Here is a 57,671-nt window from a genome sequence, read left to right on the forward strand (position 1 = left end):
GGCGGCCAGACCGGCCACCACGAGGGTGGAGATCCGGGTCGGGCCCATCCGCCCCGGGCCGCCCGGCGGCGGGGACTGCGGCTGCGTCATGCCGACCGGCTCCGCTGGGTCATGCCGTCGACTCTAACGCGAGATCCGGGCGCGGGCGCAGTTCCAGCGCGTCGACGGCGGCCTCGCCGGTGTTCAGCAGGTCGGCGATCGGGCCGTGACCGGGCAGCCGGCCGTGCGGCTCGAGGTCGAGCCACGGCCGCAGCACGAACGCCCGCAGGTGGGCACGGGGGTGCGGCAGGGTCAGCTCGGGGTCGTCGCCGAGGACCGGTTCGCCGTCGTCGCCCCAGACCGCGATCACGTCGACGTCGAGGGTGCGCGGCCCGAAGCGCCGCCGCGGGTCACGGACCCGACCGGCCGCGCGCTCCGCGGCGCCGGCCCGCTCCAGCCACTCGTACGGGCCTGCGGCCGGGTCCTCGGCGAGCAGCACCGCGTTGTAGTACGTGGGCTGGTCCGGGTCCCCCCACGGTGGAGTTTCGTACACCCCGGAGACCCGGCGGACCGCGTCGCCGAAACCGGCGACCGCGGCGCGCAGGTGGACGAGTCGGTCACCGAGGTTGCTGCCGAGGGAGAGGACCGCGCGGGTCACCGCACGCTCCGGCGGGTCATGGTGACGGCCACGTCGGTGAACACGTGCGGCACCGGCGCCTCCGGCTTGTGCACCGTCACGGTCGCGCTGCCCACCCGAGGATCGGCCAGGCACACGTCGAGCAGCCGGTCGGCGAGCGTCTCGATCAGGTCGACCGGGTCGCCGGTCACGACGGCGACCAGCCGATCGGCGAGTTCGCCGTAGTGGACGGTGTCCGCGACGTCGTCCGAGCGCGCGGCCGGACCGAGATCGAGTTCGAGCACCACGTCGACGACGAAGTCCTGCCCCTGTTCGCGCTCGAAGTCGTACACCCCGTGCCGGCCGCGTGCCCGCAGACCGGTCAGCGTGATCCGGTCGTTCACCGGCTGCCCTCCCCTTCGGTGGCGGACCCGGTCGCCGCGGCCGCGGCGACCGGAGTGACCAGGCGCGGGCTGCCGGTGGCCCGCCAGACGGCGAGCGCGTCCACGGTGGCGCGTACGTCGTGCACGCGTACGCCCCAGGCGCCGGCCGCCACGGCGAGCACGCTGGCGGCGACGGTGGCCGCCTCGCGGTCGCCGGGCGGGCGCGGGGTGCCGTCCGGGCCGGCGAGCAGCCGGCCCAGGTAGGACTTGCGGCTGGCCCCGAAGAGCAGCGGGTAGCCGAGGTCGAGCAGCTCGGGCAGGCGCGCGCTGAGCCGCCAGTTGTGTTCGGCGGTCTTGGCGAAGCCGAGCCCCGGGTCGACGATGATCCGGTCGGCGGCCACCCCCGCCCGCAGCGCCGCGTCGATCCGCTGGGCCAGCTCGGCCCGGACATCGGCGACCACGTCGGTGTAGTCGGCCAGCTCACGCATGCCCCGCGAGTGCCCACGCCAGTGCATCAGCACCCACGGGCAGCCCGCGTCCCGGACCACCCGGGCCATGTCCGGGTCGGCCAGTCCGCCGGAGACGTCGTTGACCACGGCCGCGCCGGCGGCCAGGGCCGCCTCGGCGACCCGGGCCCGGGTGGTGTCGATGCTGACCGGCACGCCCGCGGCGGCCAGCTCGCGGATGACGGGCAGTACCCGGGCCGCCTCGGTCTCCGCGTCGATCCGGTCGGCGCCCGGCCGGGTGGACTCGCCGCCCACGTCGATCAGGTGCGCCCCGTCGGCGTGCAGTCGGACGCCATGTCCGACGGCGGCGTCGAGGTCGGCGTACCGTCCGCCGTCGGAGAAGGAGTCGGGCGTGACGTTGAGGACGCCCACCACAACGGGGGCCGGGGCCCGCACCAGATCGGTCACGACTAGACCGTACCGGTCGTCGGCGGGGCCTCCGACGGCCCGGGGCGGCCTCACACAGCGCCCCTGACATGCGCATTGAAACAGATGTACGATCGGTCGTCCGGGTCGTATCGGGCAGGCTCTTCGTGGCTTGTCGCATTCCGGGGCGGCCCGTACGCTGTGGAATTGCCCAGCATCGAGATGGCGAAGCGTGGAGGGAGGGCCGAAGCGGGACCAAATCGCCCAAAACTCGCCACCCTCCGTGGTGAGTAACGAACGCAAGGCAACTTAGCTGCGCTCAAAAAGGACATTTACCCTCGCAGGCTTTCCAACTGCACCGCTGCGGCGCCGCCGGCCGCGTTTTGGGGAGGTTTCAGTGATCGCCATCGAGCTCATGGAGCAGGCGTCGTCCGGCGTCGCCCACGCGCTCTCCGCCTTGGCGTCGACTCCACTCGCCGAGCCGGCACCGAAGGGCATCGACACCAACGGTGTCGTCACCTTCTTCGCCAGCAAGATCGCGCCGATCCTGCTCGCCGTCCTCGGTGTGATCTTCATCGGACGGGCCAGCCGCGGCGAGATCTCCAAGGTGCTGACCAGTTCCGCCATCGCGATCGTCGGCCTGGCCTTCATCGCCGGGGCGGCGACACTGTTCTTCGTCGGTGACTACCTGATCGACCTGATCTTCGAATAGGGCGCGGGCTCGACATGCGGCTGCGCACCGACGACGACATCTACCGGGCACGCCTGGTCTACCTCGGGCCCCCCGGCTACACCCTTCCCGTCCACCTCCCGTACGCCCAGTACGGGCTCTTCATGCTGCTCGTCCCCCTCTACATGTTCATCCACTGGCTGTTCACGTTGCAGGTCGAGCTCTTCCCCGCCTGGGAGATCGCGCTCGCCATCGTGAGCACGTCATTCGTCTTCCGGCACGTCGACCCGGACCGACCCGCGCGAGTGGTGATCCGCACCGCGCTGACGGACTGGCGACGCACTCGGGAGCCCGCCGCCGAACAGCGCGATCCTCGCCTGGTCGGCACCGGGATCAGGATCCGGGAGGAACTGGCATGACCGGGCGTACGCCGACGGGGCGGTCACACGATGCGGGTGAGGCGGTCGCATGAGTCGCAATTCCACGCCGGGTTCCCCGGCCGGCCGTCCGGCCGCACCGGATGGTCACCGTGCGCGTTCATTTGACTACCCAGAGACCGGTGAGCTGGACGAGAACGCCCTCGATCCGGCGCTGGCCACCACACCCGGTCACGGCGGGGTGGGCGTCTTCCAGGCGCCCCGCCCGGTGGCCCGAAGGGTTCCGCCGACCGACCCGGTGACCCGACGGGCCACCCCGGCGGACCAGCCGCCGCGTCGGGCTCCGACGGCGACCGGCGCGGAGAGCGCCGACATCGACTCCCCGTTCCTCGACCTCTTCGGCGCTCCACGCCCCGGCACCGCCCGTCCGCTGACGCCGTCGCGACGCGCCGAACGCGAGCACGCACCGATACCACCGCAACCGGCCGCGATCGAGCCGGCACCGGCCCCTCCGGTCACGGCGTCGACGCCCCGGTCGTCCGGCGTGGGCCGGGAGCCCGGGCCGGCCACGCAACCGACCCGCCCCCGGAGCGACCTTCCAGCCGGGACGCTGCCGGAGCAAGGCACCCGCTCACGAGTGCCGCACCAGGCCGGTGACCGGCTGCCGGTGCGGCGCCCGGCGGCAGATCCGGAGCCGGCGGCCGAGCAGGTGCCGCAGGCACCACCCGTACCGCCCGCACCCCGGGCTGAGCCCACGCCCGAGCCCCGACAGCCGGTGGATCACCCCGCCGGGTCCGGCAGGCCGACGTCGAACGGACGTGAGGTCGCGCCGCCCCGGCAGCGCTCGCCCGAACGGCGGGACAAGCCGGTCAAGCCGGTCCGGGTGAAGGCCCCGAAGATCAAGTTCGGTGACCGCGACCCGTCGGTCGAACTGGCGATCACCGAAATCGCAGGCCACCTCACCTTCACCCCGAACACCGTCACCGCCTGGTACTGGCTGCCCGAGGTCCGCTGGGCGTTCCGGCCGGACGCCGAACGCGAGGCGCTGCTGGCCGCGATCGCCGAGCAGTACGCCGGCCTCGCCGGCTTCCGGCTGCATCTGCGCCGCACCACCCGGCCGTTCCCGGCCGACGAGTGGGCCCGGACCGTCGACACACACACCGCCGCCCCGCTGCCCGACGTGCCCGGCACGCCGAGTTGGGCCGACCATCTCGTCGCGGCGCAGCGTCACCTGATGTCGGTGAACCACGCCGAGGGACAGACGTACCTCGGCGTGACCTTCGCCCGCCGCTCCCTCGGCGACTCCCTCAGCGAACGGCTGCTGCGAACCTTCGGCCGGGGCGTCGCCGAGGGCGAACGCCGCCGGTTGGGCCGGACGGTCGAGCAGTTCGACGAGGTGCTCGGCGCGTTCGGCATGCGCGGGCGACGGGTGACCGCACAGGAGCTGGAGTGGCTCCTCTACCGCTCGGTGGCGCTCGGCATGTCGCCTCCCGGGGCGCTCTCCCCGGTGACCAACGGGCGGTGGGAACGCGGTGACCTGCTCGCGCTCACCGAACAGATCGAGCGCTACCGCACGCCGTACGGCTCGACGGTGAAGCTGGTCAACCGGATGACGGGCGAGGAACGGCACGTCGCGGTGCTCGCCGTGGGGCGGATGGAGCCGCTGGAGATCCCCGAGCGGCACGAACCCTGGCTGCACTTCCACGAGCGGCTGCCCTGGCCGATGGAGATCTCGACCCGGGTGGACATCCTCGGCTCGGGTGACTCGTTCCGCAACCTCGAGCATCGGCTCCGCATGATCCGCTCCCAGCAGCTCGACTACGCCGAACACGGCATCGACGCCCCGCCGGAGCTGGAGCGGCTGGCCAAACGCGCCCTCGTGATCGGCGACGAGATGACGACCGGCCTGCCGGTCGACTCGGCCCGGGCACACGGCTGGCACCGCATCGCAGTCGGCGGCCGAACCCGGGAGGAGTGCCTGGAGCGGGCACGCCGGCTCATCCAGCTGTACTCACGCGAGCTACGCATCTCGCTGCAACATCCGAAGAACCAGGACTGGCTGGCCCGGGAGTTCATCCCCGGCGAGCCGATCGCCAACACCGGCTACGTACGCCGGATGCCGGTGTCCCTGCTCGCCGCCGCGCTGCCACAGGCCGCGTCCACCGTCGGCGACCGGCGCGGCGACCTGATCGGCCGTACCGCGGGCACCTGCCGGCGGCCGGTGTTCCTGGACCTGCACTACCCCATGGAGGTACGCGAGCGTTCCGGCCTCGCCGTCTTCGTGGCCGAGCCGGGCGGCGGCAAGTCGACCCTGCTCGGTGCGCTCGGCTACCTCGCCGCCCGGCGGGGCGTCCAGGTGACGCTGCTCGACCCGTCCGGCCCGCTCGCCCGGCTCTGTGCCATGCCGGAGCTGGCCCCCTACTCCCGGGTGCTCAACCTGACCGGTTCCGAACACGGCACCCTCGCCCCGTACGCGCTGATCCCGACACCACGGCGCAGCGAGTTCGGCACCGGCGCCGCCGGCGACCGGGAGTACGAGATCGCGGTCTCCAACGCGCGGGCCGAGCGGCGGATGCTCGTCCAGGACATCTGCATGATGCTGGTGCCGCCGCAGGTCGCCCGGGAGGCGTCCACCGCCACGCTGTTCCGGCACGCCGTACGCCAGGTGCCCGCCGAGGAGACGTCCACCCTGGACGACGTCGTGACCACGCTCAGCCAACTCGACGACGACACCGGCCGGGAACTCGCGAACCTCCTGCTGGACACCGCCGAGATGCCCCTGGCGATGCTCTTCTTCGGCCGCCCGCCCGAGGGGATGCTCGGTCCGGACGCCGCGCTCACCGTGATCACCATGGCCGGCCTCCGGCTGCCCGACCTGAAGATCGAGCGGGAGTACTGGTCGGCCGAGGAGGCACTCGCCCTGCCGATGCTGCACACCGCGCACCGGCTCGCCGTACGCCGCTGTTACGGCGGGTCGATGTCGTCCCGGAAGCTCGTCGGCCTGGACGAGGCGCACTTCATGGAGGGGTGGCGCTCCGGCCGATCCTTCCTGGTACGGCTCGCCCGGGACTCCCGCAAGTGGAACCTGGCCGCGCTGGTCGCCTCGCAGAACCCGCGCGACATCCTCGGCCTCGACGTGCAGAACCTCGTCTCGACCGTCTTCGTCGGCCGGATCGCCGAGGACAACGAGATCGCCTCGGAGGCGCTCCGGCTGCTGCGGGTCCCCGTCGACGACGGCTACGAGGCCACCCTGGCCTCCCTCTCCACCGCCGAGGCCACATCGGCCACCCGGCTGGGCTTCCGCGAGTTCGTCATGCGTGACGTCGACGGGCGGGTGCAGAAGGTCCGGGTCGACGTCTCGTACGTCGACGGGCTGCTGGAACACCTCGACACCACGCCCGCCGCGGTCGCCGCGGCGGCCGGAGTACTGCCGAGCATCCCCCTGCCGGATCTGGAGGCGTGACATGGCGAGGGCCCGAGCACGGATCACAGCGTTCCTGCTCGCGCTCGGCCTGCTGGCCGGAGCCAGTATCGCCTGGCCGTTGCTCGGGGCGTCTCCGGCGTCCGCCGCCCCGGTGGCCGCCCAGGCGCGGGCCGACCTCTGCACCACCGAGGAATGGCAGGCCGACTTCCGCGCCTGCGTCAAGGAGCTCCAGCAAGTCGCCACAACTGAGATCGAGTGTCGGAGGCCGCCAACCCCCAGCACGCCCGATTCCGGCCTGGCCGGGTGGTTCGCCTCACGACCGGAATCATCGAAGCAGCCGGGCCCGAAGGGCTTCTACACCGACTACGGCTACGCCGGTTACAGCTACACAACCTACGACATTGGCGGGTGCGCCTCCTCTGTCCTGCACCCGGACTACAAGTTCAGCAACACCGTCGCCAACGGCGAGTTCATGGTCGCGACAGCGATCGTCGGCGCATCCAACGCCCTGCGCGAGCGGGCCTGGGACCCGCGGTCGATGTGGAGCTGGGCCGATCCGTTGGTGGAGCAGGCGACCAGGGCCATCTACCAGAAGGTGTTCAGCGTCTTCGGGATCGTCACGTTGTGCGTGGTCGGGCTCTACCTGCTCTGGCGGTCGCGTCAGTCCGACATGAGCAACGCCATGACGACGGCGGGTTGGGCCCTCCTCGTGATGGTCGCGGTGACGGCACTGGCCGCCTGGCCGGTGAAGTCCGCCAACGTCGCCGACAGCACACTGATCACCGGTCTCGGCGTGGTGCATGACGCCCTCGGCCCCGCTTCCAGGGACACGCCTCCCGACCAATGCGATGACCAAGAAAATCCTGAGGCATGCAAGGATCACCGGCCGCCTGCGGTCCGGGCCAGCGACACCGCGACCGAGGCCATGCTCTACCGAAATTGGCTGCGCGGCGTTCTGGGCTCAGCGGACAGCGCAACCGCCAAGAAGTATGGCCCCGCACTTTACGACGCGAAGGCACTGACCTGGGAAGAAGCGGAATCCATCCGCGCCAACTCTGCCACCCGTGACGTAGTCATCAAGGCCAAGCAACAGCAGTGGATGACTATCGCGGAACTGATCAAGGACGAGGACCCCGAGGCGTACGAGTACCTCCAAGGCGTCCGGGACATGGATCGGATAGGGGCCGGCTTCATCGCGGTGCTCGCGTCGCTGCTCTTCGCCATGTTCGACCTGACGGCATCGTTGCTGGTGCTGCTCGGCTTCCTGATCTTCCGGTGGGCCGTGATCGCCGCGCCGATCCTCGGCACGATCGGTCTGCTCAGGCCGGCCAGCGCCGGTCTGCGCCGGCTCGGGAACGCGGTGGTGGCCGCCATCTTCAACATTCTCATCTTCGGCACCGGGGCCGCGGTCTACCTCTTCGCGGTGGATCTGATCATGAGCACGCCGAGCCTCCCCGGCTGGCTCCAGGTCGTGCTGGTCTGGCTCTGCGGCGTGGTCGGCTGGCTGCTGCTCCGCCCCTATCGCCGGATCACCCAGCTCGGCGGTAAGGACAGCAGCGAGGCGGTCGGCTCGGCCGGTTCCTGGCACCGCCGCTTCTTCCGGGACATGCGCACCGCCGCACGCCTCGACGTGGCCGAGCCCGGCGGCACGGCCGAACCCACCATGGGGCGCCGGAAGGCGGTCGTCGCGGGGCAGACGCGGCTGCGGCCGGAGGCCCGGCACGAAGACCCGGTACACACCGCGCCGGACGGCACCGCCCGGCAGCGCGCCGACGTCCGCGAACGGACCGAGGGCGCGCCGCCGGTCGAGGAGAGCCGCGCCGCCCGTCCGGCCACGCCGCGACCACGGCGCGGCCAGCCGGCCTGGACGGCGCCGGACGTACCCGAGGAACGTCCCTCCTACGTCGTCTACCGGCCCGGCTCCGCGGAGAGCACGCCCGACCGCCCCGCGCCCCGGATCCGTACCGAGGCCAGGTGAGTAGCGATGCGGCGCGCGCTCGAATTCCTGGTCACCCGGGTGCTGCGGTCCCGTATCGGGATCGCGCTCGCCCTGGCGGTGGTCGTGTTCGGCATCATCGGAGCGGCTCGACTCGTCTCGGGCCCCATCGATCCATCCCTCGGGCTCAGCAACCGGCCGACCGAACCGATCACCACGGTCGACCCGCACGCCGGTGACGACGGATTGATCGCCGGCGGGGATCCACGCGATCCGGTCACCCGGCCCGGCGAGCTGAATCCGGAGCAGACCGCCGATCGTTTCGTGACGGCCTGGCTCGGCAAACCGGGCATCACCGCCGAAGAGTGGCGCGAGGGCCTTCGACCGCTGTCGACGCCCGCGCTCACCGAGAAGTTGGCCGGGGCGGTGCCCGATGAGGTGCCGGCCGAGCAGGTAACCGACAGCGCGACCCTACGGCCCTGGACCGAGACGTTCGTCGAGGTGCTGGTGCCGATGGACACCGGTCGGCTCCGGCTGGAACTGGTCGCACCGGACGGGCAGTGGCAGGTCGACGCGGTGGACTGGGAGCAGGAATGAACGACGGGAAGCCTCCACGGCGGCGGCGACTGCCGCTCCGCGCGCTGGCCGGCGCACTCACCGTGGCACTGGCGCTGCTCTGCTGCACCGGAGGAACGGCCGCCTTCTTCCTCACCGAACTCGGCGGAGACTCCTCGGAGCAGATGACGCCGGCGAGTGTCGAGTGCACCGGTGACTTCCAGGTCAACGTGAGCGGGAAGATGCCGCGCATGGCCGACTACGGCAACAGCCAGCTCCGCAACGCGGCCCGGATCATCGGAACCGGCCAGAAGATGAAGGTGCCGCCACGCGGCTGGGTCATCGCGGTCGCGACGGCCATGCAGGAGTCCCGCCTGCGGAACCTGGCGAACCGGACCGTCGGAGACTCGCAGGGCCTCCCCAACGAGGGCGTCGGCGCGGACCACGACTCGGTCGGCCTGTTCCAGCAGCGGGCCGCGTGGGGCACGGTGCGGCACCGGATGACCCCGGAGTACGCGGCGAGGAAGTTCTACGAGAAGTTGCTCGACATTCCGGACTGGGAGCAGTTGCCGCTCACGGAGGCCGCTCAGCAGGTGCAGAGGAGCGCGTTCCCCGACGCTTACGCCAAGCACGAGACGGTGGCCACCCAGATCGTCGACGCGCTCGCCGGTGGGGCGGCCCGGACCGCGCTGGTGTCGGGCCAGGAGGTCTGCGACGCGGCCTCCGGCAAGGAGGTCGCGGCCTCGGGCTGGACCGCGCCGATCGCGGGCGGCGTCGGCTCCGGGTTCCGGACCAGCCAACGGCCCGGGCACAACGGGGTCGACATCGGCGCGAGGAAGGGCACCCCCATCCACGCCGCCGCGTCCGGCCGCGTGCTGGTGTCGAAGTGCGATCCCGACAACAGCGGCCGGGAGACCTGCGACGTGGACGGCTATCCCGGAAAGGGCGGCTGCGGATGGTTCGTCGACATCCTGCACTCCGGGGGCCTCATCACCCGCTACTGCCACATGGTGACCAGGCCGCAGGTGCACGAGGGGCAGCGCGTGGCCGCCGGTGACGTCCTCGGCAAGGTCGGCAGCAGCGGAAACTCCTCCGGACCGCACCTGCACTTCGAGGTCCACGAGGACGGCGACCGGCGCAGCCGGGGCGCGACCGATCCGGTGCCGTTCATGCGGTCGCGGGGCGCGCCCCTCACCAAGAAGAAGTGAAACCTGCCGACATGAACGAACCACTGCCCGACCCGTTCGCGGACCGCCCGGAATGGGCACCACGCCCACCACGCCCGGTCGAGATCGTGCCGGCGACCGCCCGGGTCGGGCTACGCGGCCAGCGGGTGCAGGTCGGTCTGCCCGGGCTCGGCTGGCGCGGTGACCTCCGGGCGGACGACCGGGTGGTGCAGGGCAGCCGGACGTACGTGCCGGTCATCCCGGAACACGAGTGGTATCGGGCCGAGACCGACCAGATCGAGGTCTTCGCGCCCCTGGTCCCGGTGGAACGGGTCTGGGTCGAAGTCGTCGGTGCGCCGGCCGACAGCCCGACCGGGCGCGGCCCCGGCCTCCGCCTCGTCTCTCTCGACGGCCCGAGTCACCAGGCCCCCATCCCGGTCGTCGACGCGGATTCGGTGGCCGGTCGTCGCGTGGTGCACGTCGTGGATTCGGCCGAGCACCGCGACCTACGCGCGGTCACCGAGACGTACTCCGGCGCCGACGGGGACATCTGCGTGCGGGTCACGCCCGAGGCTGAGTGGTACCGCTGGGCCTGGCGCGGACAGGCACCCACCACCCTGGAGGTACCGGTGCACCTGCTGTGGATCGAATAGCGCTACTGAAGTTTCTGGGCACCGCAGACCCGCCACCCATCTTCGTCCACGACGTGGAAGCGCCAATCCTCACGGCGGCTACTCCGCGATTGGCCATTCGCCGAGCCAGAGATCGTCAAGGTCGTGGTCACCGATTCGCCGTCCCCGTCTTTGACCTGTGTCAGGGGCCCCCAACGCACCCGAACCAGGACGTCGAAATTCGCCTCGCGCTGTTCAAGCTCGCGTCGGAGGCTGCGCGCGGCTTCGAGATCCTCTCCGCTCCGGCAAATGAACTGCTCCGTCTTAATGTCATTGCGTTCATTGAGGAAGGTCTGGATAAAGCTGGCTACGACGACGTCGGGGGCGCTGCGATCCGGGGCGGTGGCGCGGTCGTAGAGCAGGTAGCCGGTTACGGCCCCGCCGAGGCAGAGCAGTGCGAGCACACCCGCGACGACGGTGAGGACGGTGCGGACTCGACTGCGCGGGCGCTCCGGGGCCGGGGCTGCCGGAGCCGGTGGCAGCTGCTCGGAGGGGGGCCGCTGCGCCGGTACGCGGGATACCTGGGAACCGGCGGGGGGCTGCACTGATTCCACGTCCTGAGGCTATCGGTCGGCGGCCGCATACCCAATGCCTCAATTTTCGGCGGATCGTGACGGACCGCTCGCCTTTGGTGAGATGACCGACGACACCCTCACGCCGCCGCCCCACCTCCCGAGGAAGGGGCATCACCTGGGATACCGTCTCTGCTCGGGGAGGTTGCCAACCTCGATCAGAGGGGGTGGACTCGGTGGCCGGTCCGAAGGCACGAACCAACCGCGCCGCCGCACTGCACCGTCAGGCCGCCGCCACCGCCACCGCGGCTGCGGCCATCCTCGACGAGATCCGGCCCGCGCCCGCTGATCAGCGCCGCCAGTACGAGTTGGCCGACCGGCTCCGCACCGTTGCCGAGTTGGCGGCCCCTGGCTGGGCGGGCGCTTCCCTGGAGACCCTCGCCGCCGACGCCCCACCCAATGAGGGCCCGCCGCCCTTCGTCCGGGTCGGCACCGCCGCGCCGCTGGACGACGCTCGCTTCCCCGCCCTGGTGCCGCTGGTCGGTACGGGTCACCTCAGCATCGACACCGACGCGCGGGACTCCCGCGTCGCGGGTCTGCTCCGGGCTGTCCTGCTGCGCTCGATCGCGGCGACGCCGGCTGGCGCGCTGCTGCTCAGGGCGGTGGACGCGACCGGTTCGGCGCTGACGCCGTTCGCTCCGCTGGCTGACGCCGGTCTGCTCCCACCGCCGGCGTCGGACGTGCCGGGTCTGCGGGCGGTGCTGACCGAGGCCGAGGAGTGGGTGGCGCCAGGCTCCAGCGGGCGGCGGCGGCACGACCGCACCCTGCTGCTGGTGATCGCCGCACTTCCCGAGCTGACCGCGCCGAGTGACCTGGTCCGGATCGAGGCGCTGGCCGAACAGGGCCCAGCGGCCGGGTTGCACCTGGTGGTCGCCGGTTGGGCGGCCTCCGGTCCGTACGCGAATCGCCCGCCGCTGCCCCGGGCCACAACGCTCGCGCTGCGCAACGCGTACGCGCTGCTCGGCGATCCGCCCGGCACGTCGTTCACCAGCCCCGGGGTGGATCCGCCGGCCGGGCTGAACTCTCCCGTCTTCGTCGAGGCGGATCCGCCGCCCGAACTGGTGGTCGCGGTCTGCCGCCGGCTGGCCGCCCAGGTCGAGGCGGGTTCCCGGCTGGCCCTGGCCGAGCTGCTGCCGCCGACCGGCGAGGCGCTCTGGTCGGCGCAGTCGACGGAGGGGATGACGACCACGGTGGGCGATGCCGGTGGCCGGCCGGTGCCGCTCGGGTTCACCGAGTTGACCCCGCACTGGCTGGTCAGCGGCCGGTCCGACGGCAGCCGGTCCGCGTTCCTGACCAACGCCCTGCTCGGTCTGACCGCCCGGTACGGCCCAGAGGAGCTGACGCTGTACCTGGTGGACCTGGGCGACGGCGAGTCCTTCGTGGAGTTCCTCCAGACCGAGCGGGACCGGTCCTGGGTCCCGCAGGTCCGCGCGGCCGCGATGACGGCCGACCGTGAGTACGTACGGGACCTGTTCGAGCAGTTGGCGGTCGAGGTGCGCCGCCGTGAGGAGGCGGGTCGCCGGGCCGGCGGGCAGCGCTTCGCCGCGCTGCGGGAGCACACTCAACTTCCCCGCATCGTCTGCGTGGTCGACAATGTGCCGCTGCTCTTCGCCGAGCGGGATCGGCTCAGCGCCGACATCGCGTCCCGCCTCGACGCTCTCGCCCGGTCCGGACGGACGTACGGCGTTCATCTGGTGTTGGCCGGTGCCGGTGACCTGGGGCTGGCCGGGCGGTCGGAGGGCGGTCACCGGGATTCGCTGCTCGGGCAGTTCCCGGTCCGGGTCGCGCTGCCGGGCGGGGGTGCCGTCTTGGAGCCGACCAACGATTCGGCGGCCGGCCTGCCGATGGGCAGCGCCGTGGTGAACACGGCCGGCGGGCTCGGCGGCCCGCGGGGCGCGGTACGCGGTCACGAGCGGCTGATCCGGTACCCGGATCCGCAGGACGAACCGGAGACGGTGGAGCGGCTGCGCCACGAACTCTGGACGGCCCGCTCGGCGGGTGCCGTACCGCCGGTGGTGTTCGCCGGGTACGCCCGACCGTTGCTCCGCAACGACCCCCGGTACCGGGCGGCGGTCGCCGACCTGGCGCACGCTCCGGCAGCCCTGTTGGGTCGGGCGGTGGACGTGAACCGGTCCACGGTGGCCGTGCCGCTCGGTCCGGCTGCGGGGCGCAACCTCGCCGTCCTCGGTCCTGGGCCGGAGGCGGCCTCTCTGCTGGTCACCGCGGCCCGGAGCACCGCCGCCCACCATGCGGCGGGGACGGCCAGGTTCGTCATCGCCGCCGCGGACCCGGACTGCCGGCCGCTGGCCGAGGCGCTGACCGCCGAGCTGGCCGCCGTGCATCGGGCCGCGACCGTCGACGTCGCCGGCCTGCTCGACATCGTAGCCGGCACCGAACCGTCCGGGTCCGCCCCGGACGCCGAGGGCGCGTCGACGCCGACGAACGACCCCACGTACCTCGTGCTCTTCGGCGCGGGTCGGGCGGACGCCGAGGAGTTGCCCGTCGAGCTGTTGCGGACGCTGCTGCGGGAGGGTCCACCGGCCGGTCGGCACCTGCTCGGCTGGTGGCGGGTAGTGCCGCCGTTCGCTGCCCTGCTGGAGCCGGAGGATGCCGTGGACAAGCTCGCGGCCGTCGCCGCGGTGGGCGTGCCCGGGGCCCAGCTCGTCAGCGTCTTCCACCGTCCGGTGGAGTGGCGTCCGCGTCCGGGCCGGGCGGTGCTCTGGGACGGGCCGGACGAGCAGGGCGTGGTCCTGGTGCCGTTCGCCGAGGAGGAGGCGCGGGGATGAGCCGCAACGGGAGGACGACGGCCACGGCCACGCGGGACGGGCGGCAGGATCTGGCCGGGCCGGGTCGGCAGCGTACCGCCGAGCAGCATGATGCTGTTCCGCAGCCGGCCTCGACTGCCGATGCCGGGGTGGATGCCTGGCAGGACTATCTGGCGGCGGCCCGCCAGCTGGACGGGGTACGCCGGGCTGCGGCGGCCGCCGCCGGTGAGCAGGCCCGGTCGGTGCAGGCGGCCCGGGGGGAGCTGACCGAGGTCCGTACGCGGCTCGCCGCTCAGCAGGCCCGGCTGCGCGAGCGGGGCGTACCGCAGATCTCGCTGGTGCCGTCGCCGCCGGAGTTGTCCGAGGAGACCCGCGCGCTGGCCGGTGGTCCGGCCACCGTCCTGGCGGGGCTGCGCACTGCTCGCGATCGGGTCGACGCGGCGGACGTCGCTCTTGCCGCGCGGCATCCGCTGCGTCCGGCGAGCTGGTCGGCGCGGCCCCGCAACCTGCTGGTGTACGGCCCGCTCGCGCTGCTGGTGCCGCTGATCCAGGTGGTCGTCTACGTCGCGACCGGCGCCGGTGCGGCGACTGTCGCCGCCCTGATCTGTGGCCTGCCGATGCCGGCGGTGGCGTTCGTGGCCGGTTGGATCGGCGTCGGGCGGGTCTTCCGGTCGCGGCGCGGGGGTCGGGTGGACCGGACGTCGCGGTTCGGGGCGCTGGTCTGCCTGGTGCCGGCTGTGCTGGTCACCGCCGGCCTGCTGTTCGCCATGTTGGCCGGCTGAGACCGCACCGGCTCATTCCCGTCGGGCCGTCAAAGTCCGGTAGCGGGCGGGCACGCGACGGCCGGCCGCCCTGGATCCAGGTCGACCGGCCGGATGGTACGCCGGGTCAGCGGGGCAGTATCAGAGCCATCGCCTCGGCCCGGGACTTCGCGTCGTTCTGGAGCGTGCCACGCACTGCCGACGTGATCGTCTGGGCGCCCGACTTCTGAATGCCGCGCATGGCCATGCACATGTGCTCGCACTCGAGGACGACGATCACGCCTCTGGGCGCGAGCTTGTTCATCAGGAGATCGGCGATCTGCGAGGTGAGCCGCTCCTGCACCTGCGGTCGGCGGGCGTACACCTCGACGAGCCGGGCCAGTTTGGACAGGCCGGTGATCCGCCCGTCCGGGCCGGGGATGTAGCCGATGTGGGCGCTGCCCCGGAACGGCAGCAGGTGGTGCTCGCAGAGGCTCATCACGTCGATGTCCCGGACGATCACCAGCTCCTGGTGGTTGGCCTCGAAGGTGGTGCTGAGGACCTGGGCCGGGTCGACCCGGAGGCCGGCGAAAAGCTCGGCGTAGGCCCGGGCGACCCGGGCCGGGGTCTGCTGGAGACCGTCGCGGTCGGGGTTCTCCCCGACCGCGATCAGGATCTCGCGGACCGCCTTCTCGATCCGGGGCAGGTCGACGCTGTCCTCGACCGGGCCACCGGTGAGTTTGCCGTTGATCAGCCGCGCGGCGATGTAGTCCAGCATGTCGTCGGCGTCGGGCTCGGTAGCGGAGGCGGCCAGCCCCCGATCGTCGGGGCTGGCCGCCGGGTCCGTCGTGCTCAGTGCGTACCGTCCGAGTTGTTCGAAGCGTTGCCGCCGACCCCCGCCTGGGCGCCGTCGGCCTGGGCCTGCGCCTTGAGCGCCTCCTTCTCCGCCGGGGTGAGCACCGGCGGCTCGGTGGAGGGCTGGCGCTTGCCGAAGCCGTTGTACGGCGCGAGCGGCGGGCGCTTGACCACCCGGGCGCAGATGCGAGCCATGTCGGCCGTGGAGAGGGTCTCCCTCTCGATCAGCTCGAGCACGATGTTGTCCAGGACGTCCCGGTATTCCACCAGGATCTCCCAGGCCTCGTCGTGCGCCAGCTCGATGAGCGCCCGCATCTCGCCGTCGATCTCGGCCGCCACCGCGTCGGAGTAGTCCCGCTCGTGGCCCATGTTGCGGCCGAGGAACGGCTCGTCGCCGCTGGTGCCGTACTTGATCGCGCCGAGCTTGGAGCTCATGCCGTACTGCGTGATCATCGCCCGGGCCAGCTGGGTGGCCTTCTCGATGTCGTTGCCGGCGCCGGTGGTGGGCTCGTGGAAGACCAACTCCTCCGCGGCCCGGCCGCCCAGCGCGTACGCCAGGGTGTCGATCATTTCGGCCCGGGTCTGGGTGTACTTGTCCTCGGTGGGCAGCACCAGGGTGTGGCCCAGCGAGCGACCGCGGGACAGGATCGTCACCTTGTGCACCGGCGCGGCGTGCGGCAGCGCCCAGGCGACCAGCGCGTGACCACCCTCGTGGTACGCGGTGATCTTCTTCTCCTGGTCGCTCATCACCCGGGTCCGGCGCTGCGGACCGGCGATCACGCGGTCGATCGACTCCTCCAGGGAGTCGTTGCTGATCGCCCGCTGGTCCTTGCGGGCGGTGAGCAGGGCCGACTCGTTGATCACGTTGGCCAGGTCGGCGCCGCTGAAGCCCGGGGTACGCCGGGCCACCGAGTCGAGGTCGACGTCGGGCGTGAACGGCTTGCCCTTGGCGTGCACCCGCAGGATGGCCTTGCGGCCCTCCATGTCGGGGGCGTCCACCGGGATCTGCCGGTCGAACCGGCCCGGGCGCAGCAGCGCCGGGTCGAGGATGTCCGGCCGGTTGGTGGCGGCGATCAGGATGACGCCGCCCTTGGTGTCGAAGCCGTCCATCTCGACCAGGAGCTGGTTGAGGGTCTGCTCCCGCTCGTCGTGGCCACCGCCCATGCCGGCACCACGGTGCCGGCCGACGGCGTCGATCTCGTCGACGAAGACGATCGCCGGTGCGTTCGCCTTGGCCTGCTCGAACAGGTCACGGACCCGGCTCGCGCCGACACCGACGAACATTTCGACGAAGTCGGAGCCGGAGATGGAGTAGAAGGGCACCCCGGCCTCGCCGGCGACCGCGCGGGCCAGCAGGGTCTTACCGGTACCGGGCGGGCCGAAGAGCAGCACACCCTTCGGGATCTTGGCACCCAGCGCCTGGTACTTGGCCGGGTTCTGGAGGAAGTCCTTGATCTCGTGGAGTTCCTCCACGGCCTCCTCGGCACCCGCGACGTCCGCGAAGGTGGTCTTCGGCGTGTCCTTGGTGATCATCTTCGCCTTGGACTTGCCGAAGTTGAGCACCCGCGAGCCGCCGCCCTGCATCTGCGACATGAAGAACAGCAGCAGCAGTACGAGCAGCACGATGGGGAGCAGGTTGACCAGCAGGCTCACCCAGATGCTGTCCGACGACACCTTCGTGTCGGCCGGGCCGGTGATCCGGTTGGCCGACTTGGCCGCGAGGACCTCGTTCCAGACCTGGCTGCCCACCTCGTAGGGGAACTGGGCTTCGATCCGGTCGGTGGTGGTGTCACCGAACTTGGTCTTCTCGGCCAGCTTGAGCTGGAGCGTCTGCTCCTTGTCCTGGAAGACCGCGCTATCGATCTTGGCTGTGTGAAGCTGGTCCAGCGCAACGGAAGTGTCCACCCGGTGGAAGCTGGGACCCGAGGTGAACAACTGACTGAGAACAACGGCGCCGAGGATGACCAGGATGATCCAGACCACCGGTCGGCGGAAGAAACGCGTACGTTCCATGCTGTTGTCGGGCACCTGAGCGCCCGCATCCTCCTGATCGACGTCCTGACCGTCTGATTGGTGTCGCCGCCTTGGCGGCTGCCGGAGCCGCCGTGCGAGCCGGCCTCGACCTCCGAGGAGCGACAAACTGCCGCGCCGCGGTCATTCGACGGTACACCGTGTGCGCACGGAGTGAGCTTGCGAGCCCCGCACTCGACGCACGTCGGACATCGACGGCACGTCCGCTGAGCCGGGGCCCACAGCCCGCGCCGGGTCGTACGGCGGACCGGGCGGAGACCGACGTGACGAGAAGTCCGAGCCCGGCCACCCGCGAACACCCGGTCACGCAGTCGAGGGGCCGAGCGCGGAAGTACCTCCACGCCACCGACGTACACGGTAGTCCGAACAGCTGAGAATCCGCTGAACGTCCGCTTGACGAACCGGCCCTGTTCAACCTCCGGTGTCGTCCGTCCGACCGGAGGCTCGGACGCGGTGCGCACGCGCCGCGCGGATTCAGGTGGCAGCGGGCTCGACGCCGCGGCGCGAAGGGGTCAGGAGCGGGCGTAGACCTCGGGCTTCAGCACGCCGACGTAGGGCAGCTCCCGGTAGCGCTCGTCGAAGTCGAGTCCGTAGCCGACGACGAACTCGGTCGGGATGTCGAAGCCCACGTACTTGACCGGAACCGTGACCTTGACCGCGTCGGGCTTGCGGAACAGCGCGACGACCTCGACGCTCGCGGCCGACCGGGACTCCAGGTAGCGCAGCAGCCAGGAGAGGGTCAGACCGGAGTCGACGATGTCCTCGACCACGATCACGTGCCGGCCGGCGATGTCCCGGTCCAGGTCCTTGAGGATGCGGACCACTCCGGAGGAGGTGGTGCCCTGGCCGTACGACGAGACGGCCATGAACTCGAGTTCGGCGGGCGGGCCGTGGCGGCCGAGCGCCCGGGCGAAGTCGGCCATGAACATCACCGCGCCCTTGAGCACGCAAACCAGCAGGAGCCCGTCCTGGACGTGGGCGTGGTCCGCCGCGACCTGCTTGGCGAGTTCCGCGGTCTTCTCGCGGATCTGCGCCTCGGAGATGATCACGTGGTCGATGTCGGCGTCGTACCAGGAGCCGTCTGCCATGGTCTCTAGCCTGCCGTACGCCGGCCGGACCCCGTCGGCGGGGCCGCCCCTTTTGGCGCGGTCCCGCCCGGGAATTTTCCGTCGAATCGGCACAAGTGGCATCAGCAGGTACGGGACTGCCAGCGGCGGCCCGCGTCGGTCGGCTTCCAGTCGGCGGAGTCGCGGCTGTCTGCGGTCACGCCGGTCGCGCCGGCGGCTGCGAGGGCGACCAGGAACAGGACGAGGAACAGGATCTCCATGGCGGCGCTCACTTTCACACGGTTGATGTCGGTTTCGCCGCCGATGCGCATCGGGTCTGACCTCAGTCTGCGACGTCGCGCCGCGGGCTGACAGTGGCAGGAATGCCACCGACCGTCGATTTACTGCCACCCACGGGGTTACCCTCGTCACATGCTCCGCTCCGTGGCCGTACTCGTCCTGGACCAGGTCGCGCCATTCGAACTCGGCGTGCTCGCGGAGGTCTTCGGCACCGACCGGACGGCCGACGGCTTCCCCGCCTACCGCTTCGACCTGTGCAGCCCGGACGGCCGCCCGGTACGCACGTCCGCCGGCTTCCAACTGGTCCCGCACGCCGACCTCGGCCCGCTGGAGGACGCGGACCTGGTGGCGGTCCCCGCCCACGACCGGCGTGCCAGCGTTCCCGAGCCGGTGCTCGAGGCGCTGCGCCGGGCCGACGCACGCGGCGCGCACCTGCTCAGCATCTGCTCGGGCGCCTTCCTGCTCGGCGCGGCCGGGCTGCTCGACGGCCGTGAGTGCACCACCCACTGGCGGTACGTCGACGAACTGCAACAGCTGCACCCGTCGGCCCTGGTCCAGTGCAACTCGCTCTACGTGGCGGACGGTCGACTGCTCACCAGCGCCGGCACCGCCGCCGGCATCGACGCCTGCCTGCACCTGATCCGTCAGGAGCACGGTTCCGCCACCGCCACCCGGCTGGCCCGCCGGATGGTGGTCCCGCCGCACCGGGACGGCGGCCAGGCCCAGTACATCGAGGCGCCGATCCCGAAGGCGCCGGAGGCCCCGACCCTGGAGCCCGTCCTGGAGTGGCTCATGCGGCACCTGGAACGCCCGGTCACCGTCGACGAACTGGCAGCCCGTGCGGGCCTGGCGCCCCGCACCTTCGCCCGCCGGTTCCGGGCGGAGACCGGCACCACCCCGCACGACTGGGTGACCAACCAGCGGGTGCTGCTCGCGCGGCGGCTGCTGGAGGAGACCCGGCTCACCGTCGAGGCGGTCGCCGACCGGGCCGGTTTCGGCGACCCGGCGACGCTGCGCCACCACTTCACCCGCCGGGTCGGCACCACGCCGCAGAGCTACCGCGCCACCTTCCGCGACCGCGCCCACGCCGGCTGAGCCCGCACGACGTCCTAGGCGTTGTCCTGGCCGAGCCGGAGGCGATCGGCGCGACGTTGGACGCACAGACCGCCGGGCAGGTACGCGGGGCCCTGCCCCCGCCATGCCGTGACCAGGGCGTCCAGCGCCGCCACGTGCCGGTGGCAGAGCGCGCCCGGTGGGGCGCCCAGCTCCCGCGCCCAGGCGTGCAGCACCCGGCCGCGTACGGCCGGAGCGAGGGCGGCCAGCCCCGGCACGGAGAGCGCCCCGTCGGGGTGCCGGACCGTTGTCAACGCCGCCCCGGCGATCTCGTCGAGCGCGGCGTTGTCCTCGGCGACCAGCCTGGCGGTACGAGCCAGCCCGTCCAGCACCGCCGGCCCCAGCGCGCGGACCAGCGCGGGCAGCACGTCGGAGCGCACCCGCGCCCGGGTGTACGCGGGGTCGCTGTTGTGCGGGTCGACCCACGGCTTCAGGCCGAGCGCGGCGCACGCCGCCCGGGTCTGCTCCCGGCTGATCCCGAGCAGCGGTCGCAGCAGCGGCACCCCGCCCAGGTCCCGGCGGGCGGGCATCCCGGCCAGGCCCCGCGGACCAGCGCCCCGGGCCAGCGCGAGCAGCACGGTCTCGGCCTGGTCGTCGCGGGTGTGTCCGGTGAGCAGCGCCACGGCGCCGCTCCGCACGGCGGCGTCCGCCAGCGCCTCGTAGCGAGCCTCCCGGGCCGCCGCCTCGGGGCCGCCTGGACGCCCGGCCACCTTTACCCGGACCAGCTCCACCGGAGCCATTCCCAGCTCGCCGGCGACCGCCGCCACCTCGGCGGCCCGATCGGCAGAGCCCTCCTGCAGCCCGTGGTCGACCGTCACCAGGCCGGCGCGCCGGCCGAGGCGCGGTGCGACGAACGCGGTGGCGGCGGCGAGCGCTAGCGAGTCGGCGCCACCGGAACAGGCCACCAGCACCGGCCCGTCCCCGGGCAGGTCGGTCAGCGCGCGGCGCACCGCCACCCGGATCGCGGCCACCGGCGGGGCGAGTACGGCCACCGGCGTACCGTCAGCCGGCCGACGGCAGCGGACCGGCCGGGCCGTGCACCCGGGCCACCCAGGCATCCGGGTCGCCCAGCTCCTCGACCCGGGGCAGGGTGAGCGGCGAGCCGAACACCTTGTTGAAGCCCTCCATGCCGACCCGCTCGACCACCCCGTGCACGAACTTGCGGCCCTCGGCGTACTGGCGCATCTTGACGTCCACACCGAGCAGCCGGCGAATCGCCTTCTCCAGCGGGTTGCCGGCCTCGCGCCGCCGGTTGAAGGCGGCCCGGATCCGGTCGACGCTGGGAATGACCTGCGGACCGACGCCGTCCATCACGAACTCGGCGTGCCCCTCGAGCAAGGTCATCAACGCGGTGAGCCGGTCCAGCACGGCGCGCTGCCCCGGCGTCTGCACGAGATCCAGCACGCTGGTGCGGCTCTCCGGGTCCCGGATCGCGTCGGCGAGGGTCCCCACGCCGCGGCGCAGCCGATCCAGCAGGGCCTCCTCAGCGCCGGACGAGGCGTCCACGAACGCCTGCACCTCACCCAGGAAGTACGCCCGCATCCACGGCACGGCGGTGAACTGGGTTCGGTGGGTCACCTCGTGCAGGCAGACCCAGAGCCGGAAGTCGTGCGGATCGGCTCCGAGCTTCCGCTCCACCTCGACGATGTTCGGCGCCACCAGCAGCAGCTGCCCCGGATCGCCGGAGAAGACCTCGTACTGGCCGAGCACCCGGCCGGAGAGGTACGCGAGCACCGTGCCCGCCTGCACCCCGGTCAGGCGGGAGCCGATCGCCTCGGTGAGGGCACCGGGCCGCTTGTCACCGGCGAGGCGGCCGACGAGCGGACCGATCACCTCACGCAACCCGGCGATGTTGGCGGCGGCCCAGTCCCGCCGGTCGACGACCTGGACGGGCGGGTGGCTCACCTGCGCCCGCAGACCGGTGTAGTCGGCCACGTGCCGGGCCGCCACCTCGGTCAGCCGCCGCAGGTCGCCGACCACGTCGGTGGCCTCGGCGTACGACACGCGGGGCCCCGACTTGCCCAGCGCCCCCGCGGTGGCGGCGGCGAGATCCCAGTCCACGAACTGCGCCATGCACCCACCGTACCCGCGTGGGAACACCCCGAACCGGACTCGCGGCGCGCCCCGTGGCAGCCGCGCCGGCCGCCCGACGGCGCCGGCCGGCGATCGGAGACGGTCGTGCTCGTTCTCGCCGCCGTCGGAAGCTCAGCGGCAGCCGCAGCTCGCGAGCGTGGCGGTGATACGGTCCAGCGCCACCCGGGCCGGGTCGGTCCCGTCCGGGGGTACCCGGTCGGTGAGCACCGCAAAGGTGAGCAGCCGCCCTTCCTTCGTGGTGACCAGGCCGGCGATCGCGCTCACGCCGGTCAGCGTTCCGGTCTTGGCCCGGACCACCCCGGCACCGCTCTTCGTGGCGGCGGTCTCGTACCGGTCGCCCAGGGTCCCGGACCAGCCGCCGACCGGCAGACCGCCGAAGATCGCCGCCAGTTCCGGATGGTCGCCGTTGCCGGCCAGCGTGATCAGGTCGGTGAGCAGCGACGGGCTGATCCGGTTGGTGCGGGAGAGGCCGCTGCCGTCGGCGAGGGCCAGTTCGTCGGCGTCCAGCCCCAGCTCCCCGGCCACCTGGTCCACCGCCGCCGCGGCGCCGACGAACGAGGCGGGCTGGTTGCGGGCCAGCGCGACCTGCCGGGCCAGCGCCTCGGCGAGGATGTTGTCGCTGTCGGTGATCATGATGTCGACCAGCCGGACCAGTGGCAGGGACTCGACCTTGCCCAGTTCCGTGCCCGGGCCGGCCGTGGCACCGGTCTCGGCGGTGGGCGCCGTGCCCCTGCTGACCGCGCTGGTCGGCACGCCGAGCAGCCGGGCGAACGCGCGGCCGGCGGTGAGGTCGGGCTGGGACACCCGAGCGGCCCCGTGCATACCTGCCTCGTAGTCCTTCTTCGCCTGTGGCACGTCCCCACGCGCGCCGTCGGCCATCAGGGCGGTGATGGGAGCGCCGTACCCGCTGATGTCCTCGTCCCAGCCCGGCTCGAGGGTAGGACCGGAGTAGAGCGACCCGTCAATGATCACCTTGGTGGGTTTAGTCCCACCGAGTGCCTGCTCGACCTGCTTGGCCAGATCGTCCAGGCGGGCTGCTCCCGGATAGAAGCCGTCCTGGTCGACGGCCAGCGTGATGTCGCCACCACCGACGATGACCACCTCGCCGGGGTTCGCCCCGGCGACCGCCCGGGTCGGGATCCGGTAGCCCGGCCCCCGCGCCGCCAGCACGGTGACCGCGGTGACCAACTTCGTCACCGATGCGGGCACGGTGCCGTCGTCCGCGCCCTGACCGAAGAGCGGCTGACCGGTGAGGACGTCCGCCACCGACACGTTCACCCGGTCGCCGAGGGCAGCCGCACGGACCAGCGGATCGAGGGCGGCACGCACCCCGTCGGGCGTGGGCTGGGGAGCGTTCGGGTCGACGCCGGCGAGCACGGCCGACGGCGTGGGATCCGCTGCCGCGACGTCGGTTCGCGTGTCGTCGGCCCCGCCGCCGAGCCAGTCGGCCACCGGACCGGGGCGTACCACCACCACACCCGCGCCGGCCAGCACGAGCAGGAGCACCGCGGCGAGCACCACCGGCAGCCGACGGCCGCGGGGTGCCGGGCCGGTCGCACCCGCGGCGTCCGGCGGGGCGCTGACCGGGCCGTCGGGATCGCCGCCCGCCCCGGCCGGGCCCGGGCCGGCGGGAGCGGCGACGGGAGGCACGCCCACACCCGCCCCGGCGTACTCCTGGCCGACCGGCTGGCGCTCACGACTCGGCCCGGCCGGCGCCGGGCTGGTCGGGATACCGGAGGTCGGAGCCGACCCGTCGGACGCCGTGGCCGGGAAGGTCGGCGGGACGATCGGCCGGTCCGGCCCCAGGGCGGGGAAGCGTCCTCCCGCAGGTGCGTGCGGGCCGGACGGCGCCTGATCGAACGACGGATCGGAGGTGATCCTCGGCCCCGTACCGGGCACGCGTACGCGCCCGGTGGCTCCACCGGAACCAGATGCTCCGGTACCGCGTCCAGACCCATCGTCCGGGCGGTAATGTGAATCATCCCTCCCCACGACCCCCTCCTCCCCTGCGGAAATTGGCTTGGGTGACACTACTTCGGTCCGAACACTATGCGGCGGTCGCGACCGGTGGGTGACATTCGCCCCCGGCGGTGCCGGCGATTCCGTTGGCCAGCGTGGGCAAACGAGGGAGCGTGCAGATGGATTTCGACGTCACGGTTGAGATCCCGAAGGGTCACCGCAACAAGTACGAGGTCGACCACAAGACCGGCCGAATCCGGCTGGACCGCACCCTCTTCACATCCACGCAGTATCCGGCGGACTACGGCTTCATCGAAGGCACCCTGGGCGAGGACGGCGACCCACTGGACGCGCTCGTCCTCGTGCCCGAGCCCACCTTCCCGGGCTGCCTGATCCGGTGCCGCACCATCGGCATGTTCCGGATGACGGACGAGAAGGGTGGCGACGACAAGGTCCTCTGCGTGCCCTACGAGGACCCGCGCCAGGAGCACCTGCGCGACATCCACCACCTGGGCGAGTTCGACCGGCTGGAGATCCAGCACTTCTTCGAGGTCTACAAGGACCTGGAGCCCGGCAAGTCGGTCGAAGGCGCGACCTGGGTGGGTCGCACCGAGGCGGAAGCCGAGATCCACGCCTCCTACCAGCGTGCCAAGGAGGCCGAGGAGCGCGGCGAAGGCCTGCACTGACCGCACCGAGACCCGCAACGGGCCCGGAGACTGCTCAGCCGAGCAGCCCCCGGGCCCGTTCGTACAGGTCCAGCACCGCGCAGGCCACCGGCACCACGGCCACCACGAGCGCCGTGTCGGCCAGGTCGGCGATCCGACCGAGGTACGGCGAAACGGGACGCCGGGCGTAGGTGGTGCCGGCGGCCACGGCGAGCAGAGCCACTCCCACCCCGGCCGCGGCCAGCCCCAGCCGACCCACGTCACCGGCACGGTCGGCGTGCACGGCGCCGAGCACGGCGTACCCGAGCAGGCCGCCGACCACCGGCGGCAGGCGGTGCCGGACCGCCACGAACAGCCGGGAGCGAAGCAGCAGGACCGCACCGGTGACCGCGACCAGCAACGCACCGGCGGTACCGCCCGTCACGGCCAGCACCGCCGCCGCCACGACGGCCAGCACGGCGTGCCCGAGCAACATCCCGGTGAGTATCTCCTCGGTGCGGGCCACCGCGGCGTACACCCGGCCCCGGTCGGGCAGGTCGCGGGCCGACGCTCCGCCGTCGCTCGGATTCGGCAGGGTGATCGGCGGCAGTGGCAGCTTGCCGAGCCGGATCGCCAACAGCGGAATCACCCCGACCGCGAAGACCAGCACGCAGAGCAGCACCGCGGCGGTCCCGGCCGGGCCTAACACCAGCCCGCCGAGGGCCGCTGGCGCGGCCACCAGCCCGACCGTGGCCCCGGCCACGAAGACGCGTAGCCGGCTCGCCACCCCGAGCAGGCCGAGCACCGACGCCAGCAGCAGGGCCACCGCGGCGGCCAGCATCTCCGCGGCGCCCATCCAACGCAGCGGCCCGAACGGGCCGACCGGGTCCCCCGAGCCGACCGCCAACGCACCGGCCGCGGCCGCGTACGGCAGGGCGTAGCCGCCGAGCGTCGCGGCGCTCATGCCGTCGCCGTGCACCCGGGACGCGATCGTTCCCGCGAGCACCAGCAGCAGCGCCACGACGGCCGCGGCGAGCCAGCCGGCCCGGTGCTGCGGGCCGCCACCGAGCAGGGCGAGCAGCCCGACGGCGAGCGGCACACCGGCACCGGCCAGTACGACCACCTGGGTGGCCGCCGACGACCAGGCCCCGCCCCGGCGTCGCGCGCCGTCGACGATCGCCTCGACCACGTCGTCGTACTCAAGTTCGGGCCAGTGCGCCCGGGCCGGGACCAGGTAGAGCACCTCGCCGTCGCGGACGCCCTGCGGATGCAGCGCCTGCGCGGTCGACAGCGCCGCCCCGTCGGTGCGCCGCAACACCCAGCCCTCGTGCCGCTCACCGTCGTCGGCCAGCCCGACACCTGCGTGCCTCAGCATCTCGGGCAGCAGCTCCGCGAGCGGGACCTGCTCCGGCAGGGCGACGTCCAGCCGCCGTCGCGGAGCGCTGATCGTGACGCGGGCCAGCGCGGTTGACATCGGCCTGTCTCCATATCGAGCGGAATCGGTGGCTGCGCGGACGACAGGACTTTACCTACGATGAGCCAGCTTCGGGTTACCGAGCGTTCTGGGGAGGGTCCTTGTCCACCGTCGTCGTCAAACGGCCGCCCCGCCGGCCGGCACCGGAGATCCCGGTCGGTGAGCTGCCCGTCGAAGCCCCACCGGAGATCCCCGCGGTGGCCGGCGGCCGCTGGCAGCAGCTGCTCATGCTGCTGCCCATGCTGGGCGGCACGGTGGCGATGGCGATGATGTTCGGCCGCGGCGGAGGCGCCTACTCGTACGTGGTGGGCGCGATGTTCGGGCTCTCCTCGCTGGCGATGCTGGTGACCTCGTGGGGCAGCGCGTCCGGCACGCCACGCAAGTCGGAGATGATGGCCGCCCGCCGGGAGTACCTGCGGCACCTGAGCTCCCTGCGCCGCCGGGTCCGGGAGACCGCCGAACGGCAGCGGGCCGGGCTCCACTACCGGCACCCCCACCCCCAGCGGCTCTGGTCGACGGTGACCAGCCACCGGGTCTGGGAGCGCCGCCCCACCGATCCGGACTTCGCGGTGGTGCGGGTCGCCGTCGGGCCGCAGACCCTGGCCACCCCGCTGATCCCGCCCGTGACCCGCCCACTCGAGGAACTGGAACCGATGACGGCGGGTGCTCTGCGCCGCTTCCTGGACGCCTACTCGGTCGTACCCGACCTGCCGGTGGCTCTCTCGCTGCGCAGCTTCGCCCGGGTCTTCGTACGGCAGGTCAGCGGCCCCGAACCCACCGACCGCACGGTCGCCGGCCCGGCGGCGGACGGCGGGCCCGGCCAAGGCGCGTCGGCCCGGGCGATGGTCCGCGCGGTCCTCACCCAGCTGGCGGTCTTCCACGCCCCGGAGGAACTGCTGATCGCAGTCTGTGCCGGCCCGGAGCGGCGGGCCGCCTGGGAGTGGGTCAAGTGGCTGCCCCACGCCCGGCATCCGGACCGCACCGACGCCCTCGGCCCGGTACGTCTGGTCACCAGCTCCGCCGCCGAACTGGAGGGGCTGCTCGACGAGGTGCTGGGCAGCCGCTCCCGGTTCAGCCCGACCAGGCCGGCCACCGAAGGGCCGCACGTGGTCGTCGTACTCGACGGCGCCGACCTCACCGGGGCCACCGACATGACCGGCGACAGCGGTATCGACGCGGTCACCGTGCTCGACCTGGACACTCCGCCACCCCGGCTGCTCGACCGGTATGCGCTCCTGCTCGAACTGCGCGACGGACGGTTGCACTCCTACTCGGCGGAGGGCCACGCCGAGGTCGGCCTTCCGGACCAGCTCGACGCGGCCGACGCCGAGGCGGTGGCCCGTCGGCTGGCCCCGCTGCGCCTCGCCGGCACGGCCCACGGCCCGGACGCCCCACTGCACGCCGAGCCGGGCCTGCCCGAGCTGCTCGACCTGGGCGACCCGCGAGCCTTCACGGTCGAGCAGGGCTGGGCGCCCCGTTCGGCGCGGGACCGGCTGCGGGTGCCGATCGGAGTGGGCGCCGACGGCGGCACCGTCGAACTGGACCTCAAGGAGTCCGCGCAGGACGGCATGGGCCCGCACGGGCTGCTCATCGGCGCGACCGGCTCCGGCAAGTCCGAGCTGCTGCGCACGCTGGTGCTGGGACTGGCCGCCACGCACAGCTCGGAACAGCTCAACTTCGTCCTCATCGACTTCAAGGGCGGCGCCACCTTCGCCTCGTTCGACCGGCTGCCGCACACCGCCGCCGTGATCACCAACCTGGCGGACGCCCTGCCGCTGGTCGACCGGATGGTCGACGCCCTGAACGGCGAACTGATGCGCCGGCAGGAGCTGCTCCGCCGGGCCGGAAACTTCGCCGGCGTGCGGGACTACGAACGGGCCCGGGCCGCCGGCAACGCCCTCCCGCCGTTGCCGTCACTGCTGCTGATCTGTGACGAGTTCTCCGAACTGCTCTCCGCCAAGCCGGACTTCATCGACCTCTTCGTGCAGATCGGCCGATTGGGCCGGTCGCTCGGCGTACACCTGCTGCTCGCCTCGCAGCGGCTCGAGGAGGGGCGGCTACGCGGGCTGGACACCCACCTGTCGTACCGGATCGGTCTGCGCACCTTCTCGGCTCTGGAGTCCCGGACGGTGCTCGGCGTGCCGGACGCCCACGAACTGCCACGCACCCCCGGGCACGGCTACCTGCGTTCCGGCACCGATCCGCTGGTCCGGTTCAAGGCCGCGTACGTCTCCGGCGCGCTGCCCCGCAGCGGCCCGGCGGCGGGTCCCGACCTGGACGGCTCACCTCGCCTGCTCGCCTTCACCACCCACTTCGTGCCGGTGCCCGAGCCGGACACGCAGCCCGCAGCGGCCGCCGAGGAAGAGGGCCGGGAGAGCCTGCTGGACCTGCTGGTGAACCGGTTGGCCGGCCAGGGATCACCCGCGCACCAGGTCTGGCTGCCGCCGCTCGACCAGCCGCCGGCCCTGGACGAACTGCTCGGCCCGGTCGGCGCGGATCCCGCGCGTGGCCTCACCACCGGCAACCCGGAGCTGCACGGCGCGCTCGGCGTTCCGGTGGCCGTGGTGGACAAGCCCTTCGAACAGCGCCGTGACCTGCTCTGGCTGGCGCTCGACGGCGCGGCCGGGCACGTCGCGGTGGTCGGGGCTCCGCAGAGCGGCAAGTCGAGCGTGCTGCGGACACTGATCTGCGCGCTGGCGCTCACCCACACCCCGGCGGAGGTGCAGGTCTACTGCCTCGACTTCGGCGGCGGCGGGCTGGCCACGCTGCGCGACCTGCCACACGTCGGCGGGGTGACCGGGCGGGCCGACCCGACCGCCGTGCGACGCACGATCGGTGAGGTCGCCACGCTGCTCGCCGAACGGGAGCGGCGCTTCACCGAACTGGGCGTCGAGTCGATGACGGCGTACCGGAAGCGGCGCGCCGCCCTGGCCGCCTCCGGCGAGCGGGACGTCGACCCGTTCGGCGACGTGTTCCTCGTCGTGGACGGGTGGACGAGCCTGCGCGCCGAGTACGACGACCTGGAGCCCCTGATCACCGAACTCGCCACCCGGGGGCTCTCCTACGGGGTGCACGTGGTGACCACCGCGCTGCGCTGGTTGGACTTCCGGCCCGCGATCCGGGACCTCTTCGGATCCCGCCTGGAGCTGCGTCTCGGCGACCCGAACGACTCGCTGGTGGCCCGCCGGGCGGCGGCGAACGTGCCGGAGAAGGCGCCGGGGCGGGGCGTGACCGCCGGGAGTCTGCACTTCTTGACGGCCCTGCCCCGGCTCGCGGGTGCGGACACCGTCGACCTCGTCAAGCAGGTCGCCGGAGCGTGGCCCGGCCGGCCCGCCCCGCGGGTACGGCTGCTGCCGCCGGTGCTTCCGTACGCCGACCTGGACCTCGCCGCGACGACCGGGCTGCGGCTGCCGGTCGGGATCGCCGAGGCCGACCTACGACCGGTGGTGCTCGACTTCGCCGCCGAACCGCACTTCGTGGTCTTCGGCGACGCCGAATGCGGCAAGTCCTCGTTCCTGCGTGCGCTGGGCGCAACCATCACCGCCCGGTTCACCCCGGAGCAGGCCCGGGTGATCCTGGTCGACTACCGGCGCAGCCTGCTCGGCGCGATCGCGACGGACCATCTGATCGGTTACGGCACCGCGGCCGCGCACACCGCCGAACTCGTCGAGTCGGCCGCCGGCTACCTCGCGCGCCGGATCGCCGGACCTGAGGTCACCTCGCAGCAGCTCCGCGACCGCTCCTGGTGGTCGGGGCCGGAGCTGTTCGTGCTTGTCGACGACTACGACCTGGTGGCGACGGGGCCGACCAACCCGCTGCACGCCCTGGCGGAGTACCTGCCGCAGGCCCGGGACATCGGCCTGCACCTGGTGCTCGTCCGCCGTTCGGGGGGCGCCGCCCGCGCCCAGTACGAGCCGATCGTCCAGCGGCTGCGGGAACTCGCCACGGCCGGACTCGTCATGGCGGGCAGCCCGGAGGAGGGGGCGCTGGTCGGGCCGGTACGCCCCGGGCCGCTGCCACCCGGGCGTGGTCGGCTGGTCACCCGTCGGGAGGGTGTGCGCCTGGTCCAGCTGGCACACCTGCCGGCACCGTGAACCGTCTCCCCGGATCGTCCCTCGATCAGGGCGAGAACCGGTAATCTCCGATCGTTGTGGTTCGGCAGGCGACGAATGGCTGAGGATGTGACTGGGGTTCGGCACAGCTGCCCGGCAGCGGTCCGGCGGGTGGCCGGCCGGGCACTGCTCGGCGTGACGGCAACCGTCGTCGCCGTGGCCGGTCCCGCGGTGCCCGTGGCGGCCGCGCCGGTCCACGCGAGCGCGGTCGCCGGCACCCCGTTGGCGTACGTGCCGGACGAGGCGCCGGACCGGCCGGACCAGATCCGTGACGAGCAGTGGCAGATCGACGAGTTGAACGCGGCGACCGCCTGGCGCACCTCGACCGGGCGCGGCGTCGTCGTCGCCGTCGTCGACTCCGGGGTGGACGCCACTCACCCCGACCTGGTGGGGCAGGTGCTGCCCGGATACGACCTGGTGTCCCCGGGTGGCGCCCCGGAGGCGGACCCGGTGGGCCACGGCACCACGGTGGCCGGGCTGATCGCCGGCCGCCGGGACGACAAGCAGGGCGTGGTCGGTCTCGCGCCGGACGCACGCATCCTGCCGGTCCGCGTGCTCGACGACGAGAACCGGTACGACGACGCGCTGATCGTGGCCCGCGGGGTCCGCTGGGCGGTCGACCACGGCGCGCGGGTGATCAACCTGTCGCTCGGTGGCAGCGGTGACAGCCCCGCTCTCGCCGCCGCCCTGGACTACGCCTTCGCCCGCGACGTGGTGGTGGTGGCCTGCACCGGCAACGTCGCCAGCTCGACGACCTCCGAGGTCTGGTACCCGGCTCGGGAGCCGGGCGTGATCGCGGTCGCCGGCCTGGAGCGCAACAGCGAGAACCTCTGGTCCGGTTCGATCACCGGCCGGGAGGCCGTGCTGTCCGCGCCGGCCACCGGGCTCGTCGGCGCCCGTCCGGGCGGCTACTGGCGGGTGCAGGGCACCAGTTTCGCCGCGCCGCTGGTGTCCGCCACCGCGGCTCTCGTCCGCTCCCGCTACCCGCAGATGTCGGCCGGTGACGTGGTGAACCGGCTGATGTCCACCGCTCGCGACCTCGGCCCGACCGGCCGCGACGACCGCTTCGGCTTCGGTCTGGTCGACCCGGTGGCCGCGCTCACCACCGACGTGCCGCCGGTGACCGGCAACCCGCTCGACGACAACGCCTCTCCCGGCGTGGTCGGCTTCGGACCGGCGCCGGGTCGCGAGCAGAGCGACCGGGCGGCCGGCTTCGGCGACCCGCTCGGCCACAACGTTCCGCAGCAGCAGACCCGCTGGACCGCCCGCCCGGCCGGCAGCCAGGACGACTCGGCACCGGAGCGGCTCTGGACCGGGGCCGCCCTCTTCGTGGCCCTACTCACCGGGGCGGCGCTGATGGTCCGCCGGCTGCGCCAGCAGCACCGCTGAGACCGCGGCTGATCGCCCGCCCGGTTGGGTAGAACGACGCCATGAGTACGACCGGCCCGCGCACTCTCGCCCCCGGCGACGCCGTGTCGTGGCGGCGACGCCGACTCGACCCGGTCCAGCCGCGCGGGCTGCGGCTCACGCTGGCCGTGGCGGCCGCGTTCCTGGTGCTGGCGCCCTTCACGTCGCTCGCCCTGCTCGTGCTCGGCGCGTGGCCTCCGCTGCACCGGATGGACGTTTCGGTGACGGAGGCGCTGCACGGCTACGCGCTGGAGCATCCCGGCTGGGTACGGCTGACGAGCGTCTGGACCGAGGTCTTCGCGCCCATGCCGCTCCGCGTCGCCGCCCTGGCTGTCGTGGTCTGGCTGCTCCGTCGGGACGCCCGCCGGCTGGCGCTCTGGGTCGCGGTGACCATGCTGGCGGGCGGGCTGCTCGGCGCCCTGCTCAAGCTGCTCGTCGCTCGGGACCGGCCGGAGCTGCTGGATCCCGTCGCCCGCGCGGTCGGGTACGCCTTCCCGTCCGGGCACGCGCTCAACGCCGCCTTGGCCGCCGGGGTGCTGCTGGTGGTCTTCCTGCCGCTGGCCCGGCGGCGGGCGCAGCGTGCGGCGCTCTGGGCCACGGCGTTACTGCTCGCCGTGTTGACCGGGGCGAGCCGGGTGGCCCTCGGGGTGCACTGGACCAGCGACGTGATCGGCGGATGGCTCCTCGCCGCGGCCGTCCTGGCGGCCACCGCCGCCGGCTTCACCGTCTGGCAGCACGCCCCCGCGAACCGCCACTGACCACAGGCCGCGGCTCCCCTTCCCGCGGACCCGCTCGCCGCCCTGTTTCCGCGTACGAGGCCGGGTCAGGGGGTGGGGGTCAGGTGCATTCGCCGGTGTCGACGGAACGGGTGCGTTGGGCGCCTGCCAGCGCCACCGGGCGCGCCTCTGCCGAGGTCACCGCAAACCCGGTGTTGGGGTCGTCCGCCGCCGCCGCGAAGATCACCCCGAGCACCAGCCCGTTCGCGGAGACCAGCGGCCCACCGGAATTGCCGCTGCGGACCAACGCACGGATCGTGTAGATCTCCCGCGTCACGTCTCCGGACGAGTAGATGTCGGGCCCGGTGATCCGGTCCACGTCGCGGACCCGGGCGGACTGCGCGTTGTACGGCCCGTCGAGCGGAAAGCCGAGCACGATGGCGTCCGCGCCGGTGCCCGCGTTGCCGGCGGCGAACCGCATGGACGGGCCGGGCAGCCCCGGCACGTGCAGCACGGCGAGGTCCCGGTCCGGGTCGTAGGCGACCACGTCACCGTCGTACCGGTCGCCGCCGAGTTCCACGGCCACCGAACGGGTGCCGGCGACGACGTGCGCGTTGGTCATCACCCGGTCATCGGCGTACACGAAGCCGGAGCCCTCGATGCGGCGGGAGCAGCTGGGCGCGGAGCCGAGCACCTTGACCACCGAGCGCTGCCCGTTGACCACTACCTGCGAGCCGGCGAGCGCCGGGTCGGGCGGCTCCACCTGCCGCGCCCTCGTCGGCGCGAGGTCGCCGAAGACGTCCGGGAAGCCGTTCGTGTCGACGGTGTCCCGCAACGCGGTGGAGAGCCGCTGCGCCTGGTCGGGCAGGACCCGGTCGACCACGTTGAGCAGGGCGCTGTTCCGCACGGAGGAGGCCAGCCAGGGCAGCGAGGACGAGCCGAGCGGCACCGCTACCAGCCAGGCGACCAGGAGCACCGCGAAGAGGGAGACGAACGCGCCGCCGACGTCGTCGATCTTGCGGAAGACGGAACCGGTGATCGCGGCCCGAAGGTTCGATCCCAGCCAGCCGGCGAGCGCCTGCCCGGCCACGGCGAGACCGAAGACCGCCACCAGGGAGATCAGCACCCGGATGCCGTTGTCGACGAACTGACGGGCGAGTATCGGCCCGGCCTGGAGCCCGATCAGCGCGCCGAGGAAGAACCCGGTGAACGACAGGATTCCGATGACAAAGCCCTGTCGGTATCCGCTGATCGCGAACACGAGAATGAGCAGCAGCAGAACGAGATCGACGGCCGACACGCGTCAAGCGTACGGGCCAGGGGCCCGTCGGATGACCACCGCTCGCGGAAGGTGACCGTGCGGTCAGCGTACGGACGTCTCGTCGACCTCGTCGGTGCCCGCGGAAGGGGCCGGCGTCGCCCCGGTGGGCGGCAGCTCGACCATCCGCCCCGGGCCCCACGGCCTTGACCAGCCGCCCAGGTCGAGCAGGGTGCTCAGCACCCCGGCGGTGAAGCCCCAGACCAGCATGCCGTGTACGGCGAAGGCCGGGCCGATCCAACCGCTGGGATGGCGTACGCGCACCCGGTTCGCCGGGTCGACCAGTTCGGCGATCGGCAGCCGGGCCACGTGTGCCACCTCGGCCGGCTCGCAGGGGTGCACCGGGTGCGGCGCGTGCCACCAGGCGAGGACGGGGGTCACCACGAAGTCGCTGACCGGGATCCAGAGTTTCGGCAGCTCGGCCAGGACGGTGACGCTGCGCGGGTCGAGGGCGACCTCCTCGTTCGCCTCGCGCAGCGCGGTAGCCCGGACGTCGGCATCCTCCGGGTCCGCGGCCCCACCCGGGAAGGCGGGCTGACCGGCGTGGGTCCGCAGGGTGGCGGCCCGTTGCAGGATCAGCACGTCCGGGCCGGTGTCGGCCTGCTCGCCGAGGAGCACCAGGACGGCGCTCTCCCGCCCGCCGGTCTCCGGCGTCGGCAGCCGGGTGAAGTCCTCGGCCCGGGCCGTGCCGAGCCGGTCGAGCAGCGGCGCCATCCACTCCGGCGGTCTCCGGGTCACGCCGGCACCGCCACCCCGAGGTGCTCACGGACCAGCTCGCCGAGGCTTGCGTCGTCCAGCGCGCCGGACGCGTCGGTGTACACGACCCGGCCCTGCGTGTCGACGAGGAGGGTGAGCGGGAAGGCGTTACGGTTCAGCGCCCGTTGCAGGGCCGTCCCCTGGTCGACCAGCATCGGGAAGCCGACGCCCAGGTCCTCGCCGATGGACTGGGCGGCACTGCGGCTGTCCTGGCTGTTCACCCCGATCACGTGGATCCGGTCACCGGCCCGCTTGCTCAGCCGCTGGAAGGCGGGCAGCTCCTTGCGGCAGGGCGGGCACCAGGACGCCCAAACGTTGATCACGGCGGGTCCGCGTACGTCGCGTAGGGCGACCGGCGCCCCGCCCGTGAAGCAGGCGAGGGTGAGCTCGGGCAGCGGATCTCCGTTCGCGGCGGCGTTCGACGCCTCCGCACCGGCGCTCGACGTCCCCGCGCCGGCGATCGGGGTCACGGCCGCCGGGGTGGTCAGCCTCGCGCAGTCCTCGAACGGTGACGGCCGTTCGGCCCGCGGCCGGGGCGGCGCCGGTTCCTCCGTGCCGGTGGCGGTGCAGCCCGCCGCGGCGGCGACCAGCAGGGGCAGGAGCAGTACGGCGATACGGCGATTCATGACACCTCCGCGGTGACCGCCTGGACCGGCACCAGCTGCGGGTCGATTCCGGCGGCGACCGCCAGCTCACGGGCCCGGGGGCCCTTGAGCAGCTTGACCGCGACTGTCGGATCGGTCGGCCCGGTGCCGTACGACGGGCAGAGCTTCGCCAGCGTGCAGGCCCCGCAGGCGGGCTTGCGCGCGTGGCAGACGCGACGGCCGTGGAAGATCACCCGATGGGAGAGCATGGTCCAGTCACGCTTCTCGTAGAGCGCGCCGACCGCATGCTCGATCTTGACCGGGTCGGTCTCGGACGTGAGCTGCCAGCGGTGCACCAGTCGCTGGAAGTGGGTGTCGACGGTGATCCCGGGCACGTCGAACGCGTTGCCGAGGATGACGTTGGCGGTCTTGCGACCGATCCCGGGCAGCGCCACCAGGTCGGCCATCCGGCCCGGCACCCGGTCCTCGTGGCGTTCCACGAGCGCCTGTCCCAGCTTGATCAACGAGTCGGTCTTGTTGCGGTAGAAGCCGGTCGGCCGGATCAGCTCCTCCATCTCCGCCCGGTCGGCAGCGGCGTACGCGGCGGCGGTCGGGTAGCGCACGAAGAGCTTCGGGGTGACCTCGTTGACCCTCTTGTCGGTGGTCTGCGCGGAGAGGATCGTGGCGACGGCCAACTCCAGCGCGCTGGAGTGGTCCAGTTCGCAGTGCGCGTCGGGATGGGTCTCGGCGAGCACCCGGCCGATCCGCCGAGCGCGCCGCTTCCGCCCGAGGTCGGTCTCGCTGGCACCGGGGGAGCTACGGGTCACGACGGCCAGCGTACGTCGCCGGACGGGGGTCAGGCGTCAGGTGGTGTGATCTTGCCGGCATCGTCGAGGCGGGCGCCGGTCTTGGGGAAGTCGCTGCGAGTGAGCTGCTTCACCAGGCCCAGCCCCCGGTCGTCCGGGTCGAGGGTCGGCTTGCCGGCCCCGTTCATGTACGTCGAGGTGAACGAGCCACCCGCCCAGCTGCCGTCGGAGCGCAGCGACACCTTGAGCACGCCACCCCAGCCGAGACGACCGTTGTTGCTCAGCGAGTTGCCCCCGCCCGCGAAGTTCCCCAGGCTGTACGCGATCAGCCGACCCTTGTAGAACTCCATCCCGCGCAGCACGTGCGGGCCGTGCCCGACGATCAGGTCGGCCCCGGCGTCGATCATCGCCTTGGCGAACTTGATCGGATCGCCCCGGTTCTCCCCCAGGAACATCTCGGTGCCGGGCCGGACCCGGGTCTTGTCCGAACCCTCGGCCCCCATGTGCACCTGCACGACGACCAGGTCGGCCATGGTGGCCGCCTTCGCGACGACCTTCTTCGCGGCGGTGATGTCCACGACACTGTTGGACCAGACGTACGACGAGAAGCCGGCAACGGCGATCTTGACGCCGTTGCTCTCGACGACGGTGATCTCGTCCGGCGCGCCGGTGTGCGCCAGGTCGTACTTCTCCAGGGACCGCTGGGTGTTCTCGTAGCCCTTCGGGCCGTAGTCGTAGCCGTGGTTGTTGGCCTGGTTGAGCAGGTCGAACCCGGCGTCGCGCAGGTGGGTCGCGTACTCCGGCGGGGCGCGGAACTGGAAGCAGCGGGTGGAGTCGGCACCGCACTTGCCGGTGCCCGTGTCCACGGTCAACGGCTCTTCCAGGTTGCCCATCACCACGTCGGCGGCGAGCGCCTTGGTGACCGAGGCGAAGAAGCCCTTGCCGCCGTTGGGGGGCAGCCGGTTCGGCGCGTTACCCATGATGATGTCGCCGGTCGCGGAGAGCGAGACGATCTCGCCCGCCTCCGGGGAACCACTCGCCGAGGGGGTGGTCACCGGCGCACCGGTGGCCCCACCACCCGCACCGGCCTGCCAGACGGGAGCGGCGACGGTCTCGGCACAGCCCGCCACGAGCAGGGCGAGCAGCGCGCCGAGCACGAGGGTGGTCCGGCGACGGTATGAGGGGAGGCGCGAGGAGCGCGCGGCAGCGTACATCGCTGGCGACCCTACCGGGACGGTTTCCCTGATACGACGGCCGATCGGACGGAAGTTCAGCCGTTCAGTCGGTCTGACCAGGGCACGACGGTGCCGGAGCCGCCGGCGAGCACGGCCGCGTGCACCGCACGGGCGAGCGGCGCACCCCACGTCGAGCGGGGCCCTCCGTAGGCGGATTCGGGGCCGTCGACCGGGCAGAGAACGGCGACCGCGTCCGTCGGGGTGCCGGTGGCCGCCAGGCCCAGTTCCGTGATCGCCTGCGCCTTCGCCTCGGTCGCGGTGGCGACCGCGTTGACCAGGGCGGCGTCGCTGAGCCGCACCGGCACGTACACCACGATGTTGACCGTGCCGACCCGCTCGCCGACCGCCACCGGCGCCGGCTCGGCGGCTCGGATCGGGGTGCCGAGCCCGACCGTCGCCCAGGCGCGCACACCGCCGTCCGTCCGGGCGATCAACTCGGCGACGTCGACACCGGTCAGCAGCCCCACCCCGGGCCCGTCCAGCCCGAGCCCGTGGGCGAGCGCGGCCAGGTGGTCCGCCGGGTCGTCCCGGTCGTACGACATCGGCACTGTCGCGTTCAAGACCCAGTGGCGTACGCCGATTCCGCCGCCCAGCGACGCGGAGCTCACCGCGCGCAGCGGGTGGGTGGCCCGCCAGACCAGCATCGGTACGTCGAGCCCGTCCTCGTGGCGGGTGGTCAGCAAGGGCTCACTCAGCACCCGGTGACCCTACGGCCCGCCCGGATGCCGGCCGCGCCCGCGGCGCGGCGCGGGTGACCTTCTGGCCAGGCAGTACGGGCGGATTACGCCCAACGATCACGTTTCCAGGGGCGACCTCTGATTCCCGCTCACGTGCGCCTAGACTTGTCGGCGCGCGAGGGACCAGCGGACGGCGGACCCGGCCGAGGGACGGCAGCGCGCAACCGGAGGTGCGCGATGGACGAGGTACTGGCCCGCAGCGGGATCTTCCAGGGTGTCGACCCGGAGGCTGCCGAGGCGCTCGCCAAGGAGATGGAGACGATCGAGGTCCGCAAGGGCGAGGTCGTGTTCAACGAGGGCGAGCCCGGCGACAGTCTTTACATCCTGCTGTCCGGCAAGATCAAGGTTGGCCGCCGTGCGGCGGACGGCCGGCAGAACCTGATCGCGGTGATGGGCCCGTCGGACATGGTCGGCGAGTTGTCACTCTTCGACCCGGGCCCGCGCACGGCGACGGCTACCGCGGTGACCGACACCCGCCTGGTTCGACTGCGCAAGCAGGCGCTGCGGCCGTGGCTGGCCAACCGGCCGGAGATCGCGGAGCAGCTGCTCCGGGTGCTGGCCCGCCGGCTCCGCCGGACCAACGACTCGCTGGCCGACCTGATCTTCACTGACGTACCGGGTCGCGTGGCGAAGAACCTGCTCCAGATGGCCGGGCGCTTCGGCACCCGCGACGGTGGCGTGCTGCGGGTGACCCACGACCTCACCCAGGAGGAGATCGCCCAGCTCGTCGGCGCCTCCCGGGAGACGGTCAACAAGGCGCTGGCGGACTTCGCCTCGCGGGGCTGGCTGCGCCTGGACGGCAAGAGCATCATCATTCTGGACCCGGAGCGCCTGGCCCGCCGCGCCCGCGTCTGACTCTGGCCGCTACGGCCCGGACCGCGTTGCAGGTTCGGGCCGTTTTGGCGTGCGGCCTGTCTGCCCGGCGCAGAATCCCTGGATTTCGCCCGGACGGGTGGCCACGCTGTGGCGATGCTGACCAACGTCGCCGTCCTCTCTGACATCCACGGTGTGCTTCCCGCCCTGGAGGCCGTGCTGGCCGAGCCGGAAGTGGCGGCCGCCGACCTGATCGTGCTCACGGGTGACATCGCCGCCGGTCCACAGCCGGTCGAGGTGCTCGACCGGCTGGCCGATCTCGGCGACCGGGCCTGCTGGGTACGCGGCAACGCCGACCGGGAACTGGTGGAGGCACGCGCAGGGCACCGCCTTCCGATCGAGGTCTCGAACTGGGCGGCGGATCAGCTCCGCGACGATCAGGTCGACCGGCTGGCGGAACTGCCCCGCACGGTGACGCTCACCATCGACGGCCTGGGTCCGGTGCTCTTCTGCCACGCCACACCTCGGGACGACGAGGAGGTCGTGCTGGTCGACACCCGGATGGCGCGCTGGGCGGAGGTTTTCGCCGACGTGCCGGCAGAGGTACGCACGGTGGTCTGCGGACACACCCACATGCCGTTCACCCGGCTGGTCGACCGGCGGCTGGTGGTCAATCCCGGCAGTGTCGGGATGCCGTACGGCGGGCCCGGCGCGTACTGGGCGCTGCTCGGTCCGGGTGTGCAGCTGCGCCGCACCGACTTCGACGTGGACGCGGCCTGCGCCCGGTTGGCCACCGAATCGACGTACCCGGACGCCACCGGCTTCGCCGACGAGTACCTGCGCTCCCGGCACAGCGACGCCGACGCGCTCGCGGTGTTCGCCCCCCGCGACGGCCGCTGAGCGGGCCGGCCCCAGCTCCCTCCGAACAGCGCGCCGGACGACCCGACGAAGGGCGTAGGGACATGGTGCGAGCCGCCTTTGGAGCTGAATCGTCTACGACATCGGACCGGGGCCGGAGGGCCGGGGCCGGAGGGCCGGGGCCGGGGGCCGGAGGGCCGCGCGGGGGCCGGAGGGCCGGCCGGGGGCCGGGGAATCTCCTGCCGTCCCAGGCCTACGGCGTGTGTCAAAGTCTTCGGTCGAGCCGAGGCGGAGTCCAGGCGGCGGTCCGCCAAGGCGGGGATTCGTTCCGGATACCGGTGTTGTATCCGGACGAGCGTCGACGCCGCCGGCCGGCCGCAGGCAGCGCCGGCCACGCCAGGGCAGCACGGCCACACCAGGGCAGCACGGCCACGACGTTGCGGCACCGCCCACGGCGAGGCAACACCACCAAAGGCGAAGCAGCACCGTCAACGGCTAGGCACACCGGCCACGGCAGGCCGCTGACCTCCCAACGGCTGCGCGCTGACTCGCCTACGACATCAGTTCCAAAGGCTTACACAGCAGCACTCGGTCTCGGGCGGCGCCGACCGGTGATCCGCGTGGACGGGCCGACCGCACTGACGAAAAAGTCAAGCTTGACTGTTTGTTTCGTGACCGGCACGCTGTCCCCGTGTCCGCCGCATCGATCCGCGTCCCTCAACAGGAACGCAGCCGCGCCACCCAGGCACGACTGCTGGAGGCGACCGTCGAGTGCCTGGTGGAGCACGGCTGGGCGGGCACCACGACCACCCTGGTCGCGGCGCGGGCCGGGGTTTCGCGCGGTGCGCAGCTGCACCACTACCCGACGAAGGCCGCCCTGGTCACCGCGGCCGTCGACCATCTCGCCGAGCGTCGCGCGACCGAACTGCGTGCCGAGGCGGAGGCGCTACCGACCGGGCCGCAGCGGCTCGACCGGGTGATCGACCTGCTCGGCGTGGCGTTCACCGGTCCGCTCTTCGTGGCCGCCATCGAACTCTGGGTAGCCGCCCGCACCGATCCAGAGCTGCGTCGGGCCCTGGTGCCACTGGAGGCCCGGGTGGGCCGGGAGATGCACCGGCTCACCGTCGCACTGCTAGGCGTCGACGAGCGACGCCCCGGCGTACGGGAGGCGGTGCAGGCCACCCTGGACCTGCTCCGCGGGCTGGGCGTGGCCAACCTGCTCACCGACGACACCGTCCGCCGCACCGCCCTGCTCACCACCTGGAAGCAGCAACTCTCCACGCTCCTCACGCCCTGACCTGCCCCGCGCCGGGGCATGACCAGACCGGAGGCACCATGGTCGACCTGTCGGACCTGCTCGCCGACCTGGCCGGGGAGTCCGAGGCGCTGGAGGTGCTCGTCCGCCCACTGCCGCCGGCGGACTGGGCCCGCCCCACCCCGGCGGCCGGCTGGACCGTCGCCCACCAGGTGGCCCACCTCGCCTGGACCGACCAGGTGGCGCTGCTCGCCGCCACCGACGCCGAAGCCTTCTTCGCGTCCGTGGCCTCCGCCCCGGATCCGGCCCGGCTCGTCGACCACGGCGCGGAGGAGTTCCTCGCCCCGCCGGCCGACCTGCTCGCCCGCTGGCGCGGCAGCCGGGCGGCACTGGCCGCCGCCCTCGCCCTCGTTCCGCCCGGGGAGAAACTGCCCTGGTACGGCACCGGGATGTCGGCCACCTCGATGGTCACCGCCCGGATCGTGGAGACCTGGGCGCACGGCGAGGACGTCGCCGACGCACTCGGCGTACGCCGAACCGACACCCACCGGCTCCGGCACGTCGCCCACCTCGGCGTGCGTACCCTCGGCCACGGCTTCGCCGCCCACGGCCGGCCCGTGCCGGCGGCGCCCGTGCGGGTGGAACTGGCGGGGCCGGACGGCGAAACCTGGAGCTGGGGCCCCGCGGAGAGCCCGGACCGGGTCACCGGGCCCGCCCGGCACTTCTGCCTGCTGGTCACCCAGCGCCGGCACCGCGCCGACCTGGCACTAACCGTCACCGGCCCGGTCGCCGACGAGTGGCTCGACGTGGCACAGGCGTTCGCCGGGCCACCCGGTACCGGCCGGCCGCCGCTGCACCCGCCACCCGGTCACCCGCCGACGGACGGGCCGCAGACCTGTGGTGCCGCCTCGAACGGGGTACCGGTGTGATCCGCGTCGGCAACGCCTCCGGCTTCTACGGCGACCGCTTCACCGCCTGGCGGGAAATGCTCGACGATGGCGAACTGGACGTGCTGACCGGCGACTACCTGGCCGAACTGACCATGCTGATCCTCGGGCGGGACCGGATGCGCGACCCCTCGCTCGGGTACGCGCGGACCTTCCTCCGCCAGCTCGAAAACTGCCTCGGCACCGCGCTAGAACGCGGGGTCAAGCTCGTGACCAACGCCGGTGGCCTGAACCCGGCCGGGCTGGCCGCCGCGATCAACGCGCTCGCCGACCGGCTCGGACTCACCGTCCGGGTCGGGTACGTCGACGGCGACGCGCTGCACCGGCCGGACGCGCTCACCGCGAACGCGTACCTGGGGGCGTTCGGGATCGCCGCCTGCCTCGACGGCGGGGCCGACGTGGTCGTCACCGGCCGGGTCACCGACGCCTCGCTGGTGGTGGGCCCGGCGATCGCCCGGTACGGGTGGACCCGCGACGACCTCGACGCGCTGGCCGGCGCCACCGTCGCCGGGCACCTCATCGAGTGCGGCGCGCAGGTCACCGGCGGCAACTTCAGCTTCTTCACCGAACTGCCCGACGGCGGCCACCGTCCCGGCTTCCCGCTCGCCGAGGTGCACCGGGACGGCTCGTGCGTCGTCACGAAACACCCCGGGACCGGCGGCGCGGTGACCGTGGAGACCGTCACCGCACAGCTGCTCTACGAGGTGGGCGCGCCCGCGTACCTGGGGCCGGACGTGGTGACCCGGCTGGACACGGTGACCCTGCACGCCGACGGGGCGGACCGGGTGCGGGTCACCGGGGTACGGGGGACACCGCCCCCGGCCACCCTGAAAGTCGGCGTCAACAACCTCGGTGGCTTCCGCAACTCGATGACGTTCGTGCTCTGCGGGCTGGACATCCCGGCCAAGGCGGCTCTCGTCCGCGGCCAGTTGGAATCGGCGGTGGGCAAGGAGGGGCTGGAGTTCACCTTGGCCCGCACCGACCATCCCGATTCCGCCGACACGGAGACGGCGAGCGCGCTGCTGCACGTACACCTGCGCGACGGCGACCAGGCACGGGCCGGGCGGGCGTTCTCGGCGGCCGCGGTGGAGCTGGCCCTCGCCTCCTACCCGGGATGCACCCTGACCACCCCGCCCGGCGACGCGACGCCGTACGGGGTGTTCACCGCGGAGTTCGTGCCGCAGGACGCGGTGCCGCACGCGGCGGCGCTCCCCGACGGCACCCGCGTACCGATCGCGCCGCCGCCCGACACCGCTCCGCCGGAGAGCGCCGCGCAACCGGATGCGCCGGCGGCAGCGCCCTCCGGCCATCGCACCCGCCGGGGCCCGCTCGGCGAGCTGGTCGGGGCACGGTCGGGAGACAAGGGCGGCGACGCGAACCTGGGTGTCTGGGCCCGCGGCGACGCGGCATACGACTGGCTGCGCGGCTGGCTGACCGTGGAGCGGCTGGCCGAGCTGCTGCCGGAGACCGCCACGCTGGCCGTCGAGCGGTACGAGCTGCCGAACCTACGCGCCGTCAACTTCGTGATCCGGGCCCTGCTCGGTCAGGGAGTGGCCGCGTCCACCCGTTTCGACCCGCAGGCCAAGGCGCTCGGCGAGCTGCTCCGCTCGCGGATCGTCGATCTGCCGATCCTGAAGGCGACCGCATGACCATCGTGGACACGCCTGAGCGGCGCCAGCTGCGCGAGCTGACCCGCGCGTTCGTCACCCGGGAGGTGCTGCCGTACCTGGACGACTGGGAGCGGGCCGGTGAGGTCCCGCGCCACCTGCACGCCACCGCCGCGAAGATCGGCCTGCTCGGCGTCGGGTTCCCCGAGTCGGTCGGCGGCAGCGGCGGCGATCTGCTCGACACGATCGTCGTGACCGAGGAGATCATCCGGTCCGGCGGCTCATCAGGGCTGGTCGCCGCGCTCTTCACGCACGGCATCGCGCTGCCGCACATGGTCGCCGCCGGTGGCGGCCGGACCGGCGGTCTGCTCGGCGGCCGGTTCGGCGCCGTCCCGGCCCCGGGCGACGACGACCTGGTCGACCGGTACGTCCGCCCGACCCTGGCCGGCACGATGATCGGCGCGTTGGCGATCACCGAGCCGGACGGCGGCTCGGACGTCGCGGGGATCCGCACCACCGCCCGCCGGGACGGCGACCACTACGTGGTGAACGGGTCGAAGACCTACATCACCAGCGGCGTCCGGGCCGACTTCGTGACCACCGCGGTCTGCACCGACTTCCCGGGCAGCGGGGAACTCACCCTGCTGGTGATCGAGAAAGGCACACCCGGCTTCACCGTGGGCCGCCGGCTGGAGAAGCTGGGCTGGCACTGCTCGGACACCGCCGAGCTGTCCTTCGTCGACGTACGGGTGCCGGTGGCGAACCGGATCGGCGCGGAGGACACCGGCTTCCTGGCGATCATGCAGCACTTCGCCGCCGAGCGGATCTCGCTCGCCACGCAGGCGTACGCGATCGCCCAGCGCTGCGTCGAGTTGGCCGTGCGCTGGTGCCGGGACCGTTCCACGTTCGGCCGGCCGCTGGTCAGCCGTCAACTCGTCCGGCACCGGCTGGCCGGGATGCACACGCGCGCCGAGGCGGCCCGCGCGTACGTGCACGACGTGGCGGCTCGGGTCGCGGCCGGCGAGCCGGTGGTCACCGAGGTGGCGATGGCCAAGAACATCGCGGTGGCCGCCTGCGCCGAGGTGGTGGACCAGGCGCTCCAACTGCACGGCGGGTTCGGCTATCTGCGCGACGCCGAGGTGGAACGGCACTACCGGGATGCCCGCATCCTCGGCATCGGCGGCGGCACCACCGAGATCATGAACGAGATCATCGCGAAGGGGATGGGGCTGTGACCGTACTGGGCAGCGCGATCGATCCGTCCTCGTCGGGTTTCGCCGACAACCGGGCGGCGCTGCTGGAGCGGCTGGCGGAGCTGGAATCCGCCCTGGACCAGGCCCGGACCGGGGGTGGCGAGAAGTACGTGACCCGGCACCACGCCCGGGGCAAGCTGCTCCCCCGGGAACGGATCGAACTGCTGCTCGACCCGGACAGTCCGTTCCTGGAGCTGTCGCCGGTCGCCGCGTACGGCACCGACTTCCCCGTCGGGGCGAGCGTGGTGACCGGCATCGGTGTGGTCGAGGGCGTCGAGTGTCTGATCGTCGCGAACGACCCGACGGTCCGCGGTGGCGCGGTGAACCCGTGGTCGCTGGCCAAGACCCGGCGGGCCGGTGAGATCGCGCTCGCCAACCGGCTGCCGATGGTGAACCTGGTCGAGTCGGCCGGGGCCGACCTGCCCACCCAGGCGGAGATCTTCATCCCGGGCGGCCGGGTGTTCCGCGACCTGACCCGGCTCTCGGCGGCGCGGATCCCCACGGTCAGCGTGGTCTTCGGCAACGCGACCGCGGGCGGCGCGTACGTGCCGGGGATGTCCGACCACGTGATCATGATTCGGGACCGGTCGCAGGTCTACCTGGCCGGACCGCCGCTGGTGAAGATGGCCACCGGTGAGGTCACCGACGACGAGTCACTCGGCGGCGCGGCGATGCACGCCGCAACGTCGGGGCTCGCGGACTTTCTCGCCGCCGACGAGCGGGACGGCATCCGGCTGGCCCGGCAGTGCGTACGCCGGTCGAACTGGCGCAAGCAGGGCCCAGGGCCACGTGATCCGTCGCCGCAGCCGCCGAAGTACGACCCGGAGGAGTTGCTCGGCATCGTCAGCTCCGATCTGAAGGTGCCGTTCGATCCGCGCGAGGTGCTCGCCCGGGTCCTGGACGGCAGCGAGTTCGACGAGTTCAAACCGGCGTACGGCGGGGCGCTGGTCACTGGCTGGGGCCGGCTGCACGGCTACCCGGTCGGGGTGCTCGCCAACGCCCGGGGCGTGCTGTTCAGCGAGGAGGCGCAGAAGGCGGCGCAGTTCATCCAGCTCGCCAACGCGTCCGACACCCCGCTGCTCTTCCTGCAGAACACCACCGGCTACATGGTCGGCACCGAGTACGAGCAGCGCGGAATCATCAAGCACGGCGCCCTGATGATCAACGCGGTCGCCAATTCGACAGTGCCGCACCTGACGGTCAACCTGGGTGCCTCCTACGGGGCGGGGAACTACGGCATGTGCGGGCGGGCGTACGAGCCGAGGTTCCTCTTCACCTGGCCGAACGCGCGCTCGGCGGTGATGGGGCCGGCCCAGCTCGCCGGGGTGCTCTCGATCGTGGCCCGGCAGGCCGCGGCCGCCCGGGGACGGCCCTACGACGAGGACTCCGACGCCGCGATGCGGCTGATGGTCGAGCAGCAGATCGAGTCCCAGTCCGGAGCGCTGTTCCTCTCCGGCCGCCTCTACGACGACGGAGTGATCGACCCCAGGGACACCCGCACGGTTCTCGGCCTCTGCCTGTCCGCCGTCCACAACGCACCCGTGCGGGGCGCGAACGGCTTCGGCGTCTTCCGGATGTGATCCGGTGAGCGCGCGGAACGCAGCTCGGTGGAGTCCCGCAGTCGCGAACGAAAGGCAGGCCCCCAGATGATCAACCGGCTCCTGGTGGCGAACCGGGGCGAGATCGCCCGCCGCGTCTTCGCCACCTGCCGTCGGCTCGGCGTCGAGACGGTGGCCGTGCACTCCGACGCGGACGCCGACGCGCCGCACGTCGCCGAGGCCGACCGGGCGGTTCGGCTGCCGGGGAACAGCCCGGTCGAGACGTACCTGCGGATCGACCTGATCCTGGACGCGGCCCGCCGGACCGGCGCGGACGCGGTCCACCCCGGCTACGGTTTCCTCGCGGAGAACGCCGAGTTCGCCGCGGCGGTGATCGACGCGGGCCTGACCTGGGTCGGGCCGCCGGCGAAGGCGATCGCCGCGATGGGCGACAAGGTCGCCGCGAAGGCGCTGCTCGCCGACGCGGGCGTGCCCATGCTGCCGACCTGGACCGATCTCGACCAGGTCACCGACTTTCCGGTGCTGGTGAAGGCGGCTTCGGGCGGCGGAGGGCGGGGCATGCGTGTCGTCCGCGAGGCGGCCGGGCTCGCCGAGGCCGTCACCTCCGCGCGTCGCGAGGCGGCCGCGGCGTTCGGCGACGGCACCGTCTTCATCGAGCGGTACGTCGAGCGCGGCCGGCACGTCGAGGTGCAGATCTTCGGCGACACCTTCGGTACGGTCGCCGCGCTCGGCGTGCGGGAGTGCTCGATCCAGCGCCGGCACCAGAAGATCGTCGAGGAGGCGCCCGGCGTCGTCCCGCCCGAGGTGCGGGAGCGGCTGCACGAGGCGGCGGTGGCCGCCGGCCGTGCCGTCGGCTATGTGGGCGCGGGCACTGTGGAGTTCCTGCTGACGCCCGACGGGGACATCCATTTCCTGGAGATGAACACCCGGCTCCAGGTCGAGCACCCGGTCACCGAGCTGTGCACCGGGCTGGACCTGGTCCGGCTGCAACTGCTGGTCGCCGACGGTGAGCCGCTGCCGGAGGAGGCCGTGTACGCGAAGACCAGCGGGTACGCCGTCGAGGTGCGGCTCTGCGCCGAGGATTCGGCCCGGGGTTTCCGGCCGGCGACCGGAGTCCTGCACCGGTTCGCCGTTCCGGGTGTGTCCGCCGAGTTCGGCGAGCTGACCCGGGCTGGGCTGCGGATCGACTCCGGCGTGGTCGACGGCTCGACGGTCGCCGTCCACTACGACTCGATGCTGGCCAAGGTGATTTCCTGGGCGCCGACCCGCGGCGAGGCGGCGCGGGCACTGGCCGGTGCGCTGGCCCGCGCCGAACTGCACGGGGTGACCACGAACCGCGACCTGCTGGTCCGGGTTCTGCGCAGCCCGGAGTTCGCCGCCGTCGAGGTCGACACCGGTTTCCTCGACCGGCATCCGAAGCTGTTCGCACCGCTGGTGCCGTTCGATCGGATGCCGCTATACGCGTTGGCCGGGGCGCTGGCCTCGGCGGCCGGCCGACGGGCCAGCGCCCCGGTACTCGCCGGGCTTCCGTCCGGCTGGCGGAACGTGCCCGCGTATCCGCAGGTCACCCGGCTGCTCGGCCCGGACGGCGAGGTCGAGGTGCGCTACCGCCTGGACCGGACGGGCGCGCTCGCTCAGTGGTCGGTGCGAGCGACCGGGCCGAACGCCGAGGGTCCGGCTACCGGCCGCGTCGACCGGGCGGGCGCAGGCGACCCAGCCGGCGCAGGCGACCCGGCCGGCGGGGTAGGCGACCCGGCCGGCGTGGGCGACGGCGGGTGGCCCGCGGTGGCGCTGGTGTCGGCCACCGCCGAGCGGGTCGTGCTGGACGTGGCCGGCGTGCGGTGCGCGTACCGGGTGCACGGGATCGGCTCGGCAGTGCACGTGGACGGCCCGGACGGTTCGGTCATGCTCACCGAGCTGCCGCGCTTTCCCGAGCCGACCACCGAACTGGCCGTCGGCTCGCTGCTGGCACCGCTGCCCGGCACGGTGACCCGGGTGCACGTGACGGCCGGCCAGCAGGTCGTCACCGGCGATCTGCTGCTGACCCTGGAGGCGATGAAGCTGGAGCATCCGGTGCTCGCCCCGGTCGACGGGACGGTCGTGGAGCTGCCGGTGCCGGCCGGCACTCAGGTCGACACCGGGGTCGTGCTGGCCGTGGTCAACCCCCTGGAGGACGCGCGATGAACTTCGACCTCACCGACGAGCAGGAGCAGCTGCGGGACGCCGTGCGGGCGCTGGGCCGCCGGTACGGGCACGACTACTTCGTGGCCAAGGCGAAGGCCGGTGAACACACCACCGAGCTCTGGGCGGAGGCGGGACGGCTGGGCTACCTCGGGGTGAACATTCCCACCGAGTACGGCGGCGGGGGCGGCGGCATCACCGAGCTGGCGATCGTCTGCGAGGAGCTGGCCGCGGCGGGCTGCCCCCTGCTGCTGCTCGTGGTCTCCCCCGCCATCGCGGCCACCGTGATCAACCGGCACGGCACCGAGGCGCAGCGGAAACGGTTCCTGCCCGGCTTCGCCGACGGCTCGCTGAAGGTGGTCTTCGCGATCACCGAGCCGGAGGCCGGGTCGAACTTCCACCGGCTCGGCACGGTGGCCCGGCGTGACGGCGACGCCTGGCTGCTATCGGGGCGCAAGTGCTTCATCTCCGGCGTCGACGAGGCGCGGTACGTGCTGGTCGTGGCGCGTACTGAGGACGCCACCACCGGACGGTTGAAGCCGGCGCTCTTCGTCGTACCGACCGACGCGCCGGGGCTCACCCGAACCAAGCTGGACATGGAGATCGTCTCGCCGGAGAACCAGTTCCTGCTCTACCTGGACGAGGTGCGGCTACCGGCCGACGCACTGGTCGGGGAATCGGTGGACTCCGGCCTGCCGGCGCTCTTCACCGGTCTAAACCCGGAGCGGATCACGGTGGCCGCGATGGGCGCCGGCACCGGCCAGTACGCGATCGAGCGGGCCTCGACGTACACCGCGACCCGGAAGCTCTGGGGTGAGCGGAGCATCGGCGCCCATCAGGGCGTGTCCCACCCGTTGGCGCACGCCGCCGTGCAGGTGGAGCTGGCCCGGCTGATGATCTACAAAGCGGCCGCCCTCTACGACGCCGGGCGGGACCTGGAGGCGGGGGTCTCCGCCAACCTGGCCAAGTACGCGACCGGCGAGGCCGCCGCGCTCGCCGTGGACACCGCGGTGCAGGTCCACGGCGGGGCCGGCATGACCACCGAGTACGGCGTGGCGACGCTGCTCGGCGCCGTCCGAGCCGGACGGATCGCCCCGGTGAGCCGGGAGATGATCCTGAACTACGTCGCCCAGCACGTCCTCGGTCAGGAGAAGTCGTACTGAGGCGCCGCATTTCGCGCTGACGTCCGGCAGCGAAGGCACGGCGCAGCTCCAATTGCGAATTTCCATGATCATTGTTACAGGAAGAAACATTCGTCCACGAGCTAACTTTTCGATCATGGCTACCTTCGCTGTCCGGGCCGCCCGGATGTTCGACGGCACGCGCTTGTACGGACCCACCACGGTCACTGTCGAGGATGGGCGAATCGTCCGGGTGGACACCACAGGCGCTCCGCCACCGCAGGGTGTACCTGCAATCGACGTCGGCCAGGACGCGTTCCTGCTGCCCGGGCTCATCGACGCCCATGTACATCTGGCGTTCGACGCCACTACCGACCCGGTTGCCGCGCTCGTCGCCGCCGACGACGCGGAGCTGCTGGCCAAGATGCGGACCGCAGCGGAACGGGCGATCCGGGTGGGCATCACTACCGTGCGTGACCTCGGCGATCGCAACTACCTGTCGCTGGCGCTACGGGCGGAGCTGGCTGACCATCCCGAGAACGGGCCGGAGATCCTCCCTGCCGGACCGCCCATCACCCCACCCGGCGGTCACTGCCATTTCCTGGGCGGAGAAACCGAGAGAACCACCGCCGCCCTACTCGCCGCCGTACGGGAACGGCACGAGCGCGGCTGCGCTGTGGTGAAGATCATGGCGAGCGGCGGCAACATGACGGCGGGTTCGGCGCCGCCATACGCCCCCCAGTTCTCGTTGGCGGAGCTGCGACTCGTCGTGGACGAGGCACATCGGCTGGGACTACCCGTCGCCGCCCACGCCCACGCCACGTCGGTTATCAGGGACGCCCTGGACGCGGGCGTCGACACCATTGAACACATGTCCTTCATGACGGAGGACGGGGTCGACGCCGATCCCGCGCTCCTGGCCCGGATCGTGGCGAGCGACACCTTCGTCAGCCCAACCGTCGGGTACTTCGACACCGGGCGGCCGGTGGCACACCCACCCGCAATCGTTAGTCGCCTGGCGGAGATCCAGGCCGCCGGGCGGAAACTGTTCGAACTCGGCGCCAAGGTTGTGCCCAGCACGGACGCCGGGATCGGCACCTTCAAGCCGCACGACGTCCTCCCCCTCGCCGTCGCCCAGTTGGTCGCCACGGGTGTGCCCATGCTGGATGTGCTCGCCGCGGTGACCAGCGTCGCCGCCCGGGCCTGCCACGTCGCCGACCGCAAGGGGCGAATCAGCGTCGGCGCGGACGCGGACCTGCTCGTCACCGGAGACCTGCTGGACGATATCGGCCGGATCAGTGACATCCGCGCGGTCATCCACGCCGGGGTACAAGTACCGACGAACTAACCTCACCCTGTCGCCGCCTGCCGTCTCGTCGGCAGTCAGCCGACCGCACGGCAGGCGGCGTCGATGCGGTGCACCGGGCGGACCCGCCGACCCAGCCCCTCCATCAGCGAATCCTCCACGTGGAAGTCGTGGATCCGCAGCTGGTGCCGGGGCAGCTCCTCCTCGCTGGGGCAGAGCACCTGCGCCCGTACCTGGTCGACCGGCACGTACCGCACGCCGCCCTGCTCCTGCAGGATCACCATGTTCACGTCGTCGGTGGTCACCACGTGCCCCCGTACGTCCTCGGTCGGGCCGTTCGCCGGCCCCACGGTGGTGACGGTGAGCGGCAGCACCGGTGTGCTGATCACCGGCAGGGCAGCCCAGACCAGTACGACCAACACGGCGACCTCGGTGAGTGAGGCGAGCGGCCCGATCACGATGCGCGGCAGCGGCCCGGAGATGCTCAGGGCGAGCAGCGGCGGCAGCGCCAGCAGCGCCACCACCAGCGGCTTGCCCTGCCGGGCGGCGTCCAGCAGGGTGGGCAGCAGCAGCCAGGCGTACCCGACGAGCAGGGCCGCGATCAGCAGCACCCGGGGCGCGACCCGCTCGTGCAGCTGTTCCGGACGAAGCTGGAAGGCCGCCACGAACGCCGGGATGAGCAACGGCAGGTAGAGCAGCGGCCAGGTGACCAGGGCGAGCAGGAAGCTCGCCAGCACCAGCCAGGCCGGGGTGATCTCGGCCCAGCGGGCGAAGAGCGGACGACGCCGGCTGCCGGGCGGTAGCCGGTCCACACTCGCGCCGAACACCGCGCCCAGGGCGAAGACGGCGACCAGCGCGGTGGCGAGCAGGCGGGCGGCGGTGGTGAGGAAACCGGCGAGCAGGTTAACCGGCCCGACGTTCGCGACCAGCAGCAACGTGGTCTGGAGCTCACCGCCGGCCTCGACGCCGAGCCGGAGTACGGAGAAGACGGCCGGCACGCCGACCAGCGCCGTCCAGAACGACTGGCTGGCCTGCGCCCGCCGCTCCACCTTGTCCAGCCGGTCGCTGCCGGGCCAGCTGCGGTCGTACCAGGCCGTCGGTTCCTCGACCCGGACACCGTCGTCCGCCCCCGGGTCACCGACCGGGGCGGTGGCCGCCGAGGGGATCGTCATCGGGGTGCCTTGTCGTCGAAGTCAACGAGCTTCGGCACCTCCAGCGGCTGGGGTTGCGGCTTCTCCGCCCGCAGCCACGGGCCGAGCGTCCGGTTGTAGGCGGTCTGCCATGGGCTGGCGCGCCCGGCCCGCTCCAACTGGTAGCTCTTGTCGAGGAAGAAGGCGACCAGATCCCGGAGCGCCGGGTCGCTGATCGGCACCCCGACGCCGATCAGTTCGCTGGTGCCGAAGGGCATGTCGACGATCTCGAACTCGGTCGGGTACCGGGACAGGAAGCCGGCCAACATCGTCTCGTCGGAGCTGACCGCGTCGTAGCGACCGGTCCGGATGCCGTCGACGCAATCACCGACGTCCTTCACCACGAGAGTGCGGACCTGGTGCTTCTCCAACTCCGCCTCGGTGGTCGAGCCACCGCTGGTGCAGATCTTGTACGCCGGGTTGCGGAGGTCCTCGATCGTGCGGATCTTGTCCTTGAGCCGGACCGGCACCATCGCCTCCTGCGTGGTGACGAAGTACGGTCCGGCGAAGCTGACCAGCTTCTTGCGGTCCTCGGTCATCGAGAAGCTCGAAACCACCAGGTCGACCGTGCCGCCCTGGAGCGCGGGGATGCGGTCCTCGGTGGAGACCGGGACGAACTCCAACCGCTGATCGCCCTCGTAGCCGAGGGAGGCGGCGATGTAGCGCGCTATCTCCACGTCGAAACCGACGTGCACGCCGTCGCGCAGCTCGCCCATCAGCGGCTCGTTGCTGGCCACCCCGATCCGCAGCTTCGGCTGGCCGTAGATGTGCGATTCGCGCAGCTTCTCCTGCACCGACGGGAACTCCGGCTCCTGCCGGCTGTCGCAACCGGCGGCGGCGGCCAAGGTGAGCGTCAACGCCACGGAAAGCGTGGTGGCGACCGAACGGATCCGGAGCCCGGTGGACGATTCGTTCATCGGTGACCTCGCTGACACGTACAGCCTGCGGGACACCGAGCGTAGCGACCACCGTCCATTTTCGGTGGCCGCCGGGCCGGGGTACGGCGGGCGCCCGATCGCCCGTCGTACCCCGGCGGTCCTCAGCGGACGGTGAGCGTGCCCACCGCGGGAAGCGGTGCCACGACCGGCGGGAGCCGCTTGGGCTCACCCCGGCTTGGGGCACCCTGGCCAGCCAGGGTGCGCTTGGCCGTCTCCGCCCGTTCGGCCGTCTGCTCGCCGGCCGCCTCGGCGAAGGGCTGCGCGTCGCCGACACAGATGGTGCCCTTAGCCGGCAACGTCCCGTTGAGCAGGTACTCGTCGATCGCGCCGGTGGCGCAGGCCGAGGTGCCGTACGCGGTGTGCCCCCAGCTGTCACTGCTCAGCAGCCGGCTGTTCGGCAGCAGTGCCGCCGAGCTGACCGCGCCGCGGTAGTTGGTCGCCGGATCCCAGTAGTTGCCGACCACCAGCACCGGGGCGCTGGTGCGCCGGTCGAACGGGCCGGTGTAGGCGTCCTCGTCCCGCACCGTCCAGGCGCTCCGGGCACAGGGCGACGTGGCCCAGGCCCAGACCCGGCCGAAGTAGGGATCCCGCTGGTCGGCCTTCGCGGCCCGGGCCGGCCAGGAGGCCGCGTCCTTCGGGTGGTTGGCGTCGGTGCAGTCCACACCGAGGAAGGTCTCCAGGTTGTTGTCGTACGGGAAGTCGTACCGGCGGGCCTGCTGGCGCGCCTCGGCGGCGAGCCGGGTCACGGCGGTGCGGGCCCGGTCCCGGGCCGGGGCGGCCGCGGCCGGGTCGGTGAGCACCAGCAGCTCGGCGGTGAGGGCGGCGACCTGCTGGTAGCCGTACGGGTCGTAGAGCACGCTCATCGTGGCGGCGACGAAGTCGGCGTAGCCGACCGTGAAGCTGCCGAGATCCGGGTCCTCGATCACCACCGGCTCGGCGCGCAGCCGCTGCGCCACCAGCTCGTAGGTGTCGGCCGCGCCGCCGGCGATCGGGCAGGCCGCCGGCCCGGCCGCGTCGCAGCGCACGAATATCTCGCTCAGTGCCCGGTACGCGCCTTCGGCGCTGCGCATCCGGTCCTCCTGGAGCAGGTTGCGGGCCTTTCCTTTGCCCAACCACGCGTACGGGTCGAGAACACCGTCGATCACCAGGGCGCGCACCCGGTCGGGGAACATGTTGGCGTAGTACTGCCCGAGCACGCTGCCGTAGCTGAAGCCGAGGTAGCTGAGCTTGCGGTCACCGACGGCCCGGCGCAGGACGTCCATGTCCCGGGCGACCTCGGCCGTCGACATCGCGCCGGAGAGCGGGCGACCGGTCGTGGAGCAGCCCTTGCCGACCGCCTTCGAGGAGGCCACGTACGCCTTCTCCTCGGCCTTCGTGGTCGGGAAGGCCACGTTGAGCCCCGCGTACGCCCGGGTCTGGTCACCCACGGTGGCGAAGCAGCGCACCTGTTCGCTGTTGGCGACGCCGCGCGGGTCCACCCCGACGACGTCGAAGCGGTCCAGCACGTCGTCGCCGAAGAAGTAGGGGGCCGCGAGCGCGATGCTGGTGCCGGAGCCGCCTGGCCCGCCCGGGTTGACGAAGAGGCTGCCGACGCGGTTCTGCTGGTCGCGGGCCTTGACCCGGAGCAGGGCGACCTCGGTGGTGGCGCCCCGGGGTTCGTCGTAGTCCAACGGGAGGCGGACGGTGGCGCACTCGGCGTAGTCGTAGCAGGGGTACCAGTCGAGCCTGGGTGTGGGCACCCGGTCGACCCGGCGGGCCTCGGTGGGACTGGTCCGGTCGCTGGTGGCCGCTGGTCCTTGACCATTCACGACCGGTGCGGCGGCGGCTGGCGCGACCGCCGATCCGGCGAGGAGGGTGCCGATGATTCCTGCTGCGGCCAGGGACCGGGTTCGTCGTTGCATGTGGACGCCTTCCGGTGGACGACAGGGAAGGTCGGGACGTCGACCGACTCCCGCAACTATATGGATAACAGGCGATGAATGTGGCCCGCAAAACGCATACAAAGCCGACAACCTAGTTCTCGATGTAACGTTTCCCGCAACGCGGACGCTGCGCCACGCGCTCTTCGGCGGTTGACAGCCGCCGCGCGGTCGACATGCTGGACGGGTGGACCGGTTGACCAGGCCCGACGCACGGACCGTGGCCGTCGTCACGGCGATCGCCGCGCTCTCCCTGCTGGTGACGCTGATCGTGTGGCGACGGCAGGATCTCGTCGGCGTGGTGCTGGCCCTGCTCTGCGTCCTGCTCACGATCGTGGCCGGAGTGTCGGTCGCCGCAGCGCGTCAGCGCGACGATGAGACGGCGGCGGAGACGCCACCGACGGCCGTGCCGTCCCTACCCGAGCCACTCGGCATCGACGCGGACACCCTCGACGCGCTGGACAGCCGGGACGCGCTGCGCGCGGTACGTGACCGGCGGCGCGGGCTCGACGACGGGTGACCGACGGAGCTCAGTGGCCGGTCAGCGTCGGACCGCCGAGCGCGTTGACGCCTCGCCCCGCCAGGCAGCGGAACGTCCGGTCGATGCTGCCGTCCACCGGCGGCAGCACCTCGAGATGCCAGCCGGCGGTCGAGTCGACCCGACTGGTCAGCCGGAACGTGGTCGGGCTGCACACCTGCTGGACGACCGGGTCCGCGGTCACCTCCGGGTAGCCGGCGCCGACCAGCCGCACCGGCAGCACGCCCTCGGCGTACGACTCCCAGGTGTGTGGGCCGTCGCAGGTCACCTGGGTCGCCTCGGCCCGGGTGCCGCGCACCCGGACCGGCCCGAAGCACTCCAGTCCGGCCGCGCACCGCGCCCCCTCGGGCAGCGTCGCCGCCACGGCGGGGTCGGTGCAGCCGGGCAGTCTGCCCTCGGTCGCCGGCCCGGCGGCACGGCTCACCGACTCGGACGGGTCCGGCCGCCGCGTACCGTCGGCAACCCATGCTCCGGCGGCGGCCGAACCGGCGAGGGCGAGCACCAGGGCGCCACCGAGGAACCAACGCCGGCGCCAACGGCGGCCGGCCGTCGAGGTGGGGGCGGGCCGGGTGGGGTGGGCGTCCTCGACCGGTGGGCGGGGCGCCGGCTGCCCGGAACGGCCGACGGCGTACGGGCCGGAACCGGTCAAGCCGCCCCGGGTCGGGATTCCCGCGACCGGCGCACCGCTGACCGGCGTCGCGGCGGGCTCGATGGGTAGCGCGGCGAGGAGCCCGAGCAGTTCCACCGCGGTGGGTCGCTCGGCCGGGTCGTTCGCCATCCCGAACCGCAGCACGTCGATCAGCTCGTCGGGGATGCCGGGCAGCCCGGGGATCGGCTGGTTGAACATCTCCAGCACGGTGACCAGGCTCGGGTTGCGCTCGGACTGCCAGCGCGGCGGGCGACCGTGCATGACCGCGTAGAGGGTGGCGCAGAGCGCGTAGACGTCCACCGCCGGCGACGGCGGGCTGTGGTTGAACATCTCGGGCGGCGCGTACGCCGGGGTCAGCACTTCCAGGGTGACCGTGGGGTCACGCACCTCGGCCAGTACGGCCAGCCCGAAGTCGGCCAGCACGGCCGGGTTGAAGTGCGAGTGGAGGATGTTCGCCGGCTTCACGTCGCGGTGCAGCACACCTGCCGCGTGCGAGTGGGCGAGCGCGTCCGTGATCTTGATGCCGAGGTCACGTGCCTCGGCCGCGCCCAGCGGCGAGTTGCGCATCCGCTCCGCGTACGATCCGTCGCAGAGCTCCATGATCAAGTAGGGGTGCTGATCGACGGTGACGCCGACGTCGAAGAGGTCCACCACGTGCGGGTGGGACGACATCCGGCCGGCGGCACGCGCCTCGCGCAGGAACCGGGCCTGGTCCCGTTCGCTGTCCAGCGTGCGGTTCTCCACCTTGACCGCGACCTCGCGGCCCACCGAGATCTGGGTGGCCCGGTAGACGGTGGCGTAACCACCCCGGGCGAATACCCGTAAATCAGTCAGACCAGGCACAATGGGTGCCGGCAGGCCGCCGGACGGGGTGTCGGTCACAGCTCGAAAATACCCAACCGTACTGACGGGTCAGCGGACCGCGTCGGCCGCAGCCGCCTCGCCGGCCGCCCCGGCGTCCTCCCCGCCGCCCGAATCGGCTGCCCCGGCGGGCCCGGCACCACCGGCCCGGCGGGCGTCCCACCACAGGCCGGCGGCGGTCGCCAGTGCGCCGACGCCCTCCCACGCCGCCACCCCGAAGAACCGACCCGGCGCGATGTCGGCCAGCACCGCGATGCTGAAGACAGTGAAGGTGACGAGCCGGAAAACCACCGTGAAGCGGTAGAAGACCCGCCATTCGGTGGCGGTGGCCAGCAGGTAGTAGACGCCCATGTTGAACGAGGCCATCGAGGAGGCCATCAGGAAGGTGCCGGTGTGATCGCCCGGCGCGCGGGTGGTCGGCACCCCGAAGCCGAGCGAGCTCAGCATCGTCTCCGGCCAGAGCAGCCCGACCCCGCCCATGATCAACGCCAGCACGCCGAACACCGCGATCGTCCAGCCGGCAACCGAACGCGGCAGCCTCATGACGGCCCTCCCCAAGCCGGTACGGCAGCCACTGTGGACCACCGTGTGAAACTGACACGCTAGTCGGTGCTCGACCCCCGGTACATCACCGAAACCGGCACAACACCCGGACCGCACCGGCCGGGGCCGTCGAGGTCAGCCGATGGCCAGGCGGGCGCGGAGGGACTCGGCCCCGCGCCGCTCACTGCGCTGTTCCGTGGCGTACGCCAGGCGGACCGCC

At 72.5% G+C, this 57,671-nt stretch carries 50 protein-coding genes (2 of these 50 only partly in view); 25 read left to right on the forward strand and 25 right to left on the reverse strand.

Translation table 11 applies throughout. From position 1 onward, the window contains the following. The 4 genes in view from ABZS42_RS08395 to folP are tightly spaced (at most 19 nt apart) and all read right to left on the reverse strand, a layout consistent with a single transcriptional unit that may run on beyond the window. A protein-coding gene (locus ABZS42_RS08395) for a DUF3180 domain-containing protein (RefSeq protein ID WP_355143280.1) crosses the window boundary here: on the reverse strand, window positions 1-90 show its 5' portion. The gene continues 438 nt to the left of window position 1, outside the view; the window shows 90 of its 528 coding nt (coding positions 1-90); it begins with the start codon at window positions 88-90; its stop codon lies off the left edge, out of view. A gap of 19 nt (window positions 91-109) precedes the next feature. Then, entirely contained in the window at window positions 110-637 is a 528-nt protein-coding gene (folK, locus tag ABZS42_RS08400; protein ID WP_355143281.1) for a 2-amino-4-hydroxy-6-hydroxymethyldihydropteridine diphosphokinase, read from the reverse strand. After that, window positions 634-999, reverse strand: coding sequence for a dihydroneopterin aldolase (folB, locus tag ABZS42_RS08405; protein ID WP_355143282.1), 366 nt, complete (start codon window positions 997-999; stop codon window positions 634-636). Before folB ends, folK begins: the two co-directional genes overlap by 4 nt. Then, entirely contained in the window at window positions 996-1,892 is an 897-nt protein-coding gene (gene folP, locus ABZS42_RS08410) for a dihydropteroate synthase (protein ID WP_355143283.1), read from the reverse strand. Before folP ends, folB begins: the two co-directional genes overlap by 4 nt. 355 nt (window positions 1,893-2,247) lie before the next feature. Here folP and ABZS42_RS08415 point away from each other — a divergent pair, with 355 nt between their 5' ends. From ABZS42_RS08415 to ABZS42_RS08445, 7 genes are read left to right on the forward strand one after another with little or no spacing between them, the layout of a single operon-like run. Next, window positions 2,248-2,562 carry a hypothetical protein gene (locus ABZS42_RS08415; RefSeq protein WP_076467126.1) on the forward strand — a complete coding sequence of 105 codons (315 nt, stop codon included), beginning with the start codon at window positions 2,248-2,250 and terminating at the stop codon, window positions 2,560-2,562. A 14-nt stretch (window positions 2,563-2,576) separates the two neighbouring features. Continuing rightward, on the forward strand, window positions 2,577-2,939 hold the full coding sequence (locus tag ABZS42_RS08420) for a hypothetical protein (RefSeq protein WP_076467128.1): 363 nt from the start codon (window positions 2,577-2,579) through the stop codon (window positions 2,937-2,939). 49 nt (window positions 2,940-2,988) lie between these two features. Beyond that, a complete protein-coding gene (locus ABZS42_RS08425; protein ID WP_355143284.1) occupies window positions 2,989-6,360 on the forward strand; it encodes an ATP-binding protein in 3,372 nt (1,123 codons plus the stop codon). Between the two features lies 1 nt (window position 6,361). Next, the gene (locus ABZS42_RS08430; protein ID WP_355143285.1) at window positions 6,362-8,299 is read left to right on the forward strand and encodes an MFS transporter; all 1,938 of its coding nucleotides are present in this window, start codon (window positions 6,362-6,364) and stop codon (window positions 8,297-8,299) included. A gap of 6 nt (window positions 8,300-8,305) precedes the next feature. Beyond that, window positions 8,306-8,854, forward strand: a complete 549-nt coding sequence (locus ABZS42_RS08435) for a hypothetical protein (protein WP_355143286.1) — start codon at window positions 8,306-8,308, stop codon at window positions 8,852-8,854. Next, a complete protein-coding gene (locus tag ABZS42_RS08440) occupies window positions 8,851-10,020 on the forward strand; it encodes a M23 family metallopeptidase (RefSeq protein WP_355143287.1) in 1,170 nt (389 codons plus the stop codon). Before ABZS42_RS08435 ends, ABZS42_RS08440 begins: the two co-directional genes overlap by 4 nt. An 11-nt stretch (window positions 10,021-10,031) precedes the next feature. Further along, window positions 10,032-10,631: a hypothetical protein gene (locus ABZS42_RS08445; RefSeq protein WP_355143288.1), complete on the forward strand. Its 600-nt coding sequence runs from the start codon at window positions 10,032-10,034 to the stop codon at window positions 10,629-10,631. Window positions 10,632-10,633: 2 nt separating this feature from the next. Here ABZS42_RS08445 and ABZS42_RS08450 read toward each other — a convergent pair whose 3' ends face one another. After that, window positions 10,634-11,194 (reverse strand): hypothetical protein, encoded by a 561-nt coding sequence (locus ABZS42_RS08450; protein WP_355143369.1) that lies wholly within the window; start codon window positions 11,192-11,194, stop codon window positions 10,634-10,636. Window positions 11,195-11,388: 194 nt separating this feature from the next. Here ABZS42_RS08450 and ABZS42_RS08455 point away from each other — a divergent pair, with 194 nt between their 5' ends. Together ABZS42_RS08455 and ABZS42_RS08460 are read left to right on the forward strand one after the other, a co-directional pair. Continuing rightward, on the forward strand, window positions 11,389-14,007 hold the full coding sequence (locus tag ABZS42_RS08455) for an FtsK/SpoIIIE domain-containing protein (RefSeq protein ID WP_355143289.1): 2,619 nt from the start codon (window positions 11,389-11,391) through the stop codon (window positions 14,005-14,007). Continuing rightward, window positions 14,004-14,768, forward strand: coding sequence for a hypothetical protein (locus ABZS42_RS08460; protein WP_355143290.1), 765 nt, complete (start codon window positions 14,004-14,006; stop codon window positions 14,766-14,768). Before ABZS42_RS08455 ends, ABZS42_RS08460 begins: the two co-directional genes overlap by 4 nt. A 106-nt stretch (window positions 14,769-14,874) precedes the next feature. Here the strand turns inward: ABZS42_RS08460 and folE are convergent, their stop codons facing one another. From folE to ABZS42_RS08480, 4 genes are all read right to left on the reverse strand, one after another. After that, window positions 14,875-15,540 (reverse strand): GTP cyclohydrolase I FolE, encoded by a 666-nt coding sequence (gene folE / locus ABZS42_RS08465; protein WP_355143370.1) that lies wholly within the window; start codon window positions 15,538-15,540, stop codon window positions 14,875-14,877. A gap of 38 nt (window positions 15,541-15,578) precedes the next feature. Further along, the gene (gene ftsH, locus ABZS42_RS08470; RefSeq protein ID WP_355143291.1) at window positions 15,579-17,594 is read right to left on the reverse strand and encodes an ATP-dependent zinc metalloprotease FtsH; all 2,016 of its coding nucleotides are present in this window, start codon (window positions 17,592-17,594) and stop codon (window positions 15,579-15,581) included. Window positions 17,595-18,124: 530 nt separating this feature from the next. Then, window positions 18,125-18,700: a hypoxanthine phosphoribosyltransferase gene (hpt, locus tag ABZS42_RS08475; protein ID WP_355143292.1), complete on the reverse strand. Its 576-nt coding sequence runs from the start codon at window positions 18,698-18,700 to the stop codon at window positions 18,125-18,127. A 101-nt stretch (window positions 18,701-18,801) separates the two neighbouring features. Then, window positions 18,802-18,990 (reverse strand): hypothetical protein, encoded by a 189-nt coding sequence (locus ABZS42_RS08480; RefSeq protein WP_355143377.1) that lies wholly within the window; start codon window positions 18,988-18,990, stop codon window positions 18,802-18,804. A 100-nt stretch (window positions 18,991-19,090) separates the two neighbouring features. Here ABZS42_RS08480 and ABZS42_RS08485 point away from each other — a divergent pair, with 100 nt between their 5' ends. Continuing rightward, complete coding sequence (locus ABZS42_RS08485) at window positions 19,091-20,053, forward strand: helix-turn-helix domain-containing protein (protein ID WP_355143293.1); 963 nt, start codon at window positions 19,091-19,093, stop codon at window positions 20,051-20,053. A gap of 14 nt (window positions 20,054-20,067) precedes the next feature. On the opposite strand, the gene tilS is transcribed toward ABZS42_RS08485, so the two are convergent. From tilS to dacB, 3 genes are all read right to left on the reverse strand, one after another. After that, window positions 20,068-21,063, reverse strand: a complete 996-nt coding sequence (tilS, locus tag ABZS42_RS08490; protein ID WP_355143294.1) for a tRNA lysidine(34) synthetase TilS — start codon at window positions 21,061-21,063, stop codon at window positions 20,068-20,070. 10 nt (window positions 21,064-21,073) lie between these two features. Further along, window positions 21,074-22,144 (reverse strand): zinc-dependent metalloprotease, encoded by a 1,071-nt coding sequence (locus ABZS42_RS08495; RefSeq protein ID WP_355143295.1) that lies wholly within the window; start codon window positions 22,142-22,144, stop codon window positions 21,074-21,076. 132 nt (window positions 22,145-22,276) lie between these two features. After that, window positions 22,277-23,692, reverse strand: a complete 1,416-nt coding sequence (gene dacB / locus ABZS42_RS08500) for a D-alanyl-D-alanine carboxypeptidase/D-alanyl-D-alanine-endopeptidase (protein WP_355143371.1) — start codon at window positions 23,690-23,692, stop codon at window positions 22,277-22,279. Window positions 23,693-24,303: 611 nt separating this feature from the next. On the opposite strand from dacB, the gene ABZS42_RS08505 reads away from it, so the two are divergent. Next, window positions 24,304-24,810, forward strand: coding sequence for an inorganic diphosphatase (locus tag ABZS42_RS08505; protein ID WP_120680093.1), 507 nt, complete (start codon window positions 24,304-24,306; stop codon window positions 24,808-24,810). A 34-nt stretch (window positions 24,811-24,844) separates the two neighbouring features. Here ABZS42_RS08505 and eccD read toward each other — a convergent pair whose 3' ends face one another. Next, window positions 24,845-26,242, reverse strand: coding sequence for a type VII secretion integral membrane protein EccD (gene eccD, locus ABZS42_RS08510; RefSeq protein WP_355143296.1), 1,398 nt, complete (start codon window positions 26,240-26,242; stop codon window positions 24,845-24,847). Between the two features lie 101 nt (window positions 26,243-26,343). Between eccD and eccCa the strand changes: the two genes are divergently transcribed. The 3 genes from eccCa (at window position 26,344) to ABZS42_RS08525 (ending at window position 32,519) form a co-directional block, all read left to right on the forward strand. After that, window positions 26,344-30,336 carry a type VII secretion protein EccCa gene (gene eccCa / locus ABZS42_RS08515; protein ID WP_355143297.1) on the forward strand — a complete coding sequence of 1,331 codons (3,993 nt, stop codon included), beginning with the start codon at window positions 26,344-26,346 and terminating at the stop codon, window positions 30,334-30,336. A gap of 75 nt (window positions 30,337-30,411) precedes the next feature. Further along, on the forward strand, window positions 30,412-31,743 hold the full coding sequence (gene mycP, locus ABZS42_RS08520) for a type VII secretion-associated serine protease mycosin (protein WP_355143298.1): 1,332 nt from the start codon (window positions 30,412-30,414) through the stop codon (window positions 31,741-31,743). A 41-nt stretch (window positions 31,744-31,784) separates the two neighbouring features. Then, on the forward strand, window positions 31,785-32,519 hold the full coding sequence (locus tag ABZS42_RS08525; protein ID WP_355143299.1) for a phosphatase PAP2 family protein: 735 nt from the start codon (window positions 31,785-31,787) through the stop codon (window positions 32,517-32,519). Window positions 32,520-32,598: 79 nt separating this feature from the next. Here the strand turns inward: ABZS42_RS08525 and ABZS42_RS08530 are convergent, their stop codons facing one another. From ABZS42_RS08530 to ABZS42_RS08555, 6 genes are all read right to left on the reverse strand, one after another. Next, a complete protein-coding gene (locus tag ABZS42_RS08530) occupies window positions 32,599-33,777 on the reverse strand; it encodes a MarP family serine protease (RefSeq protein WP_355143300.1) in 1,179 nt (392 codons plus the stop codon). Between the two features lie 63 nt (window positions 33,778-33,840). Then, the gene (locus ABZS42_RS08535; RefSeq protein WP_355143301.1) at window positions 33,841-34,533 is read right to left on the reverse strand and encodes a CoA pyrophosphatase; all 693 of its coding nucleotides are present in this window, start codon (window positions 34,531-34,533) and stop codon (window positions 33,841-33,843) included. Further along, the gene (locus ABZS42_RS08540) at window positions 34,530-35,177 is read right to left on the reverse strand and encodes a TlpA disulfide reductase family protein (protein WP_355143302.1); all 648 of its coding nucleotides are present in this window, start codon (window positions 35,175-35,177) and stop codon (window positions 34,530-34,532) included. The genes ABZS42_RS08535 and ABZS42_RS08540 overlap by 4 nt, the downstream gene beginning before the upstream one ends. Further along, complete coding sequence (nth, locus tag ABZS42_RS08545; protein ID WP_355143372.1) at window positions 35,174-35,995, reverse strand: endonuclease III; 822 nt, start codon at window positions 35,993-35,995, stop codon at window positions 35,174-35,176. Before nth ends, ABZS42_RS08540 begins: the two co-directional genes overlap by 4 nt. Then, window positions 35,992-37,155, reverse strand: coding sequence for a CapA family protein (locus ABZS42_RS08550; RefSeq protein WP_355143303.1), 1,164 nt, complete (start codon window positions 37,153-37,155; stop codon window positions 35,992-35,994). Before ABZS42_RS08550 ends, nth begins: the two co-directional genes overlap by 4 nt. Before the next feature lie 56 nt (window positions 37,156-37,211). Then, the gene (locus tag ABZS42_RS08555) at window positions 37,212-37,874 is read right to left on the reverse strand and encodes an adenosylcobinamide amidohydrolase (RefSeq protein ID WP_355143304.1); all 663 of its coding nucleotides are present in this window, start codon (window positions 37,872-37,874) and stop codon (window positions 37,212-37,214) included. 216 nt (window positions 37,875-38,090) lie between these two features. On the opposite strand from ABZS42_RS08555, the gene ABZS42_RS08560 reads away from it, so the two are divergent. From ABZS42_RS08560 to ABZS42_RS08605, 10 genes are all read left to right on the forward strand, one after another. Next, entirely contained in the window at window positions 38,091-38,768 is a 678-nt protein-coding gene (locus tag ABZS42_RS08560) for a Crp/Fnr family transcriptional regulator (RefSeq protein ID WP_076467173.1), read from the forward strand. Window positions 38,769-38,882: 114 nt separating this feature from the next. After that, entirely contained in the window at window positions 38,883-39,626 is a 744-nt protein-coding gene (locus ABZS42_RS08565) for a metallophosphoesterase family protein (RefSeq protein WP_355143305.1), read from the forward strand. 649 nt (window positions 39,627-40,275) lie between these two features. Continuing rightward, window positions 40,276-40,881 carry a TetR/AcrR family transcriptional regulator gene (locus ABZS42_RS08570; RefSeq protein WP_355143306.1) on the forward strand — a complete coding sequence of 202 codons (606 nt, stop codon included), beginning with the start codon at window positions 40,276-40,278 and terminating at the stop codon, window positions 40,879-40,881. A 38-nt stretch (window positions 40,882-40,919) separates the two neighbouring features. Then, window positions 40,920-41,768, forward strand: a complete 849-nt coding sequence (locus ABZS42_RS08575; RefSeq protein ID WP_355143307.1) for a TIGR03084 family metal-binding protein — start codon at window positions 40,920-40,922, stop codon at window positions 41,766-41,768. Beyond that, window positions 41,765-43,435, forward strand: a complete 1,671-nt coding sequence (locus ABZS42_RS08580; RefSeq protein ID WP_355143308.1) for an acyclic terpene utilization AtuA family protein — start codon at window positions 41,765-41,767, stop codon at window positions 43,433-43,435. The genes ABZS42_RS08575 and ABZS42_RS08580 overlap by 4 nt, the downstream gene beginning before the upstream one ends. Continuing rightward, complete coding sequence (locus ABZS42_RS08585) at window positions 43,432-44,628, forward strand: acyl-CoA dehydrogenase family protein (RefSeq protein ID WP_355143309.1); 1,197 nt, start codon at window positions 43,432-43,434, stop codon at window positions 44,626-44,628. The genes ABZS42_RS08580 and ABZS42_RS08585 overlap by 4 nt, the downstream gene beginning before the upstream one ends. Next, the gene (locus ABZS42_RS08590; RefSeq protein ID WP_355143310.1) at window positions 44,625-46,226 is read left to right on the forward strand and encodes a carboxyl transferase domain-containing protein; all 1,602 of its coding nucleotides are present in this window, start codon (window positions 44,625-44,627) and stop codon (window positions 46,224-46,226) included. Before ABZS42_RS08585 ends, ABZS42_RS08590 begins: the two co-directional genes overlap by 4 nt. Window positions 46,227-46,292: 66 nt before the next feature. Further along, complete coding sequence (locus ABZS42_RS08595; RefSeq protein WP_355143311.1) at window positions 46,293-48,389, forward strand: biotin carboxylase N-terminal domain-containing protein; 2,097 nt, start codon at window positions 46,293-46,295, stop codon at window positions 48,387-48,389. After that, window positions 48,386-49,549, forward strand: coding sequence for an acyl-CoA dehydrogenase (locus ABZS42_RS08600; protein WP_355143312.1), 1,164 nt, complete (start codon window positions 48,386-48,388; stop codon window positions 49,547-49,549). The genes ABZS42_RS08595 and ABZS42_RS08600 overlap by 4 nt, the downstream gene beginning before the upstream one ends. 115 nt (window positions 49,550-49,664) lie before the next feature. Further along, window positions 49,665-50,855 carry an amidohydrolase family protein gene (locus ABZS42_RS08605; RefSeq protein ID WP_355143313.1) on the forward strand — a complete coding sequence of 397 codons (1,191 nt, stop codon included), beginning with the start codon at window positions 49,665-49,667 and terminating at the stop codon, window positions 50,853-50,855. 35 nt (window positions 50,856-50,890) lie between these two features. Here ABZS42_RS08605 and ABZS42_RS08610 read toward each other — a convergent pair whose 3' ends face one another. The 3 genes from ABZS42_RS08610 to ABZS42_RS08620 form a co-directional block, all read right to left on the reverse strand. Continuing rightward, window positions 50,891-51,985, reverse strand: a complete 1,095-nt coding sequence (locus ABZS42_RS08610; RefSeq protein WP_355143314.1) for a hypothetical protein — start codon at window positions 51,983-51,985, stop codon at window positions 50,891-50,893. After that, entirely contained in the window at window positions 51,982-52,920 is a 939-nt protein-coding gene (locus ABZS42_RS08615; protein ID WP_355143315.1) for a transporter substrate-binding domain-containing protein, read from the reverse strand. The genes ABZS42_RS08610 and ABZS42_RS08615 overlap by 4 nt, the downstream gene beginning before the upstream one ends. A gap of 122 nt (window positions 52,921-53,042) precedes the next feature. Continuing rightward, window positions 53,043-54,842 (reverse strand): alpha/beta hydrolase, encoded by a 1,800-nt coding sequence (locus ABZS42_RS08620; RefSeq protein ID WP_355143316.1) that lies wholly within the window; start codon window positions 54,840-54,842, stop codon window positions 53,043-53,045. Between the two features lie 214 nt (window positions 54,843-55,056). Here ABZS42_RS08620 and ABZS42_RS08625 point away from each other — a divergent pair, with 214 nt between their 5' ends. Continuing rightward, complete coding sequence (locus tag ABZS42_RS08625) at window positions 55,057-55,380, forward strand: hypothetical protein (RefSeq protein ID WP_355143317.1); 324 nt, start codon at window positions 55,057-55,059, stop codon at window positions 55,378-55,380. A 10-nt stretch (window positions 55,381-55,390) separates the two neighbouring features. Here ABZS42_RS08625 and ABZS42_RS08630 read toward each other — a convergent pair whose 3' ends face one another. The 3 genes from ABZS42_RS08630 to ABZS42_RS08640 all read right to left on the reverse strand — a co-directional run. Continuing rightward, window positions 55,391-56,929, reverse strand: coding sequence for a serine/threonine-protein kinase (locus tag ABZS42_RS08630; RefSeq protein WP_355143318.1), 1,539 nt, complete (start codon window positions 56,927-56,929; stop codon window positions 55,391-55,393). Between the two features lie 30 nt (window positions 56,930-56,959). Then, on the reverse strand, window positions 56,960-57,451 hold the full coding sequence (locus tag ABZS42_RS08635) for a hypothetical protein (RefSeq protein ID WP_355143319.1): 492 nt from the start codon (window positions 57,449-57,451) through the stop codon (window positions 56,960-56,962). Window positions 57,452-57,586: 135 nt separating this feature from the next. Beyond that, window positions 57,587-57,671 carry the 3' end of an adenylate/guanylate cyclase domain-containing protein gene (locus tag ABZS42_RS08640; RefSeq protein WP_355143320.1) on the reverse strand. 3,506 nt of this gene lie beyond the right edge of the window, so only the last 85 of its 3,591 coding nucleotides appear in the window; its start codon lies beyond the right edge, outside the window; its stop codon occupies window positions 57,587-57,589.

It is taken from the genome of Micromonospora sp. NPDC005367 (assembly GCF_040606825.1).
Lineage (GTDB): Bacteria > Actinomycetota > Actinomycetes > Mycobacteriales > Micromonosporaceae > Micromonospora.

Bases quoted from the DNA above. Each gene is read 5' to 3' on its own strand.
- ABZS42_RS08420 (WP_076467128.1), top strand. From the start codon at position 2,577: ATGCGGCTGCGCACCGACGACGACATCTACCGGGCACGCCTGGTCTAC.
- ABZS42_RS08425 (WP_355143284.1), top strand. From the start codon at position 2,989: ATGAGTCGCAATTCCACGCCGGGTTCCCCGGCCGGCCGTCCGGCCGCA.
- ABZS42_RS08430 (WP_355143285.1), top strand. From the start codon at position 6,362: ATGGCGAGGGCCCGAGCACGGATCACAGCGTTCCTGCTCGCGCTCGGC.
- ABZS42_RS08435 (WP_355143286.1), top strand. From the start codon at position 8,306: ATGCGGCGCGCGCTCGAATTCCTGGTCACCCGGGTGCTGCGGTCCCGT.
- ABZS42_RS08440 (WP_355143287.1), top strand. From the start codon at position 8,851: ATGAACGACGGGAAGCCTCCACGGCGGCGGCGACTGCCGCTCCGCGCG.
- ABZS42_RS08445 (WP_355143288.1), top strand. From the start codon at position 10,032: ATGAACGAACCACTGCCCGACCCGTTCGCGGACCGCCCGGAATGGGCA.
- ABZS42_RS08460 (WP_355143290.1), top strand. From the start codon at position 14,004: ATGAGCCGCAACGGGAGGACGACGGCCACGGCCACGCGGGACGGGCGG.
- ftsH (WP_355143291.1), bottom strand. From the start codon at position 17,594: ATGGAACGTACGCGTTTCTTCCGCCGACCGGTGGTCTGGATCATCCTG.
- hpt (WP_355143292.1), bottom strand. From the start codon at position 18,700: ATGGCAGACGGCTCCTGGTACGACGCCGACATCGACCACGTGATCATC.
- ABZS42_RS08480 (WP_355143377.1), bottom strand. From the start codon at position 18,990: ATGCGCATCGGCGGCGAAACCGACATCAACCGTGTGAAAGTGAGCGCC.
- ABZS42_RS08485 (WP_355143293.1), top strand. From the start codon at position 19,091: ATGCTCCGCTCCGTGGCCGTACTCGTCCTGGACCAGGTCGCGCCATTC.
- ABZS42_RS08495 (WP_355143295.1), bottom strand. From the start codon at position 22,144: ATGGCGCAGTTCGTGGACTGGGATCTCGCCGCCGCCACCGCGGGGGCG.
- ABZS42_RS08505 (WP_120680093.1), top strand. From the start codon at position 24,304: ATGGATTTCGACGTCACGGTTGAGATCCCGAAGGGTCACCGCAACAAG.
- eccD (WP_355143296.1), bottom strand. From the start codon at position 26,242: ATGTCAACCGCGCTGGCCCGCGTCACGATCAGCGCTCCGCGACGGCGG.
- mycP (WP_355143298.1), top strand. From the start codon at position 30,412: ATGGCTGAGGATGTGACTGGGGTTCGGCACAGCTGCCCGGCAGCGGTC.
- ABZS42_RS08525 (WP_355143299.1), top strand. From the start codon at position 31,785: ATGAGTACGACCGGCCCGCGCACTCTCGCCCCCGGCGACGCCGTGTCG.
- ABZS42_RS08540 (WP_355143302.1), bottom strand. From the start codon at position 35,177: ATGAATCGCCGTATCGCCGTACTGCTCCTGCCCCTGCTGGTCGCCGCC.
- ABZS42_RS08550 (WP_355143303.1), bottom strand. From the start codon at position 37,155: ATGTACGCTGCCGCGCGCTCCTCGCGCCTCCCCTCATACCGTCGCCGG.
- ABZS42_RS08560 (WP_076467173.1), top strand. From the start codon at position 38,091: ATGGACGAGGTACTGGCCCGCAGCGGGATCTTCCAGGGTGTCGACCCG.
- ABZS42_RS08565 (WP_355143305.1), top strand. From the start codon at position 38,883: ATGCTGACCAACGTCGCCGTCCTCTCTGACATCCACGGTGTGCTTCCC.
- ABZS42_RS08575 (WP_355143307.1), top strand. From the start codon at position 40,920: ATGGTCGACCTGTCGGACCTGCTCGCCGACCTGGCCGGGGAGTCCGAG.
- ABZS42_RS08585 (WP_355143309.1), top strand. From the start codon at position 43,432: ATGACCATCGTGGACACGCCTGAGCGGCGCCAGCTGCGCGAGCTGACC.
- ABZS42_RS08595 (WP_355143311.1), top strand. From the start codon at position 46,293: ATGATCAACCGGCTCCTGGTGGCGAACCGGGGCGAGATCGCCCGCCGC.
- ABZS42_RS08600 (WP_355143312.1), top strand. From the start codon at position 48,386: ATGAACTTCGACCTCACCGACGAGCAGGAGCAGCTGCGGGACGCCGTG.
- ABZS42_RS08605 (WP_355143313.1), top strand. From the start codon at position 49,665: ATGGCTACCTTCGCTGTCCGGGCCGCCCGGATGTTCGACGGCACGCGC.
- ABZS42_RS08610 (WP_355143314.1), bottom strand. From the start codon at position 51,985: ATGACGATCCCCTCGGCGGCCACCGCCCCGGTCGGTGACCCGGGGGCG.
- ABZS42_RS08615 (WP_355143315.1), bottom strand. From the start codon at position 52,920: ATGAACGAATCGTCCACCGGGCTCCGGATCCGTTCGGTCGCCACCACG.
- ABZS42_RS08620 (WP_355143316.1), bottom strand. From the start codon at position 54,842: ATGCAACGACGAACCCGGTCCCTGGCCGCAGCAGGAATCATCGGCACC.
- ABZS42_RS08635 (WP_355143319.1), bottom strand. From the start codon at position 57,451: ATGAGGCTGCCGCGTTCGGTTGCCGGCTGGACGATCGCGGTGTTCGGC.